55 protein-coding genes (1 of these 55 running past the window's edge) are annotated in these 55,781 nt (G+C 64.4%); 27 read left to right on the forward strand and 28 right to left on the reverse strand.

Annotation, left to right across the window (positions count from 1 at the left end; translation table 11 throughout):
* Together AWB77_RS36190 and AWB77_RS37355 are read right to left on the reverse strand one after the other, a co-directional pair.
* Positions 1 to 73 (reverse strand): manganese catalase family protein (locus tag AWB77_RS36190; RefSeq protein ID WP_208601583.1); only part of this gene is annotated, 73 nt, incomplete at its 3' end.
* Between the two features lie 1,221 nt (positions 74 to 1,294).
* The gene (locus tag AWB77_RS37355) at positions 1,295 to 1,483 is read right to left on the reverse strand and encodes a hypothetical protein (protein WP_341845014.1); all 189 of its coding nucleotides are present in this window, start codon (positions 1,481 to 1,483) and stop codon (positions 1,295 to 1,297) included.
* Here AWB77_RS37355 and AWB77_RS37360 point away from each other — a divergent pair.
* Genes AWB77_RS37360 through AWB77_RS29525 form a run of 4 tightly spaced genes read left to right on the forward strand, consistent with a single transcriptional unit; the run spans position 1,482 to position 3,343 of the window.
* Positions 1,482 to 1,733: a hypothetical protein gene (locus AWB77_RS37360; RefSeq protein ID WP_341845015.1), complete on the forward strand. Its 252-nt coding sequence runs from the start codon at positions 1,482 to 1,484 to the stop codon at positions 1,731 to 1,733. The genes AWB77_RS37355 and AWB77_RS37360 overlap by 2 nt on opposite strands.
* A gap of 23 nt (positions 1,734 to 1,756) precedes the next feature.
* On the forward strand, positions 1,757 to 2,257 hold the full coding sequence (locus AWB77_RS29515) for a CinA family protein (protein ID WP_061138027.1): 501 nt from the start codon (positions 1,757 to 1,759) through the stop codon (positions 2,255 to 2,257).
* A 21-nt stretch (positions 2,258 to 2,278) separates the two neighbouring features.
* Positions 2,279 to 3,127 carry an NAD(+) synthase gene (nadE, locus tag AWB77_RS29520; protein ID WP_061138028.1) on the forward strand — a complete coding sequence of 283 codons (849 nt, stop codon included), beginning with the start codon at positions 2,279 to 2,281 and terminating at the stop codon, positions 3,125 to 3,127.
* A 12-nt stretch (positions 3,128 to 3,139) separates the two neighbouring features.
* The gene (locus AWB77_RS29525) at positions 3,140 to 3,343 is read left to right on the forward strand and encodes a CsbD family protein (protein WP_061138029.1); all 204 of its coding nucleotides are present in this window, start codon (positions 3,140 to 3,142) and stop codon (positions 3,341 to 3,343) included.
* A 10-nt stretch (positions 3,344 to 3,353) separates the two neighbouring features.
* Here AWB77_RS29525 and AWB77_RS29530 read toward each other — a convergent pair whose 3' ends face one another.
* From AWB77_RS29530 to coxB, 6 genes are read right to left on the reverse strand one after another with little or no spacing between them, the layout of a single operon-like run.
* Positions 3,354 to 4,577: a cytochrome c gene (locus AWB77_RS29530; protein ID WP_244158694.1), complete on the reverse strand. Its 1,224-nt coding sequence runs from the start codon at positions 4,575 to 4,577 to the stop codon at positions 3,354 to 3,356.
* Between the two features lie 50 nt (positions 4,578 to 4,627).
* A complete protein-coding gene (locus tag AWB77_RS29535) occupies positions 4,628 to 5,008 on the reverse strand; it encodes a c-type cytochrome (protein ID WP_061138031.1) in 381 nt (126 codons plus the stop codon).
* A gap of 3 nt (positions 5,009 to 5,011) precedes the next feature.
* Complete coding sequence (locus tag AWB77_RS29540) at positions 5,012 to 5,926, reverse strand: cytochrome c oxidase assembly protein (protein ID WP_061138032.1); 915 nt, start codon at positions 5,924 to 5,926, stop codon at positions 5,012 to 5,014.
* Positions 5,927 to 5,933: 7 nt separating this feature from the next.
* Positions 5,934 to 6,566 carry a cytochrome c oxidase subunit 3 gene (locus tag AWB77_RS29545; RefSeq protein ID WP_061138033.1) on the reverse strand — a complete coding sequence of 211 codons (633 nt, stop codon included), beginning with the start codon at positions 6,564 to 6,566 and terminating at the stop codon, positions 5,934 to 5,936.
* Positions 6,563 to 8,485, reverse strand: coding sequence for a cytochrome c oxidase subunit I (ctaD, locus tag AWB77_RS29550; protein WP_061138034.1), 1,923 nt, complete (start codon positions 8,483 to 8,485; stop codon positions 6,563 to 6,565). The genes AWB77_RS29545 and ctaD overlap by 4 nt, the downstream gene beginning before the upstream one ends.
* On the reverse strand, positions 8,482 to 9,438 hold the full coding sequence (gene coxB, locus AWB77_RS29555; protein ID WP_061138102.1) for a cytochrome c oxidase subunit II: 957 nt from the start codon (positions 9,436 to 9,438) through the stop codon (positions 8,482 to 8,484). Before coxB ends, ctaD begins: the two co-directional genes overlap by 4 nt.
* A 131-nt stretch (positions 9,439 to 9,569) precedes the next feature.
* Between coxB and AWB77_RS29560 the strand changes: the two genes are divergently transcribed.
* A complete protein-coding gene (locus AWB77_RS29560; protein ID WP_082852778.1) occupies positions 9,570 to 11,876 on the forward strand; it encodes an FdhF/YdeP family oxidoreductase in 2,307 nt (768 codons plus the stop codon).
* 6 nt (positions 11,877 to 11,882) lie between these two features.
* Here the strand turns inward: AWB77_RS29560 and AWB77_RS29565 are convergent, their stop codons facing one another.
* The 5 genes from AWB77_RS29565 to otnK all read right to left on the reverse strand — a co-directional run bounded on the left by AWB77_RS29565 (position 11,883) and on the right by otnK (position 15,829).
* Entirely contained in the window at positions 11,883 to 12,434 is a 552-nt protein-coding gene (locus AWB77_RS29565) for a hemerythrin domain-containing protein (RefSeq protein WP_074168989.1), read from the reverse strand.
* Positions 12,435 to 12,513: 79 nt separating this feature from the next.
* The gene (locus tag AWB77_RS29570; protein ID WP_061138104.1) at positions 12,514 to 13,638 is read right to left on the reverse strand and encodes an L-dopachrome tautomerase-related protein; all 1,125 of its coding nucleotides are present in this window, start codon (positions 13,636 to 13,638) and stop codon (positions 12,514 to 12,516) included.
* A 54-nt stretch (positions 13,639 to 13,692) separates the two neighbouring features.
* Positions 13,693 to 13,827 (reverse strand): hypothetical protein, encoded by a 135-nt coding sequence (locus tag AWB77_RS37250; RefSeq protein WP_279616198.1) that lies wholly within the window; start codon positions 13,825 to 13,827, stop codon positions 13,693 to 13,695.
* A gap of 65 nt (positions 13,828 to 13,892) precedes the next feature.
* Entirely contained in the window at positions 13,893 to 14,531 is a 639-nt protein-coding gene (gene otnC, locus AWB77_RS29575; protein WP_061138036.1) for a 3-oxo-tetronate 4-phosphate decarboxylase, read from the reverse strand.
* Positions 14,528 to 15,829 carry a 3-oxo-tetronate kinase gene (gene otnK, locus AWB77_RS29580; RefSeq protein WP_061138037.1) on the reverse strand — a complete coding sequence of 434 codons (1,302 nt, stop codon included), beginning with the start codon at positions 15,827 to 15,829 and terminating at the stop codon, positions 14,528 to 14,530. The genes otnC and otnK overlap by 4 nt, the downstream gene beginning before the upstream one ends.
* A gap of 187 nt (positions 15,830 to 16,016) precedes the next feature.
* Here otnK and AWB77_RS29585 point away from each other — a divergent pair, with 187 nt between their 5' ends.
* The 4 genes from AWB77_RS29585 (at position 16,017) to tatA (ending at position 20,053) form a co-directional block, all read left to right on the forward strand.
* Positions 16,017 to 17,396: a hypothetical protein gene (locus tag AWB77_RS29585; protein ID WP_061138038.1), complete on the forward strand. Its 1,380-nt coding sequence runs from the start codon at positions 16,017 to 16,019 to the stop codon at positions 17,394 to 17,396.
* Between the two features lie 52 nt (positions 17,397 to 17,448).
* On the forward strand, positions 17,449 to 18,798 hold the full coding sequence (locus AWB77_RS29590; protein WP_061138039.1) for a GntT/GntP/DsdX family permease: 1,350 nt from the start codon (positions 17,449 to 17,451) through the stop codon (positions 18,796 to 18,798).
* Positions 18,799 to 18,843: 45 nt separating this feature from the next.
* Complete coding sequence (locus AWB77_RS29595; RefSeq protein WP_061138040.1) at positions 18,844 to 19,653, forward strand: DeoR/GlpR family DNA-binding transcription regulator; 810 nt, start codon at positions 18,844 to 18,846, stop codon at positions 19,651 to 19,653.
* A gap of 178 nt (positions 19,654 to 19,831) precedes the next feature.
* Positions 19,832 to 20,053: a Sec-independent protein translocase subunit TatA gene (gene tatA / locus AWB77_RS29600; RefSeq protein WP_061138041.1), complete on the forward strand. Its 222-nt coding sequence runs from the start codon at positions 19,832 to 19,834 to the stop codon at positions 20,051 to 20,053.
* A gap of 11 nt (positions 20,054 to 20,064) precedes the next feature.
* On the opposite strand, the gene AWB77_RS29605 is transcribed toward tatA, so the two are convergent.
* Together AWB77_RS29605 and AWB77_RS29610 are read right to left on the reverse strand one after the other, a co-directional pair.
* Positions 20,065 to 20,514, reverse strand: coding sequence for a cupin domain-containing protein (locus AWB77_RS29605; RefSeq protein ID WP_061138042.1), 450 nt, complete (start codon positions 20,512 to 20,514; stop codon positions 20,065 to 20,067).
* A gap of 86 nt (positions 20,515 to 20,600) precedes the next feature.
* Entirely contained in the window at positions 20,601 to 21,311 is a 711-nt protein-coding gene (locus AWB77_RS29610; protein WP_061138043.1) for a response regulator transcription factor, read from the reverse strand.
* Between the two features lie 531 nt (positions 21,312 to 21,842).
* On the opposite strand from AWB77_RS29610, the gene AWB77_RS29615 reads away from it, so the two are divergent.
* Positions 21,843 to 22,661: a sulfite exporter TauE/SafE family protein gene (locus AWB77_RS29615; RefSeq protein ID WP_061138044.1), complete on the forward strand. Its 819-nt coding sequence runs from the start codon at positions 21,843 to 21,845 to the stop codon at positions 22,659 to 22,661.
* Between the two features lie 4 nt (positions 22,662 to 22,665).
* Here AWB77_RS29615 and AWB77_RS29620 read toward each other — a convergent pair whose 3' ends face one another.
* On the reverse strand, positions 22,666 to 23,712 hold the full coding sequence (locus AWB77_RS29620; protein ID WP_061138045.1) for a LacI family DNA-binding transcriptional regulator: 1,047 nt from the start codon (positions 23,710 to 23,712) through the stop codon (positions 22,666 to 22,668).
* Positions 23,713 to 23,979: 267 nt separating this feature from the next.
* Here AWB77_RS29620 and AWB77_RS29625 point away from each other — a divergent pair, with 267 nt between their 5' ends.
* Both AWB77_RS29625 and AWB77_RS29630 read left to right on the forward strand, forming a co-directional pair.
* Positions 23,980 to 25,287, forward strand: a complete 1,308-nt coding sequence (locus AWB77_RS29625) for an MFS transporter (RefSeq protein WP_061138105.1) — start codon at positions 23,980 to 23,982, stop codon at positions 25,285 to 25,287.
* 10 nt (positions 25,288 to 25,297) lie between these two features.
* Positions 25,298 to 26,458, forward strand: a complete 1,161-nt coding sequence (locus tag AWB77_RS29630; RefSeq protein ID WP_061138046.1) for an L-talarate/galactarate dehydratase — start codon at positions 25,298 to 25,300, stop codon at positions 26,456 to 26,458.
* A 307-nt stretch (positions 26,459 to 26,765) separates the two neighbouring features.
* Here AWB77_RS29630 and AWB77_RS29635 read toward each other — a convergent pair whose 3' ends face one another.
* Entirely contained in the window at positions 26,766 to 27,740 is a 975-nt protein-coding gene (locus tag AWB77_RS29635) for a threo-3-hydroxy-L-aspartate ammonia-lyase (protein ID WP_061138047.1), read from the reverse strand.
* A gap of 115 nt (positions 27,741 to 27,855) precedes the next feature.
* On the opposite strand from AWB77_RS29635, the gene AWB77_RS29640 reads away from it, so the two are divergent.
* From AWB77_RS29640 to AWB77_RS29650, 4 genes are all read left to right on the forward strand, one after another.
* Complete coding sequence (locus AWB77_RS29640) at positions 27,856 to 28,488, forward strand: helix-turn-helix transcriptional regulator (RefSeq protein ID WP_061138048.1); 633 nt, start codon at positions 27,856 to 27,858, stop codon at positions 28,486 to 28,488.
* A gap of 283 nt (positions 28,489 to 28,771) precedes the next feature.
* Positions 28,772 to 29,017, forward strand: a complete 246-nt coding sequence (locus AWB77_RS34855) for a transposase (RefSeq protein WP_074168990.1) — start codon at positions 28,772 to 28,774, stop codon at positions 29,015 to 29,017.
* 132 nt (positions 29,018 to 29,149) lie between these two features.
* Positions 29,150 to 30,430, forward strand: a complete 1,281-nt coding sequence (locus tag AWB77_RS29645; protein WP_082852780.1) for a GGDEF domain-containing protein — start codon at positions 29,150 to 29,152, stop codon at positions 30,428 to 30,430.
* Positions 30,431 to 30,568: 138 nt separating this feature from the next.
* Positions 30,569 to 33,520 (forward strand): chemotaxis protein CheB, encoded by a 2,952-nt coding sequence (locus AWB77_RS29650; RefSeq protein WP_244158696.1) that lies wholly within the window; start codon positions 30,569 to 30,571, stop codon positions 33,518 to 33,520.
* Positions 33,521 to 33,535: 15 nt separating this feature from the next.
* On the opposite strand, the gene AWB77_RS29655 is transcribed toward AWB77_RS29650, so the two are convergent.
* Entirely contained in the window at positions 33,536 to 33,715 is a 180-nt protein-coding gene (locus AWB77_RS29655; RefSeq protein WP_244158697.1) for a hypothetical protein, read from the reverse strand.
* A 37-nt stretch (positions 33,716 to 33,752) separates the two neighbouring features.
* The gene (locus AWB77_RS29660; protein ID WP_208601579.1) at positions 33,753 to 34,364 is read right to left on the reverse strand and encodes a TetR/AcrR family transcriptional regulator; all 612 of its coding nucleotides are present in this window, start codon (positions 34,362 to 34,364) and stop codon (positions 33,753 to 33,755) included.
* Positions 34,365 to 34,712: 348 nt separating this feature from the next.
* Between AWB77_RS29660 and AWB77_RS29665 the strand changes: the two genes are divergently transcribed.
* The gene (locus AWB77_RS29665) at positions 34,713 to 35,708 is read left to right on the forward strand and encodes an MDR family oxidoreductase (protein WP_061138051.1); all 996 of its coding nucleotides are present in this window, start codon (positions 34,713 to 34,715) and stop codon (positions 35,706 to 35,708) included.
* 3 nt (positions 35,709 to 35,711) lie between these two features.
* Here AWB77_RS29665 and fliT read toward each other — a convergent pair whose 3' ends face one another.
* The 9 genes from fliT to AWB77_RS29710 all read right to left on the reverse strand — a co-directional run bounded on the left by fliT (position 35,712) and on the right by AWB77_RS29710 (position 47,764).
* Positions 35,712 to 36,053 carry a flagellar protein FliT gene (gene fliT, locus AWB77_RS29670; RefSeq protein WP_061138052.1) on the reverse strand — a complete coding sequence of 114 codons (342 nt, stop codon included), beginning with the start codon at positions 36,051 to 36,053 and terminating at the stop codon, positions 35,712 to 35,714.
* Between the two features lie 8 nt (positions 36,054 to 36,061).
* On the reverse strand, positions 36,062 to 37,618 hold the full coding sequence (fliD, locus tag AWB77_RS29675; RefSeq protein ID WP_061138053.1) for a flagellar filament capping protein FliD: 1,557 nt from the start codon (positions 37,616 to 37,618) through the stop codon (positions 36,062 to 36,064).
* 206 nt (positions 37,619 to 37,824) lie between these two features.
* On the reverse strand, positions 37,825 to 38,985 hold the full coding sequence (locus tag AWB77_RS29680) for a flagellin (protein WP_061138054.1): 1,161 nt from the start codon (positions 38,983 to 38,985) through the stop codon (positions 37,825 to 37,827).
* Positions 38,986 to 39,206: 221 nt separating this feature from the next.
* On the reverse strand, positions 39,207 to 40,484 hold the full coding sequence (locus tag AWB77_RS29685; RefSeq protein ID WP_061138055.1) for an ATP-grasp domain-containing protein: 1,278 nt from the start codon (positions 40,482 to 40,484) through the stop codon (positions 39,207 to 39,209).
* Between the two features lie 11 nt (positions 40,485 to 40,495).
* The gene (locus AWB77_RS29690; protein ID WP_061138056.1) at positions 40,496 to 41,479 is read right to left on the reverse strand and encodes a hypothetical protein; all 984 of its coding nucleotides are present in this window, start codon (positions 41,477 to 41,479) and stop codon (positions 40,496 to 40,498) included.
* Positions 41,476 to 42,681 carry an ATP-binding protein gene (locus tag AWB77_RS29695; RefSeq protein WP_061138057.1) on the reverse strand — a complete coding sequence of 402 codons (1,206 nt, stop codon included), beginning with the start codon at positions 42,679 to 42,681 and terminating at the stop codon, positions 41,476 to 41,478. Before AWB77_RS29695 ends, AWB77_RS29690 begins: the two co-directional genes overlap by 4 nt.
* Before the next feature lie 7 nt (positions 42,682 to 42,688).
* The gene (locus AWB77_RS29700) at positions 42,689 to 43,828 is read right to left on the reverse strand and encodes a DegT/DnrJ/EryC1/StrS family aminotransferase (RefSeq protein ID WP_061138058.1); all 1,140 of its coding nucleotides are present in this window, start codon (positions 43,826 to 43,828) and stop codon (positions 42,689 to 42,691) included.
* 44 nt (positions 43,829 to 43,872) lie between these two features.
* Positions 43,873 to 46,194 carry a tetratricopeptide repeat protein gene (locus AWB77_RS29705; protein WP_061138107.1) on the reverse strand — a complete coding sequence of 774 codons (2,322 nt, stop codon included), beginning with the start codon at positions 46,192 to 46,194 and terminating at the stop codon, positions 43,873 to 43,875.
* Between the two features lie 178 nt (positions 46,195 to 46,372).
* Positions 46,373 to 47,764 (reverse strand): aminotransferase-like domain-containing protein, encoded by a 1,392-nt coding sequence (locus tag AWB77_RS29710; RefSeq protein ID WP_061138108.1) that lies wholly within the window; start codon positions 47,762 to 47,764, stop codon positions 46,373 to 46,375.
* On the opposite strand from AWB77_RS29710, the gene AWB77_RS36195 reads away from it, so the two are divergent.
* From AWB77_RS36195 to scpA, 10 genes are all read left to right on the forward strand, one after another.
* The gene (locus tag AWB77_RS36195) at positions 47,763 to 47,921 is read left to right on the forward strand and encodes a hypothetical protein (protein WP_157694942.1); all 159 of its coding nucleotides are present in this window, start codon (positions 47,763 to 47,765) and stop codon (positions 47,919 to 47,921) included. The genes AWB77_RS29710 and AWB77_RS36195 overlap by 2 nt on opposite strands.
* A gap of 235 nt (positions 47,922 to 48,156) precedes the next feature.
* Positions 48,157 to 48,639, forward strand: coding sequence for an MSMEG_0572/Sll0783 family nitrogen starvation response protein (locus AWB77_RS29715; protein WP_061138109.1), 483 nt, complete (start codon positions 48,157 to 48,159; stop codon positions 48,637 to 48,639).
* Between the two features lie 5 nt (positions 48,640 to 48,644).
* Positions 48,645 to 49,652, forward strand: coding sequence for a Nit6803 family nitrilase (locus AWB77_RS29720; RefSeq protein ID WP_208601580.1), 1,008 nt, complete (start codon positions 48,645 to 48,647; stop codon positions 49,650 to 49,652).
* Positions 49,603 to 50,715, forward strand: a complete 1,113-nt coding sequence (locus AWB77_RS29725; protein ID WP_208601581.1) for an MSMEG_0568 family radical SAM protein — start codon at positions 49,603 to 49,605, stop codon at positions 50,713 to 50,715. The genes AWB77_RS29720 and AWB77_RS29725 overlap by 50 nt, the downstream gene beginning before the upstream one ends.
* 2 nt (positions 50,716 to 50,717) lie before the next feature.
* Positions 50,718 to 51,278, forward strand: a complete 561-nt coding sequence (locus tag AWB77_RS29730; protein WP_061138110.1) for an MSMEG_0567/Sll0786 family nitrogen starvation N-acetyltransferase — start codon at positions 50,718 to 50,720, stop codon at positions 51,276 to 51,278.
* Positions 51,275 to 52,225: a sll0787 family AIR synthase-like protein gene (locus AWB77_RS29735; RefSeq protein ID WP_061138060.1), complete on the forward strand. Its 951-nt coding sequence runs from the start codon at positions 51,275 to 51,277 to the stop codon at positions 52,223 to 52,225. Before AWB77_RS29730 ends, AWB77_RS29735 begins: the two co-directional genes overlap by 4 nt.
* Positions 52,226 to 52,241: 16 nt before the next feature.
* Positions 52,242 to 52,526 carry an MSMEG_0570 family nitrogen starvation response protein gene (locus AWB77_RS29740; RefSeq protein ID WP_061138061.1) on the forward strand — a complete coding sequence of 95 codons (285 nt, stop codon included), beginning with the start codon at positions 52,242 to 52,244 and terminating at the stop codon, positions 52,524 to 52,526.
* A gap of 24 nt (positions 52,527 to 52,550) precedes the next feature.
* Positions 52,551 to 53,840 carry an MSMEG_0569 family flavin-dependent oxidoreductase gene (locus AWB77_RS29745; RefSeq protein WP_061138062.1) on the forward strand — a complete coding sequence of 430 codons (1,290 nt, stop codon included), beginning with the start codon at positions 52,551 to 52,553 and terminating at the stop codon, positions 53,838 to 53,840.
* 9 nt (positions 53,841 to 53,849) lie between these two features.
* The gene (locus AWB77_RS29750) at positions 53,850 to 54,674 is read left to right on the forward strand and encodes a Pnap_2097 family protein (RefSeq protein ID WP_061138063.1); all 825 of its coding nucleotides are present in this window, start codon (positions 53,850 to 53,852) and stop codon (positions 54,672 to 54,674) included.
* On the forward strand, positions 54,671 to 55,781 hold the 5' portion of the coding sequence (scpA, locus tag AWB77_RS29755; RefSeq protein ID WP_244158698.1) for a methylmalonyl-CoA mutase. 1,106 nt of this gene lie beyond the right edge of the window; only the first 1,111 of its 2,217 coding nucleotides appear in the window; its start codon is at positions 54,671 to 54,673; its stop codon lies off the right edge, out of view. The genes AWB77_RS29750 and scpA overlap by 4 nt, the downstream gene beginning before the upstream one ends.

Genomic DNA, 55,781 nt, shown 5'->3' on the forward strand with positions numbered 1-55,781 from the left:
GAAGATTGGCGAGACCCGGATTCGGAGCGGCGACACGGACGGTGTATTGCAGACGTTTGTTATGCACGAACATTTGATCGACTCCTTTGTAGTCGCGTCGAGCCCTTCGCGGGCTGGGCGCGAATCATCGAGGTTGAATGTTTTTTTGCTCGCAGCGGCCAAGAGGGCGTTTTCTAACGTCGCTTACGGTCGTGTTGCTGCGAGTCTCAGTGCTTGTGGCGCTGCACTGGCGTGGTTGCGGCGGAAGCCGCGGGCGTTTTTTTGGCCGCTGGCCTGGAGTTTTTTTGGTCCAGGGACATCGGCCTGAATAATTCTCAGCAACGCGTATGCCCATGGTTCTGGGTTTTTTTGATTTTTGGTGATCCCGTTTTCGTGACGGTCTATTAGCACTGCCCCTGTGCGGGGCGGCAGTCACTTTCTTTGCTGCTGCAAAGAAAGTAACCAAAGAAAGCAGCTTTTCAAGCCCGCGGTCATACGCAGTTTGGGTAGTTCTCTCGTCCGAGGTGGCACTCGCCTAAAGAGTGCCCTCATCACAATCACCGGGCTTGGATCGCGCACGGTCTGACTAACCATTAGTTCAAGGACGCTGGCCCAGCACCAAATGGCATCGGCACAGCGCTACGCGCTGCCGTCGGGTATGCACGGGAAATCAACGGAGCGCATGTGCGCGTGCACGTGCACGCGCACGCGCTACCGCTGACGCTTGTGCTCGTGCCTGTGCTTGTGCTGTGCTGTGCTCGTGGTTGTGCGTGTTCGCGCACCCGATCAATCCCTCGGCCGCGTAGCGGGCCGGAGCAATCTAGTGCTGAACCGACGGGCCACGCGGCGCGATGCGACGGATCGTGCGCGATCCAAGCCCGGTTGGGCCTATGAGGGCGACACTTAGGCGAGTGCCGCCTGGGACGAGAGTACTACCCAACGTGCGTGTGACCGCGGGCCTGAAAAGCTGCTTTCTTTGGTTACTTTCTTTGCAGCAGCAAAGAAAGTGACTGCCGCCCCGCACAGGGGCAGAGCTTATAGGCCGACGACAAAACAGGTTTTAATGAAAGAAGAAAGGAACACGAATGAAGCCAAAAGGCGAGTGCCACGGAGGAACGAGAGCACTAAAAGCTGCCGTCATTGCAGCAGCAAAGGAAGCGACCGCCGCCCCGCACAGGGGCAAAACCTAAAAACCCACAAAAGCCCGGATTACAGAAAGAAAGAAGGAACACCGGTTGCTGTCAAAAAGAACCAAACCCCGATGCGCCCCCAACGACGGCAAAGCGACAATGCAACCCCACCCCACGAAACTCATTCAGAACGCCCTATATACCGGCGCCGCCGCCGGCCTGGCCTCCGCCTGCGCGGCATCGGCCGCCGCCACTCGCGAGGGCCACAAACCATTCGCCGCGATCAACGCCGTATCCCACTGCCTGTGGCCCCACGCAAAGCGCCACGAAGAACCAAGCCTGCGATACACCGCAACCGGCGCAACGATCCACATGGGAAGCGCCGTCTTCTGGGGAGTATTGTTCGAAGCGCTATGCGCGAAGCGCCCCCGCCCCGCGAAGATCGTCACGGCAGCCGCGACAACCGCGCTTATCGCGTATGTCGTCGACTATCATGCGGTGCCCAAACGCGTCACGCCGGGCTTCGAAGCGCACCTGTCGACCCGCTCGCTCGCGATGACCTACGTCGCGCTCGGCGCGGGCTTCGCAATGGCCGCATTGCTCCGCTCACGCACGACACGCTGACGAATACCGAAGGAGACGCGAGATTGGACATCCCCAGACAAGTCGTGTCGTTTCTCAGTTCGCGTGGCCTCATGCTCGCGACGGCCGAATCCTGCACCGCCGGCTACATCGCTTCGCTCATCAGCTCGGTGCCGGGCAGCGGAAGCTGTCTCGATGTCGGCTTCGTCACCTATTCGCCAACCGGCAAAGCAGGCTTCTTAGGCGTGCGCGAAGACACGATGAAGCAATTTGGGTTGACGAGCGAAGCCGTCGCGCGCGAGATGTCCGAAGGCGCGCTCGCGCAGGAAGCATGCTGCGCCGACGTCGCCGTATCGAACACAGGCGTCGCCGATGCGCCTCCTGAGGGCGGACCGCCGCCCGGCACGCAATGTTTCGCATGGTCGTTCAAGTCGCGCGATGGCCGCATCCAGACCTTCAGCGAAACCCGGCGCTTCGAAGGCGAACGCAACGACGTGCGCCGCGAAGCCGCGTTGTACGCGTTATCGCGCATCGAACATTATTTCAACGGACGCTCGCAACGGTAATCGACAGCGAAGGAGCCAGGCATGAACGACAGCAAGCACGAATGGCAGGAGTGGCAGCAACGGATCATCCGCGAACTCGGCGTGGGCCCGACATTCGATGCCGACGTCGAGCTCGAACGGCGCGTCTCGTTTCTCTCCGACTATCTTTCTACGCAGGGTCTCAAGACCTACGTGCTCGGCATCAGCGGCGGCGTGGATTCATCGACCGCCGGGCGGCTCGCACAGTTGAGCGTCGAGCGTTTGCGCGCGCGCGGCTACGAGGCGCATTTCGTCGCGGTCAGATTGCCGTACGGCGTTCAACGCGATGAAGACGACGCGCAAGCCGCACTGCGCTTCGTGCAGCCCGACGAGACGCTCACCGTCAACGTCAAGGACGCGTCGGATCATATGCTCGCGGCGTTGAAGCAGGGCGGCGCGCAATACGTCGATGACTTTCAGGAAGACTTCGTGCTGGGCAACATCAAGGCGCGCGAGCGCATGATCGCGCAGTACGCGATTGCCGGGGCGCGGCGCGGTGTCGTCATCGGCACCGATCATGCGGCGGAATCGCTGATGGGCTTCTTCACGAAGTTCGGCGATGGCGGCGCGGACGTGCTGCCGCTGTCGGGGCTCACGAAGCGCCGCGTGCGCGCGCTCGCACGGTCGATGGGCGCACCGGAATCGCTCGTAATGAAAGTGCCGACCGCCGACCTCGAGACGCTCACGCCGCAGCGTCCCGATGAAGAAAGTTATGGCATCACCTACGAGGATATCGACAACTTTCTCGAAGGACAGCCGGTGAGCGAGGAAGTGCTCGTCACGATCAAACGCTTTCATACGGCGACGCAGCACAAACGGTCGCTGCCGCTGGAAGTGCCGTCGCAAACTTGAACGGAGTTCACGATGAACAAGGATCAGAAGGAAGGCATCAAGGAGCAGATCAAGGGCTGGACCGATACGGCTATCGGCACCGTCACCGGCAACGAAGATCGCAAGTTGAAGGGCGATGTCGAGATCACCAACGGCGCGAATCGCAAGGATTACGGCGATCAGAAAGACAACATCGAGAAGGGCGTCGAAGATCCGGGCGAGCCAACCAACAAGTGAAGCACGCGCGCTACTTGTGGATGGTGGCGCGCAACGATGCGACATCGTTCGTGGTGACGGGACGCGCATCGTTGCCCCACGACCCGCGCACGTAGGTCAGCACTTGCGCGATCTGCGCATCGGTGAGGCGTCCGGCGAACGGCGGCATCGGCTGGCGCGGCGGGCCGTGCATCGTCGCGGGGCTGTTGCCGCCTTCGACGACGAGCCGTATCAGCGATGTCGTGTCCTCGCTGATGACCGAAGGATTCGCGGCGAGCGCGGGGAACGCATTGGGTACGCCCTTGCCATCGTTTCGATGACACTGCGTGCAAAAGCCCGCATAGACCGCCGCGCCTTGTTCGGGCGCAACGTCGGGCGCGCGCGTTTTCAGGCGTCCCGATGGCGCGAGCGATGCATCGAAGACGCCATCGGCGGCGCCGGTCGCGGGCAGCGTCTTCAGATAGACGGCAATCGAGCGCAGATCGTCGTCGCTGAGATACTGCGTGCTGTCCTCGATCGTTTCGACCATGCTGCCGTATGCGACCATGCCCGCGCCGTGTCCCGTTTTGAGGAACGCGGCGATGTCGTCGTGCGCGATGCGTCCGAGCCCCGAGCCGGAGTCCGCGCGCAAGTTCGGCGCGTACCAGTTGTCGTTGATGCCGCCGGATAGAAACGCCTTCGACGATTCATCGTAGCCGCGCTCTTGATATGCGATGCCGCGCGGCGTATGGCAAGCGCCGCAATGCCCGAGCGATTGCACGAGATACGCGCCGCGGTTCCAGTTCGCATCGCGGCTCGGATCCGGCCCGAAACGGTCCTTCGGCGCGAACACGGCGCGCCAGATGCGCAACGCCCAGCGCTGATCGAATGGAAAGGGCACCTTCGTTTCGGGCGGGCGATGCTTCACCGGCGGCACGCCGTGCATCATGTAAGCGTAGAGCGCGCGCATGTCGTCATCGGTGATCTTGACGAAGGCCGGATACGGCATCGCCGGATAAAGCCCCTTTCCGCCGCGTCCGACGCCTTCACGCAATCCCTTCGCGAAGTCCTCGTAGCTATACGCGCCGATGCCCGTCTCGCGATCCGGCGTGATGTTGCTGCTCACGATCGTCCCGAACGGCGATGTCATCTCCAGTCCGCCCGCGTACGGCGCGCCGTTCGAAGGCGCGGTGTGGCAACCCGCGCAGTCGGCGGCTTTCGCGAGGTATGCGCCACGCGCGATCAGTTGCGCGGACGGCGCGGCGTCATCGGCCATGACCGCGAAGGGCCATAGCAGCAGACAAAGAACGAGGCGCGAGAGCGGGTTCATTGATGGTAGAGGTAAGCGGCGATATTGCGTGCGTCGAGTTCGCTCACTGCGAGATCGGGCATCGCGTTTCCGGGCACGACACGTTGCGGGAAGCGAATCCATTGCTGCAGGTTTTCGGGCGAATTCGGCAGTTTTCCAGCGATATACGCGCGTTCTCCGATCTTCTGAAGCGTCGGTCCAACGGTGCCGTATGCGCCCGGCACGCCGTCGATCCGATGACACGCGCCGCAGCCGTAGCGCTGAATCGCTTCGAGGCCGTGTCGCGGATTGCCGCCGGTGATCGCATCGGAGGAAGGCGGCTTGCCGGTGCAGGCCGTCAGCGTGACGAGCGCCACAAGCGTAACAAGTGCGACGAATGCGAGGCCGGAAGCGCGCATGATTCATCCCTCGCGCGTCATGCCGACATCGACATGCGGCGTCGCACGGCGCATCAGCCAGCGCGCGCCGACGAGCAGCCCGCCGATCAGATACGCGAGTCCGCCTGGCACCCACATCACCAGCCCGCCGAGTTGCTGATCCTGCAGCGGATCGAAGCCGAGCGCGCGCGTCGTTTCGATGCACGACGGATACCAGACGCCCGGCGCGAGCGTGAGCAGCGCGCCGAGCGCGCCAGTGTGGACCATCGTCGTGAAGAGCGAGAGCATCGCGTGCCCGCTCGATACGCCTTGCGCGTCGGGTCCGCGTCCGAACACCGTCCACCAGAACAGCAGCGCGCTTGCGAGAAAGCTCGCGTGTTGCAGCGTGTGGATGCCCGGACGCGCGAGCGCCGCCTCGAAGAAGCGCGGCGCATGCCAGCACCAGAGCGCGGCGGCGTGCAGCGTCCACGCGACGAGCGGCAAGGTCAGAAAGCGCCACGGCATCCTGATCCAGCGCGAACGCGTGCCCGCGCCGATGCGCAAGCGCATGTTCGTCGGGAACGCCCAGAGCCACACGGCGAGCGGCCGGCCGATCACCAGCAGCGGCGCGGCCATCAGCATCAGCATCTCGTGCTGCAACATGTGCGCGGAGAAGAGCCATTCGCTCAACGCATGAAGCGGCGAGACCAGCGCGACGACGAGCACGAGCCAGCCCGCAACGAACGCCGCGAGCCGCGCCGTGCGTCGCGCACGGCCTTGAGCGCCGCGCGAACGTAGCCGCGCGTAGCCAGCGACATAGAGCGCGAGGCTCACCGCGAGCGCGGCGACGACCCATGGTTCGAATGTCCACGCGAGCGGCGATGCGTCCGCCGTGACGGCGTGTGCATGCGCATCGGCGCAGATGACGAGCGCGCATAGCGGCGCGAGCCAGGTTTTCATGTTCGGTTCAATATCGCGATGCCCAATAGATGACGCCGTAAATCGGCAGCCAGCTCAACACGACGAAGTACCAGTAGATCGCGTTCTCGCTGACATCGACGAGCCGCTTGCTCTCGAACGGCCCGGTGAAGAGCAGCACGGCAAGCACGGCGGTATCGACGGTATCGGTGATGAGGTGCGTCGTGTGCAGGCCGAGCAGCAGCCACACGACGGAGCCGTACGCATTCGTGTACCAACTGACGTTCAGCGCGGCGAATTCGAGCCCTCGAAACACGAGGAAGACGACGGATGCGAAGAGACAGATCGTGAGCCAGAGCGCCGCCTTCCTGCGATCGCCGCGCTCGGCCGCGTTCTTGGCCAACTGGTTCGGCCACAAGCTGACGAGCAGGACGATCGTATTGAGCGTGCCCCAGAGAAGGCGCGGCGGATCGGCGGCCATCGGCCAGGCGGGCGCGCGTGCGCGCAGATAGAACACCATCATCACCGCGATGGCGAACACCGTGCCTTCGATCAGCATCAGGCCCATCGTGCTCCACCACATCACGCTGCGATGACCGAACGCGTAGGTGGGCAGTGCGCGCACGTCGAGCGCGAACGGATCGGTATCGTGTGCGTCGCGGCGCGGCGTACCGGCGCTCATGGCCGGCGCTCCCGCGCAACCGCGAGCTGGTTCTCGCGGCGACTCGGCCAGAACCAGCCGATCATCGCCACGGCGACGGGCAGCGACGCCCACACGATCGCCCACGGCGTATAGATCGAGCCGATGAAGAGAATCGTCGTCGCGACGGCGCTTGCAAACGGCCAGAGGGACGGCGTCGGAAACATCGGCCGATGATCGGGCCGCGCATCGAGCACGCTCGTCACGAGCACTTCGCGCGCATCGGCGGCGAGACCCGCGACGAAAGCCGGCTGCGCGGAAGGCTCCCATAGCGGATCGCGGCCATGCACGACCGGAATCGCATCGAAATTGTGCGGCGGCGGCGGCGACGGCGCGCTCCATTCGAGCGTGCCCGCGCCCCACGGATCGGCGGCGGCGCGCTCTTCGCTGCGCAGGCTCTTCACGACATTGACGATGAAAAGCAGCACGCTCAGCGCGACCACGAACGCGCCGATCGTCGCCGTGAGATTCATGCCGTCCCAGCCCATCGCGTGCGGATACGTCCACACGCGGCGCGGCATGCCTTCGAGACCGAGCAGATGCATCGGAAAGAAGGTGACGTTGAAGCCGATGAAGAACAGCCAGAACTGCCACTTGCCGAGACGCTCGTCGAGCATGCGGCCGGCGAACTTCGGAAACCAGTAGAAAAACGCGCCGAAGAGCGGAAACACGCCGCCGCCCAGCAGCACGTAATGCAGATGCGCGACCACGAAGTACGTGTCGTGAACCTGCAGATCGAGCGGCACCGATGCGACCATGATGCCCGTCATGCCGCCCATTACGAGAATGAAGAAGAACGCGAGGATGAACAACAAGGGTACGCGCAGATTGAGCTTGCCGGTCCACATCGTGCCAATCCAGCAGAAGATCTGTATCGCCGATGGAATCGCGATCATCAGGCTCGCCGCCGTGAAGAAGCTCTTGCCGAGTTCGGGAATATTCGTCGCGAACATATGATGCACCCATAGCCCGAACGACAGGAACGCCGTGGCGATGAGCGACAGCACCATCGCGGTATAGCCGAATACCGGGCGGCGCGCGAAGGTTGGAATGATCGACGAAATGAAGCCGAGCGGCGGAATGAAGATCAGATAGACCTCGGGATGGCCGAAGAACCAGAAGAGGTGTTGCCACAGCAGGACGTCGCCGCCCTTGGCCGGGTTATAGAAATGCGTGCCGACGAGGCGGTCGAGGATCAACGCCGTGCTGCACAGCATGATCGAGGGCATCGCGAAGATCACCATGAACTGCGTGACGAGCGTGGCCCACACGAAGAGCGGCATGCGGTTGAGCGACATGCCGGGCGCGCGCAGCTTGAAGATCGTCGTGATAAGGACGACGGCTTCGAGCAGACCCGACAGCTCGGTGAAGGTGATCATCTGCGCCCAGATGTCGGCGCCCTTGTTGGGCGTGTAGTCGGGACCGGCGAGCGGCACGTAGCTGAACCAGCCCGCGTTCGGCGCGGTGTTCACGGCAAGCGATGCGAACAGCAGCAGCCCGCCGAAGAGAAAGACCCAGTACGCATACGCGTTCATGCGCGCGAACGCGACGCTGCGCGCGCCGATCATCAACGGCACGAGATACGCGGCCACTGCCTGCATCACGGGGACGGCGAAGAGGAACATCATCGTCGTGCCGTGCATCGTGAAGAGTTCGTTGTAGAGGTTCGGGCCGATCAGGCGCTGATCCGGCCGCGCGAGTTGCACACGCATTGCGAGCGCGAGCAGGCCCGCGAGCACGAAGAACGCGAACGTCGTCACGATGAAGCGGCGCGCTATCGTCTTGTGATTGACCGCGCTCAACATGCCGATGAACCCCGGCGGATCGCTCCAGGTTTTCGCGAGCGCGTCGCGCACGGCGGCCGATGCGTGCGGACCGTCTGTCAGCGGCTCATCGCTCATTCAAGCGTCTCCATCCACGTTAGCAGCGCCTGCAGATCGTCGGGCGCCAGGCGCGTCGGCGGCATCGCGGTGCCGGGCTTGAGCGTGCGCGGATCGACGATCCATCCCGCGAGATTGCCGCGATTGTTCGCGAGCGTGCCGGCGGCGATGAACTGCCTGCTCGCGACATGCGTGAGATCGGGGCCGATCGTGCCGTGCGCATCGGTGCCGCGCACGGTATGACAGCGCGCGCAGTCCTGACCCATGAACACATCGCGGCCGCGCATGGCGATGTCCTCCGATGGCGCGGCGGACGGCGTGCGCTGACGCGCGGCCCATGCTTCGTATTGCGCGGGCGGATCGGCGACGACCTGAAACGCCATCAACGCATGTTCGTAGCCGCAGAATTCGGCGCATTGCCCGCGATATACGCCCGCCTTGTCCGCGCGAAATTCGATGGTCGCGTCGCGGCCCGGAATCATGTCTTTCTTGCCGTGAAGGTTCGGCACCCAGAACGTGTGGATGACATCGGCGGCTTTCAGCGACACCACGACCGGGCGTCCTACCGGCACGTGCAGTTCGTTGGCGAGCGTGAAGCCGGGCGTGTCGCCATCGGCGAGATAACGCGCTTGCCACCACCACTGATAGCCCGTCATGTCGATGCGCAATGCCTGATCGACGGGCAGGCGTGAGAGCGCACGATCGGTGAGGACGTCGGCCAGAAGGAGACCGACGAGCAGAAGCGTCGATACGCCCGTTGCGGCCGCGACCCAGAAGCGCACGCGCGGCTCGCGCCGTCCCGCGACGGACAGATCGGCGGGCGTCGCGCGATTGGCGCGCGGCGTGCGGATCATCGCGATGAGACACGCGAGCAGGATCGCCGCGAAGACCACGCAGCAGACAGCCAGCGTCAAATGCCAAAGGTCGAGGATGCGGCTCGCCTGTATACCTGCCGGATTCAGTGCGCTTTGCATGTTGGACAGAAACCAGACGTGTACGGCCCCAGCAGCAATCGCTATGCCGCGCGCCGCGACGCGCGGCGAAAACCATCTGAAAGGGTACATAGATTGCTCCCGTCGAAGGCAAACACATGCGAGGCAAAGACATGGCCGAATCAGATGCATACCCGTATTCGTCGGGGGGATGGGGCTCGCTCAAGGCCGTCACCGGCGCGCTCGTCCACGAGAAGGTGCCGCTCAAGACGAGCACCGTTTTGCTTAAGCAGAACAAGCCCGAAGGCTTCGCGTGCGTGAGCTGCTCGTGGGCGAAGCCCGCCGACCCGCATACCTTCGAGTTCTGCGAGAGCGGTGCGAAAGCAACCGCATGGGATTTGACCGCCAAACGCATGACGCCGCGCTTCTTCGAGCTCCACACGGTCACGGAGCTATGCGCGTGGCACGATCACGATCTCGAGGACGCGGGACGTCTCACCGCGCCGTTGCGCTACGACGCCGCTAGCGACAAGTATGTCAGCGTGTCATGGGAAGAAGCATTCGAAGATATCGGACGCGAGTTGCGCGCGCTCGAACCGGATCGCGTGTCGTTCTACGCATCGGGGCGTGCATCGCTGGAAACGTCGTACATGTACCAGCTTTTCGCGCGCATGTACGGCACGAACAATCTGCCCGACAGCTCCAACATGTGTCACGAAAGCACGAGCGTCGGGCTGAAGGAAGCCATCGGCGCGGGCGTCGGCACCGTCACGCTCGACGACTTCGAGAAGACCGACCTCATGTTCTTCTTCGGGCAGAACGTCGGCACGAACAGCCCGCGCATGTTGCATCAGTTGCAGGACGCAAGAAAGCGCGGCGTGCCGATCATCACGTTCAATCCGCTGCGCGAGCCGGGCCTCGTCAAGTTCGCCAATCCGCAATCGCCGGTCGAAATGTTGACGCCCGCGCATACGATTATCAGCACGCAATATCATCAGGTGAAGACGGGCGGCGATACGGCCGCGTTGCTCGGCATCTGCAAGAGCGTCATCGAAGCCGACGATCGCGCAAAGGAACGCGGCGAGCCGCGCGTGCTCGATGTCGAGTTCATCGACACGCATACCGTGGGTTTCGATGCCTTCGCGGACTATGCGCGTGCGGCATCGTGGGGCGATATCGAACGTATCGCGGGTTTGCCGCGCGCCGATCTCGAAGCCGCCGCCGCCGAATATATGCGCGCGAACGCCGTGATGACGCACTACGGCATGGGCATCACGCAGCACAGACTGGGCGTGCAGAACGTACGCATGATCTGCAATCTGCTGTTTCTGCGCGGCAACATCGGCAAGCCGGGCGCGGGGCCGTCGCCGGTGCGCGGGCATTCGAACGTGCAGGGGCAGCGCACCGTCGGCATCACCGAGAAGCCGGAGCTCGCGCCGCTCGACAAGCTCGCGAGCCAGTTCGGCTTCGAGCCGCCGCGCAAGAAAGGGATGAACATCGTCGAGACCTTCGAGGCGATGCTCGACGGCAAGGTCAGCGCGGTCATCAACCTGGGCGGCAATCTCGTGCGCTCGGTGCCGGACCGCATGCGCATCGAACCTGCGTGGCGCAATCTCAAGCTCACGGTCAACGTGGCGACGAAGCTCAATCGCAGTCATCTCGTGCACGGCGAGAAGTCGTACATTCTGCCGTGCCTGAGCCGCATCGAAGTCGATACGCAGGCGAGCGGGGCGCAGGCGGTGTCGATGGAAGACAGCACCGGCTGCATCCACGGCTCGCGCGGCGTGGCCGAACCTGCATCGGCGGATGCGCGCTCGGAGCCGTATATCGTCGCGGAACTGGCGAAGCACACGCTCGGCGATCGTTCGACGGTCGACTGGGACCGCTGGCGCAACGACTATGCGCTGGTGCGCGACGAGATCGCGAAGACGTATCCCGAGACCTTCCACGCATTCAACGAGAGAATGTGGACGCCCGGCGGCTTTCCGCGCAATCTGCCCGCGCGCGAACGCAAGTGGCAGACGAAGAGCGGCAAGGCGGAGTTCTTCGTGCCGGAAATGCTGGAGGAAGATCCGGACATGCCGGAGCGCGAACCGGATGCGCTGCGCCTCATGACCTTGCGCAGCGACAGCCAGTTCAACACGACGATCTATAGTCTCGACGACCGCTTTCGCGGCATCAGCGGCGATCGCATGGTGATCTTCATGTGCGAGGCCGATATGGCGCGCCACGGTCTCGCGAAGGACGACCGCATCGTATTGCGAACCATCGCCGACGACGGTTTCGAGCGGCGCGTCGGCGGCCTGCGCATTCATCCGTACGACATACCCGAAGGATGTATCGCGGGCTATTACCCCGAGTGCAATCCGCTGCTGCCGCTATGGCACTACGCCAAGGAAAGCAAGGTGCCCGGCGCGAAGTCGATTCCGGTGCTTATCGTCGAGGTGAACGGCACGCCGCGCAAAACGCGGGCGGCGTGACGTTCTTCAGGCGCGATATCCGCGGCGCGCGAAAGCGGGCCGCAGACAGTGCGCGAGCGCGAGCGCGCCGATCGACATCAATGCGAACGATGCAAGCGGAAACGTGCCCGCCGTATTCGCGGCAATCGCGCCGGGCCGGTTCTGCGCGACGAGCTGCATGCGGCGCTTCGTCATGCGCATGCCGAGGTCGGACAACTGCGATGCGAGCGCGCGTTCGGCCGTCGGCAGCAAAACCGTCTCTTCATCGGCGACGTGATGCATCACTTCGCGCATCAACTGCATGAAGAGCGCGTCGTAGGCGGCGTCTTCCGGGCCCATCGAACGCAGTGTCGCGATGTCCTCGCGCATCTTGTCGTGCTCGGGCTTGCTCTTCGTGAAGCGCTCGTCTCCGGCCATCGCCTCGCTGAGCGCGGGATAGAAGATCTCTTCTTCGAGTTGCGCGTGTATCTCGAGCGCGGTGCATGCAAGCTCGACGATGGCGCGCTTTCTCCACCACGGCGTCTGCGCGTGATAGCGATGAAAGGCGGCCATCACATGCGTGTGATCCATGCGGATCATCGACGTAATGGCGGGGAAGGTCGCTAGTTCCACGTTGGGCTCCTTTTGTTTAGACGTTCGATGTGCGATCCATCAGGCGCTAGCGCGGCCTGGTCGCGTAGAGCCGTGTCGGCAGCGCGATGGGACTTTGCGGGTCGAACCAGCTCATGTCGGGGATGCGCGAGTCGGTCACGTAGAGCGTGCCGTCGGCGCCTTGCGAGAACGTGTCGGGCCATACGAGGCGCTTGTCGCGCACGAGTGTGCTGAAGCGCTCGCCGTCGCGCACGCGGATCGCGTGATCTTCCACCGACGACACATAGAGCCGGCCGCGCGCATCGAACCATAGGCCGTCCGCGGGTCCGTCGATGCCGACCGTCTCGACGCGCGACGCGACCTGTTGCGCGCTCAACTGCGTGTTTTGCAGCGCATCGGTCGGGACGCGATAAAGCGTCTTGCCCTTCACCGCCTGCCAGTACAGATAGCGTCCATCGGGCGTGAGCGCGATGCCGTCCGCAGAAAAGCTCACGCGCCGCCCGTCCGTTTGCTGCAGCGGCTTGCCGTCGACCTTGACGGTCACGTTCTTGTCGGCCTGTGTGCTCGGATCGCCGTCGAGCACGCGGCGCGCCGCGCCGGAAGCCGTATCGACCACGACGATCGCGCCGCGCACGCCGGAATCGGTGATGTAGACGAAGCGGCCATCGGGACTGATGCGCACATCGTTGAGATAGCTGCCTTGCGGCGCGATGGTTTCGTCGAACGCATAGACATGCGCCACGCGGTTCGACGCCAGATCGATCTGCACGAGCTTCGGCGCGCCAGGCACGACGAGCGATTGCGCGGGCGCGCCCGGATCGATGACCCAGAGGTTGCCGCGCGTATCCGCGACGACCGATTGCACGCAGACCCAATGATCCTGCGGCGTTATTTCATCGCGGCGCGAGTTGCGCCAGCTATTCCAGTCGGCATCGGGATACGGCCGGAGATCGCCCGTGCTGCCGAGTTCCGCCACCGAGATCGGCGCGTCCTCCGTCCAGCGCGGGAAGTTGACGAAGGTGCGGCCATCGGGCGTCACGGTGACGCCGGTGACTTGATGTTCGAAGGCCGCGACGAGCTGCAGCCGCGCGCCTCCATGCCGGTCGGTGCGGCTGGCGTTTTCCTGTGCGAGGCCCGGCGGCGCGAGCGCGGCAAGGCTCACGGCAAGGACGGTGGTGACGAGCGATTTCATGATGGGCTCCGTGACGGCGATGCGTTCAAACAGCAATCGCAATGCCGCGCGCCCTTACGACTGCACGCCGTCCTCCGATAAGCCGGTTCGGTAATGCCGCATCGTCTCAGCGAGCTTCGCCGTGGTTTCGGCTTCGTCGTCGGACACCTGTTCGTAGGTCGATTCGAAACGCGAGGCGCGAGTTGTCATGGACGTTCCCGTAGTCAAGGTTCATTCCATGCCACAGCAACGCGCGTCCGCCGCCGGAAAATCGGCTACCAGCGCACACCGAACGTGGCGCACAACTCTTCGATGGCAGCGTGATCGAGCGCGTCGGGACGCGGCGTCGTCATGAGCCACAGACGCGCGGTCTCCTCGAGTTCCTCCAGCGCATACGATGCGTGCGAGACGCTGCGTTCCCACACCACCGGCCCGAGCCGCTCGAGCAATACGGCCCGCACCGACGACGCGCGCCGCGCGATTTCGGCGGCTACTTGCGGATCGCCCGGACGCCGGTAGCGCACGAGCGGCACATGCCCGACCTTCATCACGTAGTACGGCGTGATCGGCGGCAGCACGTCTTCGTCGCGCCACACGCCCGCGAGCGTCAGCGCGACGAGCGAGGTCGAATGCGTATGCACGATGCCGCGCGTATCGGCATTGTTCGCGTAGATCAGGCGATGCAGCTCCAGCGTCTTCGATGGCCGCGCGCCCGATACATGCACGCCATGCGCATCGACCTTGGCGATATCGGCAGGATCGAGCCGGCCGAGACACGCGTCGGTCGGCGTGATGAGCCAGCCGTCGTCGCAACGCGCGCTGATGTTGCCCGCAGTGCCGACGGTATAGCCGCGCGCGTACAGGCTCGCGCCTACCGTGCAGATTTCCTCGCGCAATGTGGCGTCGGCGTTCACGAGCGTTCTCCTTCCGCGTAGCGCAGCGCCTTCGCGAAGAAATCGCGTGCGCCGAAATTGCCCGACTTGAGCGCGAGCACGAGCGGCGTCTCGCCGAGCGCGACGGTCACGGGCACGCCCGGATCGATCGGCGGGCCGATCTGCAACATGTCGATGCCGAGCGCCTGCACCACCGCGCCCGAGGTCTCGCCGCCCGCGACCACGAACTTGCGCACGCCGCGCGTCTTTGCCTCGCGCGCGATGGCGGCGAGCGCATCCTCGACGAGCTTGCCCGCTGCCGCGACGCCCAGCTCGCGCTGCACCTCGCTCACTTCGCCGGGCGCGGCCGTGGCATAAATCAGGACCGGCTGCGCCGCGTGCGTGTCGATGAATGCGAGCGCGGCATCGACGACGCCTTCGCCACGCGCGAGCGCACGCGGATCGACGCGATACGCCGGGCGCACCGCGATCCATTCCGCGACCTGCGCGTTGGTCGCCTTCGACGCGCTGCCTGCCAGCACGAGCGCCGCGCCGCTGACGGCGGGCAGATCGGCGGCCTTGTCGTTCGGCTCGATCAGTCCCGCGCGACGGAAATTCTCCGGCAAGCCGATAGCCACGCCCGAGCCGCCGGTGACGAGCGGCAGGTCCGCGCACGCTTCGCCGAGCGTGCGCAGATCGGCGTCGGTGAGCGCGTCGGCGATGGCTAAGCGCACGCCGTCGGCGCGCAGCTTCGCGATCGCGCCGCGCACGGCATCGGCGCCCGCCGCGACCGTCGCGCTCGCAATCAATCCGACTTTCGACGCCGACTGACGCTGCAGCACGCGCACGAGATTCGGATCGCGCATCGGCGTGAGCGGATGGTTCTCCATGCCCGATTCGCTGAGCAGCGCATCGCCGACGAACAGATGACCGCGATACACCGTGCGCCCGTTCTCCGGAAACGCGGGGCAGGCGATTGCGAAGCCGCCTTCGCCGCCCGCCGCGAGCGCATCGAGCAGCGCCTCGGCGACTGGGCCGATATTGCCCGCATCGGTCGAATCGAAGGTCGAGCAGTACTTGAAGAAGAACTGGCGGCAGCCCTGGCCGCGCAGCCAGTCGAGCGCGGCAAGCGATTGCGCGATGGCGTCTTTCGCGTCGATGGTGCGCGACTTGAGCGCGACGACGAGCGCGTCGACTTCGCCCAGCACGGCGGATGCGGGCACGCCAATCGTCTGGATCGTGCGCATGCCGCCTCGCACGAGCGTGCTGGCGAGATCGGTGGCGCCGGTGAAGTCGTCGGCGATGCATCCCAGAACGGGACGGCGATTGCTTGTATGCATGGTGTTCCCTCCGGTCGCCGATTGTACGGCTGTGTGAGCCATCCATGTTAATCGATGTTAAAAAAATTGACTGTGATGATAAAGAGCGTTAACGTCCGTTTTGTTCGGCGCGGATCGTGTCCGCGGCCCGTCACCCAGTTCGCCGGTTGAACGTCCTCCGGCAACGCCTTTTTGCGCGGATTCCAAGATGAACTTCGAACTTCTGTTTTCCCCGGCTTCGTCGGCGCACGCGGGCCAGCCGGTGCGTTACGCGCTGACCGGCGCGAAGGGCGGCTTCGCCCGTACGCTGCTTGCACAGACGCGGCTGATGGAGCGCCTCGTGCCGGCGGTCCTGTGCGATCTCGATGTCGCGGGCCTGCGCGCGATGTGCGTCGAGCTGGGTTTCGACGACGCCGCGCTCGTCGATTGCGCCGACGCCGCGAGCGTCGCCGCGCTCGACGCCGGCAAGATCGCGCTCGTCGCCGATGTCGCGCTGATCGCATCGGCGCAGTACGACATCCTCGTCGAAGCGACCGGCAATCCGTCGGTCGGCTACCGCGTGGCGGTCGCGGCGCTCATCGCCAAGCGCCACGTCGCGATGGTCAGCAAGGAGGTCGATTCGGTCGCGGGCGTGTCGCTCGCGCGGCTCGCGGAGCGCCAGGGCGTCGTCTACACGACGGCGGACGGCGATCAGCCGTCGAACCTGATCGGCTGGGTGACGTGGGCGCGCGTGCTGGGTCTGGAGATCGTCGCGGCGGGCAAGTCGAGCGAATACGACCTCGTTTTCGACGATGCCACCGGCCAGGTCACGCAGCTCGACCAGACCTTCGCCGCGCCGGAACTCGCCGGCCTCATGGCGCTCGGCGACGACATTCCCGCGACGCTCGCCGCACGCCGTGAGGCGTTGCGCGGCCGCAAGACTTCCGCGACGGCGGATTACTGCGAGATGAGCGTCGTCGCGACCAACACGAACCTCGTGTCCGATGTCGAACTGCTGCATTACCCGGTCGCGCGCACGACCGAACTCGCCGATATCTACGCGCTGCGCGAAGACGGCGGCGTGCTGTCGCGCGCGGGCGTCATCGACGTATTCAACATGCTGCGCCGTCCCGACGAGGCGAGTTTCGCGGGCGGCGTGTTCGTCGTCGTGCGTACCTTCGATGCGCCGACGTGGGAATTGCTCGCGCAGAAGGGCCACGTCGTGAGCCGCAACGGGCGCTACGCGTGCATGTATCTGCCGTATCACTTTATGGGCGTCGAGACGCCGATCACGCTGCTCGACGCGGTGCTGCACGGCCGCCCGTCGGGCGCGGCGAGGCCCGCGCAATGCGTCGTGCTGGCGGGCCGCGCGAACGTCGATATCGCCGCCGGCACCGTGTTGCACATGGGCGGCCATCATCACGACGTGACCGGCGTGCAGGCCGTGCTGCTCGATCGCAACAACGCACCCGCCGATGTCGCGCCGCTCTATCTCGCGGCGCACACGACGCTCGCGCGCAACGTGAAGGCGGGCGAGCTCATCACGATCGGCGATCTGCGCAATCCGGACGAAGCGCTGCTGCGTGCGTGGGAAACCGGCTGCGCCTGAGCGCGGGGCAACACGGCATTACTCGAACAACGAAACAGGAAGGGGAGACACCATGCGGGGAGAATTCGGGACGATCACGATGGCCGTGATCGCCATCGTCGTGCTGATCGTTTTGATCGCGCGATACAAGCTGAGCCCGTTCATTGCGCTGACGCTGGTCGCGCTCGGGCTCGGTCTCGCGGCGGGCGTGACGCCCGAGCACGCGATAGACAGCTTCACGAAGGGCTTCGGCGGCGCATTGGCGCGCACCGGTCCGGTCGTAGGCCTGGGCGCAGTGCTCGGCGGCATCATGATCGGCACGGGCGGCGCGGATCGCATCGCGAATGCGTTCGTCGGCAAGCGGCCGTTGTGGCTCGCGCCCTGGACCGTGTGCGCGGCGGCGCTTCTGATCGGCATGCCGCATCTGTTCGACGTGAGCTTCATCATGCTCGCGCCGCTCGTCTATACGATCGCGCGCCGCACCGGCAGCCATCTCTTGTACATCGGCTTGCCGCTCGCCGCGGGCCTTTACGTGTCGCACGGTCTGCTGCCGCCGCATCCGGCGCCGACGCTCGCCGTGACCGCTTATCACGCCAACACCGGGCTTACGCTGCTGTACGGTCTCGTCATCGCGATTCCGGCGGCGGTCATCACCGGCCCGCTTTTCACGGCGTTCGCGCGACGCAGCTTCGGACCCGCGCCCGATCTGTCGAAGGGTCCGGGCGGCACGCGCACCGATGCCGAAAACGCCACCGACGTCTCGCTCGCGCTGTCGATTCTCTGCCTGCTGATTCCGCCGGGTTTGATGCTCGCGGGGACGCTCGGCATGGACTACAGCACGAAGGGCACGGGGCAATACGTGTTCTTCCAGTCGCTCAACGATCCGATCCTGTCGCTGCTCGCCGCCGTGATTTTCGCGTTCTTCGCGCTCGGCATCAAAAGCCGGTTTCCGCTCGCGGACATGCAGAAGATGATCGGCAAGGGCATCGCGCCGCTGTCGGCGATCCTGCTGATTCTCGGCGCGGGCGGCGGCTTCAAGCAGATGCTGACGTCGATCCATCTGGACACGATCATCGTGTCGCACACGGCGAGCTGGGCCGTGAGCCCGCTCGTGCTCGCGTGGGTGATCGCCGCGCTTTTGCGCGTGTGCGTCGGCTCAGCGACGGTCGCGACCGTGGCGGCTTCTGGCATCGTCGCGCCGCTGCTCGTGTCGCATCCGGGCGTTTCGCCGGAACTGATGGTGCTCGCGACCGCTTCCGGCGCGGTGATGCTGTCGCACGTGAACGACTCCGGCTTCTGGCTCTTCAAGGAATATTTCCAGTTGACGGTCTCGCAGACGCTGCGGACGTGGACGCTGATGCTGTGCGTGCAGTCGCTCGTCGGGCTCGCGGGCGTGCTGCTCATCAACATGTTCATCGGCTAAGATAGGCGACCCCCCGCAGGCGGGGCGCTTAACGAAGGTTTTCCCATGTCGAGCCAGGCCAAACCCGATGCATCCGATGTTCCGCTGATTCCCGATCAGCGGCGCGAGGCCATGCTGCGCCAGTTGCGCCGGGACAAGGTGCTCTCGGTGCATCAGTTGATGGAGTCGTTCAACTGTTCGCACATGACGGTGCGGCGCGACATCGCCGTGCTGGAAGAGGCCGGCTTCGTCTACACGGTGCCGGGCGGCGTGCGCATCGCGAGTCATCTGAACAGCGAGCCGAGCCATCAGTCGAAGGCGGTCGTCGAGCAGCCGCAGAAGCAGGCCATCGCGCGGCGTGCCACGGAAGGGCTGCGCGCGGGCATGTCGATCTATCTCGATGCCGGCACGACCATGCTGTCGTTCGTGCCGCATATCGTCGAGCTGCAAGACATGACGGTCGTGACCAACGACTTCCAGATCGTGCGCGAACTCGCCAGCGCGACGCACGTCAACGTCATTCATATCGGCGGGCAGCTCGATCACAAGAACCTGTCGAGCGTCGGCACGCTCGCGGCGGCGACGCTGCGTCAGGTCGTGCTCGATGTCGCGTTCATCTCGGCGAGTTCATGGGACTTGCGCCGTGGCGTGACGACGCCTTCCGCGCCGAAAGTCGAGGTCAAGCTCGCGGCGATGGAAGCCGCATCGCGCAACGTGCTCACCGTCGCGAGTTCCAAGTACGGCACGGTCGGGCTGTACAAGGTCGCGAGTCTCGAGCGCTTCGATCAGGTCATCACCGACGACGGTCTCGCTCCGGCTGCTGCGACCGGCATCCGGCAATCGGGCATCGATCTCGCGCTGGCGGCCGTCGCGTGAACCGTCCGGCGCCGCGGTAACAATTTCCTCGAATGGCGGCGCTTCGCGTAACGGTTTGAAACGAAGCTGCATAAATCATTGATTTCTATGACAGAATGGGCCACGAATGCGGGTGCGGGCGAGTAAATTTTGCGCATCCCTACGGTTTCAACGTTCTCTCTGTTAGGAGTTAGGTGATATGGGAAGTCTCAGCATCGGGCATTGGCTCATCGTTCTTGCAATCGTTGCGCTCATTTTCGGCACGAAAAAGCTGCGCTCCGTCGGCTCCGATCTGGGCGGCGCGGTCAAGGCATTCAAGGACGGCGTAGGCGATGCAGCACCTGCCGCCAATGCAACCGCCACGCCCGCGACGATCGACGTTCAGGCGAAGGACGTCGCCGCACGTTCACCGGCGCGTTAAAAAAACGGCGGCTACGCCGCATGCGCTTTCAGCGGCGGCCCGAGAAACTCGATGTCCCATTTCGCGCCGAACCGCGCGAGCGTCGCCGGGTCGGGCACGCCGTCCGTCATCACGTCGCGCAACTGGCCGAAGAAGCTGGCCGCGTCGAATCCCGGCGAGATGAGGACCAGCATGGGCGACGTTTCATCGTCGATATTGACGAAGCGATGCTTTGTGCCCGCGAGCGCGGTGAGCGTCTCGCCCGCGCTCACGATCCGGCGCTCGCCGTCCACTTCGAACAGATAGCGCCCCTGCAGCACATGAAACACTTCGGTCTCGTTTCCATGCCGATGCATCGGCGGGCCGAAGCCGGGCGCATCGTGCGTTTCGATGAGCGTCGCGCGCCCCTCGGTCGCCGATGGCTCGATAAACACCTTCAGATCTAGGCCGATGGCGGGAATGCGAATGGCGCGTTCGTTCATGTGATGCTCCTTGGTAGGGTGTGGAGTCCGACACTGCCCGTGCATCGTATCGATGCACAGTTAGCCGGGAATTACGCGTCGATGCGTCAATGCGTGAGCGCCGCATGCGCTTGCGATGGCGCGCGATGCTGCTTCGGCTCGCCGCCCGCGAGCGTCCAGCCGATGCCGCGCACGTTGCGGATGAAGTTGCGTCCGAAGCGCTTGCGCATCGAATGGATCAGCACGTCGAGCGCATTGCTTTCGACTTCGTTGCCCCAGCCATAAAGACGTTCTTCGAGTTGCGCGCGGGACAGAATCGTTTCGGGCCGTTCGAGCAGCGCGTGCATCAATGCGAATTCGCGCGCGGAGAGCGGCGAGGCGACGCCATCGCGCGACAGTGTCCGGCGGTCGAGATCGAGGCACAGCGCTTCATCGCCGATACAGGACGTCGCGTAACCGGCCTGACGGCGCAGCACCGCGCGGATGCGCGCCAACACCTCGCGCACGTCGAACGGCTTGAGCACGCAATCGTCCGCGCCGATGTCGAGACTGCGCACGCGTGTCGCCGGATCGTGAGACGTGGTGAACGTGAGCATCGGCACCTTGTTGCCCGATTCGCGCGATGCTCGCAATAGCTCGAGACCGCCGCCGCACAGAAGGCCGAGCTCCAGCAGAACGACGGCGTAATAACTCGCGTCGATGGCAAGACGCGCCGCGCGCGCATCGCGTACCCAGTCGACGCGATAATCGTTGTTTCTCAAAGCCTGGAACAGCGCCTGCCCAACGTCCAGATCGTCCTCAATCAGTAACACACGCATGATGTCCCTTCGTTCGTCGGAATAGATGATACGGATGCCGAAATAAACTGCCCGGTCATCGGCCGGAGCGCCCGACGCACATGGATCATCAAGATTCAGTCGAGCAGGATGTGTTTCTTGCGCGCGACGAAGCGTCGTACGAATCGCGCCCTCGACGTATTTAACTGGGCTCTCTTTCGTAGATCCAGTTGGATACCAGTTATTCGAGTGGCGATATATTAGGAACGACGGTTCCGGGTCGTCTTGTCTTTTCGGTCCTCGGAAAGCGACGATTTCAGCATAGTTTCAGCGCGCGCAACGACCGCCGCGATCGGTGCGATGCGGCCTTACAACACTTGCGATAAAGAATCGAACGTTCAGGAAACCTTGTCGTTTCTGAGCTCATGCGTGTCGCGCGGTCGAAGATCGTGTCATGGCGGCATAGCGTCGAATTTCGACGAAACGCGTTAGGTGTTTTCCCTCATTCGCACTCCGTAATTCCGAACTCATTCGTCGCGGTCAAGCTCACGGTTCAATAGCTAAGGAACCGTCATGAGCTTCACGCCCGAAATCATCGTTGTCGTCGTGGTGGCCGGATTGTTGTGCGGCTTTCTCAACACGGTCGCGTCATCGGGATCGGCGGTTTCGCTGCCGATCCTCATGTCGGTCGGCCTGCACGCGGCCACGGCGAACGCGACCAATCGCATTCCGGTGCTCGTCGGTGCGATCGCCGCGACGGTCGGGCTCGCGCGCAACGGCGCGATTCCGTGGCGGCGCGCGCTCACCGCGGCCGCGCCGCTCATGGCGGGCGCGGCGCTCGGCGCAATGGCGAGCGTCTATCTTCCAGGGCATGACTTGCGCATGGTCATCGTGGGCGCGGTCGTGCTCGCGTTGATCCTCATCCTCACGAAGCTCAAAAACCTGCTGAACGCGGCGGGAAACGGCGAGATAACGCTCGGCTTCAAGTCGATGTCGCTGCTCTTTCTCGTCGGCATATGGACGGGCTTCATCGTGCTCGATTCGGGCACCTACATGCTGCTGGTGCTCGTGCTCGCGGCGGGACTCTCGCTCGTCGAAGCCAATGCGATCAAGAACGTCGCCACGTTGCTGACGACCGCCGTCGCGATGGCCGTCTTCGTGCAGCATCAAAGCATCGACTGGCCGATCGGCGGCATCATGGCCGCGGGCAGTCTCGTCGGCGGACTGCTGGGCGCGCGCCTCGCCATCTCCGACAAGGCGCGGCGGTGGATCGTCGTGTTGCTGGTAAGTGTGATCGTCGCCGAGCTGATTCATCTCGCCGTGCCGGTGCACTGGCTCGATGCGCGCGTGATGCCGGCCATCGGCGCTTACGCGGGCAACGCGCTGGATTGAAGCCTCACGCGCTCTCGCGGTCGATGATCGAGAAGCCCGTATCGATCCTCGTCTGCGCTGCAACGTCCATGTCTGAATCGGCTGCGCCGAACCTCGCCAGCAAAGTCTGCGCGGTCTTCATGCCGATGGTCGCGCCCTCGACGCGCACCGTCGACAGCGCAGGGTAGACGTGCGCGGCGGTGCTGAGATCGCCGAAGCCCATCACTGCGACATCGCGCGGCACGGCGATCTTCCGGCTGGCCGCTTCCGCCAGAACGCCCTGCGCGAGCGTGTCCGAACTGCAGACGATGATATCGGGCTTCGCTTCGTCGAAAAGGAGCGCCGCGCCCGCGCGTCCTGCCTGCAGTGTCGCGGGCGCCGGCAGTGTTCTGAAATCCGCATCGGCGATGCCGTGTCTGCGCAGTTCCGCGATCAGGCTCTTTGCCCGTCGCAAACCTCTCGGATCGTCGATCGAAACGATCCCGAACTTGCGATAACCCTTGCCGAGCAGATGCTGCGCCACTTTCTTGCCGACTTCCTCGTGCGAGAAACCGATGACCGTATCGATCGGCTTGCTGGTCAGATCCCATATCTCGACGACCGGAATCCGCGCCTTGGTCAGGCGCTCGACCGTCGCTTTCGTGTGGCTCGTTCCGGCAAGCACGATACCGTCGGGACGCCGGCCGAGAATCGCTTCGACGAGCGCTTCCTCGCGGGCCGTGGAATACGCGGTGAGGCCCAGCAGCGTCTGATAGCCGGCTTCGGTCAGCTTGTCGACGAGCGCCTGCACGGTGTCGGCGAAGATCGAGTTGGCGATGGTCGGCAGCAGGATCGCGACGAGCCGGCTCTTGCTGCTCGCGAGGCCGCCCGCAAGCATGTTGGGCACGTAGCCGGTGGCGCGCACCGCGTCGAGCACTTTCTTCTGCGTGTCGCTGCGCACGAGTTCCGGGCGGTTCAGCGCCCGCGACACGGTCATCGGTGCGACACCCGCGACTCTCGCGACATCGATCAGCGTCACGCTCTCCGGCTGCGCGGAAAGCGCGATCTGCCTGCTGGATATTTTCTTCGCCATGTTGGAAAGACGACTGCCTGTTTGTGTCGGCGCGGACCGGCCGCTCAGAAGAATTAGACCACGAACGCCGCGCCTTTCCGATGCATCGCGCCGTCGTGTTCATCGGGGAAAACACCGATGATTGCGCAATCAAAAAGCGTTGAATGATTGCGCAATCACTGTATTATCGATCGCAAGCAGACCACCCAGGAGACAAGCGTGGCAGTCCAGTCATCGAGCGCACAAAGCGGCGCGCCTCGCACAAAAGTGCGCTGGTTCATTCTCGCGATGATCTTCATCGTGACCGTGTTCAACTACGTGGATCGGGCGACGCTTTCGATCGCCGCGCCGAGCATGCGGCACGATCTCGGCTTCGACGCGTTGACGATGGGCATCGCGTTCTCGGCCTTCGGCTGGGCGTACACGGCCATGCAGATTCCGGGCGGGCTGCTTCTCGACCGCTTCGGCGCGCGCATCGTGCTTGGCATCAGCCTGATTCTCTGGTCGACGCTGACCTTCCTTCAGGGCTTCGTGCATCTCTTCGCATCCGCGTTCCTGATGCTCTTCGTGCTGCGCTTCCTGATGGGCATCGCCGAATCGCCCGCGTTTCCCTGCAACAGCCGCCTGACGGTGATGTGGTTCCCGAGCGCCGAGCGCGGCCTCGCGACATCCATCTTTCAGCTTGCGCAGTACTTCGCACTCGCGGTCTTCACGCCGATCATGACCTTCACGGTCAGCGCGTGGGGCTGGCATTACGTGTTCTTCACGACGGGCGCGGTCGGCATCGTCATCGGTTTCTGGTGGCTGCGGTCCGTGCGCGAACCGCAGCGCGATCATCGCGTCAATGCGGCGGAACTGGAATACATCGCGGCGGGCGGCGGTCTGCCGACGATGGGCGACAGTCCGCAGCCGTTCCGCTGGAAACAGGTCGGTGCGATCGCGGCGAACCGCATGATGATCGGCGTGTATATCGGCCAGTTTTGCCTCACGTCGATCACCTGGTTCTTTCTCACGTGGTTCCCGACGTATCTCATCGAAGCGAAGGGCATGTCGATTCTGAAGGTCGGTCTCGTCGCCGCGTTGCCTGCGATTGCCGGCTGCATCGGCGGACTCATCGGCGGCCTGTGGTCCGACTGGATGCTCAAGCGCGGCTTCAGCCTCACCGCCGCGCGCAAGACGCCGATCATCTGCGGCCTGATCCTGTCGAGCACGATCGTGGTTGCGAACTACGTCCATTCGACGACCATCGTGATTCTCGTGATGTCGATCGCTTTCTTCGCGAAGGGCGTCGGCAATCTCGGCTGGTGCATCGTCGGCGATGTGTCGCCGAAGCATGCAATGGGCATCAGCGGCGGCATCTTCAATCTGTGCGGCAATCTCGCGAGCATCGTGACGCCGCTCGCCATCGGCTGGATGATCAAGAGCACCGGATCGTTCGAAGTGGCGTTGACCTATGTCGGCGCGCTGTCGATCCTCGGCGCGTGTTCGTATCTGTTCATCGTCGGCAAATTGCAGCGTCTGGATCTCGACGATCACGACGATGGCGCGCAGAAACGCGCCGCTGCGCCCCTGAAAAACCGCGCCACTGCCTCGTAAGGAAGCAAACATGAACGCAACATCATCGCTCATCGCCGCGACGTCGAACGACTCGATCAAGTGGGTCCGCGTCGCCTCCACCTTTCTGCCGCTCGCCAATCCGATCAGCGATGCCAAGGTGCTTACCGGCCGCCAGAAGCCGATGACGGAAATCGCGATTCTCTTCGTCGAAATCGAAACCGCCGACGGTCATCGCGGTCTCGGCTTCAGCTATTCCAAGCGCGCGGGCGGCCCCGGCCAGTTCGCGCATGCGAAGGAGATCGCGCCGGCGTTGATCGGCGAGGACCCGAGCGATATCGCGCGGCTGTGGGACAAACTGGCGTGGGCGGGTGCGTCGGTGGGACGAAGCGGGATGGCCGCGCAGGCGATCGGCGCGTTCGACGTCGCGCTGTGGGATTTGAAGGCGAAGCGCGCGAACCTCTCGCTCGCGAAACTGCTCGGCGCGCAGCGAGCATCCGTGCGCTGCTACAACACGTCGGGCGGATTCCTGCATACGCCGCTCGATCAACTCGTGACGAATACCGACATTTCGCGCGAGAAGGGCATCGGCGGCATCAAGCTGAAGGTTGGACAGCCGGATTGCGCGCTTGACATCCAGCGCGTGCAGGCGGTGCGCAAGCACCTCGGCGACACGTTCCCGCTGATGGTCGATGCGAATCAGCAGTGGAATCGCCCGACCGCGCAGCGCATGTGCCGCATCTTCGAACAGTTCAACCTGATCTGGATCGAAGAGCCGCTCGATTGCTATGACGCGGAAGGCCACGCCGCGCTCGCCGCCCAGTTCGATACACCGATCGCAACCGGGGAAATGCTGACGAGCGTGTCCGAGCATTGGGAGTTCATCCGCCAGCGCGGCGCGGATTATCTGATGCCGGATGCGCCGCGCGTCGGCGGCATCACGCCGTTCCTGAAAGTGGCGACGCTCGCGGACCACGCGGGGCTCATGCTCGCGCCGCATTTCGCGATGGAGCTTCACGTGCATCTCGCGGCGTGCTATCCGCGCGAACCGTGGGTCGAGCACTTCGAATGGCTGGAGCCGCTTTTCAACGAACGCCTGGAGACCAAGGACGGCCGCATGATCGTGCCGACGCGTCCCGGTCTCGGCCTGAGTCTGAGCGAGCGCGTCGCCGGATGGACGGCGCAGGATGCGGAGACCGGCAGCCGCGGCTGAGGCGGTTTCCGGTCGAGATCAGACCAGCGCCTGCGTCACGTCATCGGAGAAGGGCATGCGCCGGCCATCGATCAGCACGCCGCCTCCATCTTGCGGATCGCGCTCTGCCTGCGGGCCAATCACCATGTTGCGCGCCGTCCGGTTGGTTTCCGGACGCCCAAGACAACGTGCCGAGCACATCGGAGGCGCGGAAGCGTCGCCGCAACGTTCGGCCGTGCCGCGACGTCGATGCCGGTGACATCGGCGCCGTAGACGAACGCGAGCCAGCGTCGCATCCAATCCATAGGATGCTTCGTGCGCCGATCCGTCAGGCTTCGCCGGTTACGAGCGAGCAGAATCGATCGAGGTCGATGTTGCCGCCGCTGATAATCACGCCGACGCGCTTGCCCTTGAGCGCATCCTTCATGTTCAGCGCGGCGGCCAGTCCGAGGCATCCGGTCGGCTCGACGAGGATCTTCATGCGGGACGCGAAGAACTTCATGGCGTTGACGAGATCTGCATCCGATGCAGTCAGGATGTCGTTTACATCGCGCTTGATGATGGCGAACGTGTAGTTGCCGAGATGCTGCGTCTGCGCGCCGTCCGCGATGGTTTTCGGCGTATCGATATGCACGATCCCGCCGCTGCGGAACGATTGCTGGCCATCGTTGCCCGCTTCCGGCTCGACGCCGTACAGCACGCATTGCGGCGCGAGCGCCCGGGTAGACAGCGCGGTGCCCGAGAGCAGGCCGCCGCCGCCCAAGGGCACGAAGAGATAATCGAGCGCGCCGGCGTCTTCGAAGAGTTCCTTCGCGGCTGTGCCTTGTCCCGCGAGAATGTCCGGGTGATCGTAGGGCGGAATCAGCGTGAGACCGTTTTCATCGGCGAGACGCTTGCCGATCGCTTCGCGATCCTCCGTGTAGCGGTCGTACCCGATTACTTTCGCGCCGTATCCCTTCGTCGCCGCCACTTTGGCTGCGGGCGCGTCGTGCGGCATCACGATCGTTGCAGGAATGCCCAGGAGCTTCGCGCACAGCGCAATGCCTTGCGCATGATTGCCCGACGAGAACGCGACGACGCCCGCTTTGCGCTGTTCGGGCGAGAAGCGCGAGAGCGCGTTGAAGGCGCCGCGGAACTTGAACGCGCCCATGCGCTGCAAGTTCTCGCACTTGATGAAGACTTCCGCGCCGGTCATGTCGTTCAGCGTGCGCGAGGTCAGAACTGGTGTGCGATGTGCAATGCCCGCGATGCGCGAAGCCGCGGCCTCGACGTCTGCGTAAGCAGGAAGCTGGGAAGGGGTCATGTCTGACTCGGAAGGATAGCCGTGTCTGTAAATTATGTCCAATAATGGACGAAATATCAATATCAGCCGCGCACCATACGCTATACAATGCGCCGAAACCTAGATGAATCGTCCAATGGCCAAGCGCAGACTCACGCCCGAGCAGAAAACCATCGTCGATCAGGTCAAGCACATCGCGGCGGGCCTGGGCGAAACGCTCGCGCCTTTCACCGAAGTCGTGGTTCACGATCTTCTGCATCCGAAGAACGCGATTCTCGCGATTTACAACAACCTGTCCGGGCGTGCGGTCGGCGATCCGGCGACCGAACTGGGCCTCGCGCGCATCGCCGATGCCGGATATCCGCAAGTCGTCGCGAACTACGCGAACCGTTTCGCGGATGGCCGGCAGGCGAAGAGCACGTCCATCGGCATAAAGGATTCGGACGGGCGATACATCGCTGCGCTGTGTCTGAATGTCGACGTGACGCTTATCCGCAGCATGACGACCATGCTGGAACAATTCTCCGCGCTCGCGAACGATGCGGTCAAGGAGTCGCTCGATCCGTCCGGCGCCGCGTCGTTGCGCGAGCGGATCGACCGGTACGCGGTCGGTCACGCGACGACGCCGCAATCGTTGCGCACCGATCAGCGCAGGGCGCTGATGCAGGCGCTCAAAGACGAGGGGTACCTCGAACTGCGGCGTTCGATGGAAACCGTCGCCCAGCACCTGGGCGTCTCGCGGGCGACGGTCTACAACGACGCGAAGTGAGACCGCTTGCGCCGCCGATCCATCGCCCGATAGTGGCATGAAGACACTGTTCGTCAGTGATGACGAAGCGGCGCGTGCGCTTGAGGGCGTACAGTTCGGCGCAGTTCAGAGCGGCGATCGAGGCGGAATTGGACGAGGACAGCGAAATCCAGCTACTGACGAGCCGTCCGAAACGGCCCTAGAGTTCCAGTAAGAGACATGAGTGAGTTGAGACGGGCGTATCCAGATACATCAAAAAGCGCACTCGCTTCGATGTGCTTCTGCCATTTCGGATGGTCCACGCTTGCGTGGCCTCGAGCGGCAGCGCCATCGACGCGCGCACTTCGCGTGCGCCCGGTTATGGCAACAGCGAGGTGAAACGCAAACGCATCAAGAGCACTTCGGTTGGGGCAAGACCGTAAGTCGACTTCGACAGACGGTGTATCGAGGCATCGTAAGTGTGAACCAGCACTTCAAACTGACGATGCTGGCAAGCAACCTGAAGCGAATGGCACGAATACTGACGGCCTTGCTGCAAGGCTGCTGGTGAGTCGGCATTGGTGCGCACGTCCGGCGTTTCGAGCATTCCCTTCGGATCCCTCGCTCCCTCAATTTTCCCCATCCCCTGCCGTAAACGAGCCATGTCAGATCGTCTTCCGCTGGAAGAAGGCTCAACGAGCGCATGCGTGTCGACCTCATAACCCTCTATTTGTTAGCAATCGGTACGCTCCTCGCCAGCAGCGGCTTGACGCTCTGGGAGCGCCGGTCGTATCCGCGGCGCAAACGCGAACTCGGCGTGCTCGCCGCCGGTTACGCCACGCTCGCGCTCGGCTGCGCCACCGCCTCGATCCGGCACGACGTCCCCGGCCTGCCCGGCGTCGCAGGCTCCGCGCTCGCGAATCTCATCATCGTCGGCGGTTATCTGCTGAATCTGCAAGGCGTCGCGCTGCTCAACGGACGCCGTTACGGCCGCATCTCCGTCGTCATCCTGTCGATGCTCGCGCTCGCCTGGGTCATCGCGGGCAAGCGCGGCGAAGCGGTCATGTGGGCCTACGTCAGCGCGACGCCCATCGCCGTCGTGTGCGGCCTGACCGCGCGCGAACTGCTCGGCACGCGCGATTCGAAATGGAAGCAGTCGCGCAATCTCGCCGTGGCCGTCACCGGCACGCACGCGCTCTTCTACGCGTTCCGGGTCACCATCCTGCCGTGGCTCGCGGCGTCGTTCGGACCGCATGTGCTGGCCATCGTCGGTCAGGCGACGATGTACGAAGGCGTGCTTTATTCCGTCGTCCTGCCGATGACCCTCCTGCGCCTCGCGCGCGACGAAGCCCACGCCGATCTGCGGCGCGAATCGCAGACCGATTACCTCACAGGCCTCGGCAACCGCCGATGGTTCTTCGAAGAAGGCGCATCCGCCATCCGCGACAGCAACGCCTTCGCGCCCGTGTGCTGTCTCGCGCTCGATCTCGATCACTTCAAGGCGATCAACGATCGCTTCGGCCACGAAGCCGGCGATGAAGTGCTGAAGTCGTTCTCGCGGACGCTGCGCAACGTGCTCGGGCGCGATGTGATCCTGGCGCGCATCGGCGGTGAAGAGTTCGCGGCGCTGCTGCCGGGGCACGAAAACGCGCGCGCCAAAGACCTCGCCGAAGCCGTTGTGCGCCGCTTCGCGCAGACGGTTACGCGCGCGGCGGGCGGCGTCGAAATTTCGGCGACGGTCAGCATCGGCATGGCGCGCTTCGGAACCGACGACGACACGCTGGCAAAGGTGCTCGCCGCCGCGGATCGCGCGCTTTACAGCGCGAAATCGCGCGGCGGGAACCGGCTGGAGATCGCATCCACGAAACTCGACGCCGTGAAGGGCGACAACGTCCGCGATCTCACGGCTGCGTCGACGGGAGCGAAGGCCGTCGAACGATCGGACGAATCCAGCAACCTGGCATGTTATCCGCTTGACAAATGACGGCCGCCCGTCCGGATCGACCGTAAAACGACCGCCCGGGCGCCGCCGAGGCGGATCACGTGGTTCGCACCGTGAAGCAGTCTGCCCGATGCCTAGGGAATTTTGACGCGGCGTCTGACAGATTTACCGGAGCCGACCGTGGCCGACTTTCTGGCAATGGACGTAAGGCAAGCCGACGTTCCCATCGCCGCTGTCGGCGCATCGGCCGGCGGCATCACCGCGTTGCAAAAACTGTTCGAGCGGCTTCCCGTCTCGATTCCCTTCGCGCTCGTCGTATTGCAGCATTTACCGGCCGACAAGACCAGCGGCCTCGCCAACCTGATCGCCCGATGGACGCGCCTGCCGGTCCGCGCCGCGACCGACGGCACCCGGCCCGTCGCCAATTGCGTGTACGTGCCGTCGCCGGACCGCATTCTGACGCTCGAAGACGGCGTGTTCCGCACGCGGCCTGCGGAGGGCGGCGAACGGCGTCCCGGCATCGACACGATCGACTCGTTTCTCGAAAGCCTGTCGCAGCGCGAGGCGCCGCGTTCGCTCGCGGTCATCCTCTCGGGCACCGGAATGGATGGCGCCGCCGGCGCGCTGCGCATCCGGCAGGCGGGCGGCGTCGTCATCGTTCAGGATCCGCTCACCGCGCTTTACGACGGCATGCCCAACGCCGTGATCCAGCGCGGCATCCACGATCACATCCTTCCTCTCGCGGCGATCGGTCAGCAACTGGTCGCCTGCGCCGATCCGGCATACGTGCGCCCGGTGCCGTCGGGCGGATCGGCGGTTGGCGCGTCGGAGACGCTCGGCCGCATCATCGAGCTGGTGCGTCAGCGCGCCGGGTTCGATCTGAGCGGCTATAAGCCTTCGCCACTGCTCTGGCGCATCCAGCAGCGCATGGACGCGCGCGAAATATGGTCATTCGACGACTACGCCTACCTCATCGAAGACGATCCGGTCGAACTCGAAGTGCTGGTTCGCGGCATTCCGATTCACGTGACCGAGTTTTTCCGCGATGCCGATGCCTGGACGGTCCTGCGCGATGAAGTGCTCGGACCGATCGTGTCCCGCCACGAAAAGCAGCGCACCGTGCGCGTGTGGACGCCCGCCTGTTCGACCGGCGAAGAAGCGTATTCCGTCGCCATGCTTTTGGATGAAATGTCGCAGGAACGCGCGGAACCGTTCGATTTTCAGGTCTTCGCAACCGATGCCGCGCCGGAACTCGTGGCGCGCGCGAGCCGTGGATTGTTTCGCGTCAAGTCGCTCGCCGGGGTATCGGAGGCGCGTCAGAGCCAGTACTTCTACAAGGTCGACGGCGCGTTCCGCGTGAAACGCTGCCTGCGCGAAAAGCTCGTCTGCGTGCCGCAGGATCTCATTTCCGATCCGCCGTTCTCCGGGCTCGATCTGGTCACGTGCCGCAACCTGTTCATCTATCTGGAATCCGAAACGGTCAGGACGCTGCTCTCAGTTCTGCACGGCGCGCTGCGCGTCGGCGGTGTGCTTTTTCTTGGAAAGAGCGAAGCGTATCCACTCGCCGGACAGGGCTTCGAAGTGGTCTCGTCGAAGTGGAACATCTATCGCAAGGTAGGCCCGATGCCCGGCGGCGGGCGCATGAGCTCCGTGCCGAGGCCGGCATCGAACGGCCAGGCGCTGGCGGCGGCGCTGCGCGTCGCGCACGAGCAGTTCGACGTTCCGTCGGTGCTGATCGACGACACGTGCAGCGTGCTTCGAACCTACGGCAACACGAAGGGCATTCTCAGGTTGCCGGCGGGCGAGCCGTCGCTGGATCTGACCGAACTCGTGCCGCGGCAATGGGCTGCGCGCCTCGAGCATGGCGTGCGGCAGGTGCTCGAGCGGCACGAGGCGATCGTCCTGACCGGCCTGCACGATGGCGACGCAAACAGCGCCGCCGCGAGCGTGCGGCTCACGCCGCTGCAAACGTCGAGCGGCGATGCGCGGGACCGCATACTGGTGTCGTTCATACGCGAGGACGACACGCTCGATGCGCTTCAGGCGGACGGCTCCTCCGTTCTTCAGGACGATCTCGGCATGGACGACGCCATCGACTGGAAGGACGAAGCCCGGATATCGCGCGAGGAAGTCGAAGCGTCGCACGAAGAACTGCTCGCGCTGAACGAAGAACTCAAGGCATCGAACGAACAGCTCAACCAGAGCAACGAAGACCTCGATCAAGCGAACGTCGAGCTGCAGGAGAACATCGCGCAACTCGCAATGCAAAGCCGCGTGTTGCTCTCCGGCGCGGTGATGACGCTGTTGCTCGATGCGGAACTCAAGCTCCGATGGTTCACGCCGTCCATGCGCGACCTGTTCCCGCTGCGAGACAACGATACAGGTCGCAGCATCGCCGATCTCGTTCCGATCTTCCGCGATCCGGATTTCTATACGGACATCCGCCGCGTGCTCGATGCCGCCGACCCGCGCGAAGCGGTCATCCGCAACGGCGGCGGCCGGTGCCTGCTGCGCAAGATTTTTCCTTATGTCGCGCAGACGGGCGTCATCGACGGCGTCGCGATCACCTTCGCCGACATCACCGACCGCGTGCACGCGGAGGTCGCGCTGCGTCGCAACGAGGCGTGGCTGTCGGCGCAGAAGGAAGCGTTTCAGGCGGCGATGAACGGCGAGCGGCTCGGCGCGTCGCTCGGCGTTCTGATACGCACGCTTGCGGCACAGGCCCAGGACGGACGCCGCTGCGCGTTCTACATCGCGGACGGAGACGTGCTGCACCATGTGGTCGGCATGCCGGACGCGTATGCGCAGTGTGTCGACGGTTTTCGCATCTCGCCCGAGTCGCTTGCCTGCGGTCTTGCGGTCGCGACCGGCGAGCCCGTCATCACGCGCGACGTGCTCGACGAACCCCGCTGGCGCTCGTGGACCTGGCTCGCGAAGAAGTTCGGCTATCGCGGCTGCTGGTCGTTTCCGGTCGAGACATCGGAAGGCAATCTCGTGGGCTCGCTCGCCATGTATTTCGATGAACCGCGTGGGCCGTCGCCGATGGATCTCGATCTCGCCGCCGCGTTCACGCAGACCGCCGGGATCATCATCTGGCGATATCTGCAAAGCGGACAGATCCGCGAACTGTGATCGCGGCGGCACCGGTCATGCGAAAAGCCGTTGCCTTTCACCATAGGGCAAGGGGTGATCGTCGAGCGTCTCGGAGCGGCCGCGCGACAGAAAGTCCGTCGCCAAAGCCTTCGTCTTGCCGAGCACGAGCTGCGAAATGCCGCTGCCCGCGCCGAGACGGCGCACGCCGAGCGGCCGCCGACAGGTTGCCCTCATCGACCGCGCGCGCCGGAACTGCATCGCTTCCAGTCGATCAACGTTCCGCACTACGCGTCAGATGCGCGAGAAAGGCGGCGCTCGCATCATCGAGCGGCTCTCTGGATTGTTCGAGCTTCGCGCACATGACCGCGCCTTCCCACGCGTTCCAGAAGTATCGCGAGAGTGCGGCGGTGTCCGCGTCCGCGTGAATCTCGCCGCTCGTCTTGCCTTCTTCCAGACACGCGCGGATTCGTCTGCGCCAGTCGTGCAGGACGTCCACGAGCGCCTTGCGGAAGGTTTCGTCGAGTGCGGCCAGTTCCTGACTCAGATTGCCGACGAGGCAGCCGCGCCGGAACGCATGACGCTCCATGCCGATCGCGGCATCCTCGGTGAACGCCTTAATGCGTTCGAGCGGGGAGAGGCTCGCGTCATTCAGATGCATGTCGAGCTTCCTGGCGAAGTACGCGTGATACGCCTGAATGACTTCGAGGCAATACGCGTCCTTGCTGTTGAAATAGTAGTGAAACGAGCCTTTCGGCACGCCGGCGAGCGCGACAAGTTCATCGAGCGAGAAGTTGTGGAAGCCCTTTTCTGTCAGGATCGCGACACCGAGCCGGATCAGCTCCGATCGGCGACCGCCATCTTTCTTGCTTGCCGCCGTTGCCATCGATATGACGTCCTTCGGATGATTGAGGCTATTGCTACCAGCCCGCGCTATACAAGGCGAAGAGCGCATCGAGCGCCGCGCCGAGCAGCCCGCACGCGGCAAGCCCCGGCTTGCCGGCAAGCGGTCGGCGCTGCCCGTGCACGTCGACGTCAACGTTTGGACGATGAATCCCGCCTGTACGGCGTTCGTGAGCCAGCCGATTCCCGCTGCGCGGAGGTGCCGCGACATCGCGATTGTCATCCGCGTGTCGAGCCGCTTCAGTGCTTTCCCGGAACGAATATAGGTTTTTGTAGACGACCAGTCAACTAGTGGCTATAACGTCGATAACCGACGAAGGGAGAACACACGATGACCGGACAGACCTTCAACGCCCTGATGCTGCGCGAGGAAGACGGCAAGACCATCGCCAGGGTCGAGACGCTCGGCTTCGATGCGCTGCCGCGCGAAGATACGCTCGTCAAGATCGACTACTCGACGATCAACTTCAAGGACGCGCTCGCCGTCACCGGCAAGGGAAAGATCGTCAGGACGTGGCCGCTCGTGCCGGGCATCGATTTCTCTGGTGAAATCATCGAAACGTCGAATCCGGATCTGCGCGCGGGGCAGAAGGTCGTGCTCACGGGCTGGAGCGTCGGCGAAAAGTACTGGGGCGGCTACAGCCAGTATCAGCGCGTGCGCGGCGAATGGCTGGTGCCGCTGCCGGAAGCAATCACGACGCGTCAGGCGATGATGATCGGCACGGCCGGCTTCACCGCCATGTTGTGCGTGAACGCGCTCGAAGACGCGGGCATCGCGCCGGCGAGCGGCCAGGTGCTCGTGACGGGTGCGTCGGGCGGCGTGGGCAGTGTCGCGGTCGCGATATTGAGCAAGCTCGGATACGAGGTCTGCGCGCTCACCCGCAACGAGCAGAAGCACGAGTATGTCAGGAGCCTCGGAGCAAAGTCGTTCGCCGATGGCCCCCGGTGGGCCGAGCCGCCGCGTGCGCTCGAAGCGCAGAATTGGGCCGCGGCCATCGACACGGTCGGATCGAAAGTGCTCGCCCGCGTGCTCGCGGAGATGAATTACAACGGCGTGGTCGCCGCGTGCGGACTCGCTGGCGGCGCGGATTTGCCGACCACCGTGATGCCGTTCATCCTGCGCGGCGTACGGCTCATCGGCGTGGATTCGGTGATGTTGCCGTCGAAGGATCGCATCGATGCGTGGAACCGCATCGTCGATGATCTTCCGGCTGCGCTGCTCGACGGCATCGCCGCAAAAACGGTCCGGCTCGACGAAGTGAGCGCGGCCGCCGAAGCGATGCTCGCGGGGCAGCTCAAAGGCCGGGTGCTGGTCGATGTGAACTAGTGCTTACGCGCTGGCCGTTCCGGACCGGCTGAGCGCGAAGCCCGAACCCATCCGCTGATAATGATTCGCCGCGTTCACGCCTTCCATCGAACGCTTGTACTGGCTGGAAAGATGCGCGTGATGCTCATGCGCCGCGCGCACGACGGCGGTATCGGCGATCTGGATGCGGCGGATCAGATCGAGCGCGGAGGCCGGCTGGTCCGCCTGCAACGACATGAGCAGCGGCGAGCGCGTCTCGGTGATGCGCGCCGCCTCGATCCAGTCGCCCGAACGCGCGCTCGCCTCGATGGCCTGCGTCATCTCCCACACCGTGTTCAGCAGATCGGCCTGATTCGATTGCGTCATGGCTTGCCTCAGCTCTTGTTCGACGCGAGCGCGCCGGCGCTGTTCGTGCCGCCGAACAACTGCGTCAGATATTGCGAGTTGTTATTCATCTGCGACATCAGCGTATTGAGCGCCGTGAACTGCGCGGTGTACGAATCCGTCAGCTGATTGGTGTACGTGGTCAGCGTGGCCTGCTGCGCCGTGAGGTTCTTCAGGTCCGCGTTGATCGACGTGGTGCGCGCGTCGAGCAGGCCGCCCGTCGCGAGGAAGTTGTTCAGCGACGTGTTCATCTTCGTGCCGACGCCGCTCGTCATGTTGAAGACCGAGGCCACCGTCGCCGGCTGGTTCGTGAGCGCGTTGGAGAGCGCCGTGTCGTCGACCTTGAGCGTGCCGTCCGGCTGCAGCGCGATACCGATCGACGCGAGGTTGGTCGAGCCGCCGCCCGAGCTCACGCTGCCGCTCACGATGCTCGCGAGCGTGTTCTTGATCGTGTTCATCATCGAGTCGCCGAGGAACACGCCGCCTTGCGAGCCTTGCGCCTGCGTGTTGTCGAACGAGGTCAGCGAAGTCGCCGTCGAGATGAAGTTGTTGTACGCCGTGACGAACGCGTTGATCGCGGTCTTCTGGCCGGTGGTGTCCTGAGCGATGGTCAGCGTCTGCGGCGTGCCGACAGCCGCCGAGGTCAGATTCAGCGTGATGCCGTTGATGGCCGTCGTCGAGCTGTTCGTCGCGCTTGTCACCGTGGTGCCCGCGACCGAGAAGAGGGCGTCCTGGCCGGCGACGCTCTGCGTCCAGTTGCCGGTCGAGGTGATCTGCGTGCCGGAGGTCGTCGTCTTGCCGTTCGCGTCGGTCGTCGTCGCGCCCGCGGCCGACGTGACGTTCAGGCTCGCGAGGTCGGACTGCGACGAACCCGCCGCGCCGCTCGTCGTCGCTTCGACCGAAATGGCGTTGGCGCCGCCCGTCGTCGAGGAGCGCAGCACGAGGTGCGCGCCGTCCGTGCCGTTGACGATGGTCGCCGTGATGCCCGGGTTATCCTTCGCGCCGTTGATGGACGAAGCGATGCCCGCGAGCGAGTTGTTCGACGAATCGACGTTGATGCTGAAAGACTTCGATCCGAGCGAAAGCTTGAGGCTGCCCGAATTGAACTGTTTGGTCGTGTCGAAGCCGCCGGAGGTCAGGCTTTGCGATGTCGCGATGTTCGTCACGTTGACGAGGTAGCTGCCCGCCACGGCGCCGGTGCCGGCGGTCGCGGTGATGCCCTTGCCATCGGAGGTCGCGGTGAAGGCGCCGAGCGCCGTGCCATCGGAAAGCCCCTCGACGGAGCTTTGCAGCAGCGACATGATCGACTTGAGCGTGCCGATTGCCGAAAGCTGCGTGTTGTCGTTCGTCTGCTTCGAGGTGATCGCCGCACTCTGGCCGGCCACCTTCGCGTTGACGATCGCCGTAATGAGCGAGGAGACGTCCGTGTTCGAGCCCGTCGAACCGCTGATGAGCGACTGCGCCGCCGACTGGAGCGCGCTGTTCGCGGACGCCGTCGCGCTGGCTACGGAGCTGGCCGTGCTGCTGGTGCTGGTCACCGTGGTCATGGACTTTCCCTTGAAACGTATCTGTCTCGCACCGGTACGTCATTGCGGACCGGCCGTGCTTGCATGCGAAAAAAGCGAACCGGGATGAATGAATCCCGATTCGCGTCAGTCCTGCTCCGGCCGAGTCGATCGAACGGCGGCACCCGATTGCCGCGCCGCCGTCCGTTTCGTCATTGCCGGTTCAACCTGCTATCTGCTCGCGGCGATTAGCCGAGGAGCTTCAGAACCTGCTGGGGCATCGAGTTCGCTTGAGCGAGCACCGAGATACCAGCTTGTTGCAGCACTTGCGCCTTGCTCAGGTTCGCGGTTTCCTGCGCGAAGTTCGCGTCGGTGATCTGCGATTGAGCCGACGACAGGTTGGTCGACTGTTGTTGCTGCGTCGTCGCGACCGAGCTGAAGCGGTTCTGCACAGCGCCCAGTTCCGATTGCAGCGAGTTCACCGACTTGAGCGCGTTGTCGATCGCTTCGATCGCTTGCGTCGCGCCGTTGGCCGTGCTGATGTCGATCGCCGAGACGGTCGGCACAGCGCGGTTTGCATCGTACGTCGCCAGTTCGGCCGTTTGCTGCGAGCTCGCCGTGGAGCCTGCGCCGCTCGTCGGCAGAGCCGTCGAAGCCAGCGTGGTCGTCGCACCCGAGGTCGACAGGACGTTCGAGATCTGGAACGTCGAGCTGCTGCCCGCGCCGGTTCCGAGCGCCTGGTTGTTCTGGTCGGTGTAGGTGTAGCCGCCGTTGCCGTCAGCGATGATGTTCACCGCCGTGATCGACGCGCCCGATGCCGTGTACGCGCCGCTGCTGCTGAGCGACAGACCGTCGACGCTGCCGACGATCGTGCCCGCCTGCGGGTTGCCGCCGCCGAGTGCGAGCGCCGAAACGTTCGCGTTCGAGCCGAGGTTGACGGAGATCGACTGACCGACGTTCGCGCCGATCTGGAAGGTCTTCACGCCAGCCGAGCCGTCGAGCAGGTTCGTGCCGTTGTACGTCGTTTGCGACGAGATACGGTTGATTTCGTTGATACGCTGCGAGACTTCCGATTGCAGCGCAGCCTTGTCGCTGTCCGACAGCGAGCCGCTCGATGCTTGCACGGAGAGCTGGCGGATACGTTGCAGGTTGTCGGTGATCTGGTTCAGGCCGCTCGATGCCGTCTGAGTCATCGACACGCCGTCGTTGGCGTTCGACACGCCCTGGTTCAGACCGTTGATCTGCGACGTCATGCGCGAGGCGATTGCCTGGCCGGCGGCGTCGTCGGCTGCGCTGTTGATGCGCTTGCCCGACGAAAGGCGCGTGATCGCCGAAGAGAGTGCGCTCTGCGTGCCGTTCAGGTTTTGCTGGGCGACGAGAGAGTTGATATTGCTGTTGATTCCGATCATGGCTTTATCCTTGTAAGGCCTTTTGCTTCCGCGAGACCCCCTCTTATTCAGAGGGCTGGGCGACGCTGTCTTCGGTCGCTTATATTGGTTTTCGGTCCCGCCGGGAAATTCTTTAGAAGAATTTGATGCTGCTTTCTATTTGCGCTCCGTCGGGCCTGAGCCGTCAGGGGCGCGGGTTTCGGCGCGGCCGCGCGAACACGCGGCACGCACCGGTGGAGAAACTAGCGGAGCAGGAATTCGATCCGGTCTACATCGAATACCGGAATCCCGTTTTCCCGCGACACATCGAGTCGCTCCGGAAAGTGGTTATCGACGAAAATCGCGCGTTCTTTAATATGCGCGGATTTGCGCTGAATATCGTCTATATGGATGATGGCGTCGAAAAGCCCGGCGCCGATGCGGGCATCGCGCAACGTGGTATTCACGTCGTGGCGATGGCGCGTAATCAGCGTAATGCGCTTGCCGTCGCCCTGCGCCTGATACAGAAACGCGATCACCGAGGGCGTCACGCGCCCGTCGATGATGAGCGTGTCGTCGAGATCGACGAAAACGTCGTCGTATTCATAGTCGAACACGGCGCGCGTCGCGATGTTGCGCTCGATCAGCGGCACGTGCTTGCAGTCGAGCGGCAGCAGCTTGCGTTTCATGAAGTCCTGCACGGCCATCAGCGGCAGATTGATGCCGCGCGCGCGCTGCGCGACCATCGTGCCGGCGATGCGGCACGATATTTCGAGCAGCTTCCATTCGCCGTTCGCGGCGCGCTTGAGCTGGAAGAACCACGGGCCGCGCATCGCGACGCGCGCGTTGATCGTCTCGGCGATCTCGCGGATGTCGGGCGTGAGTTCGACGAAGCGCGAACGCATCGAGATGCCGGCGCGCACGCGTTCGCGCGTGCGCGGGCCGGCCCAGACGAGTTCGCGCTCGAAGTCGGTGAAGCAGTCGACCGTGATTTCCTCGCCCGGCAGATATTCGACGAGCACCGGATGCCGCGTCGCCTCGATCGCCGTCCACGCCTCGTTCGCGTTGCGCACGACGGCGACGCCCTGGCCGCCTTGCCCGAGATCGGGCTTCACAACGGCGGGCCACGACTTCACCGCATCGACGTTCGAGAACATCGCGGGCGACCACGCGCAGTCGTCGAACAGCGTGTAGGTCGCGCTCTTTCTGCGCGCGACGTGCGTCGCTGCGGCGTCGCCGTTCACGAGGAAGAAGCCGAGCGCATCGGCGCGCGGCGCGAGATAGTCGAGCACAGTGTCGTGCGTCGCGAACACCATGTCGATCGAATGATCGGCGACGATGCGCGCGAAGCTCGCATCGAACGATGCGTCGGCGATATTGGGCACGTCGCCGATGTAGTTCTGAAAGCGCACGCGCCCGTGATCCTCGACGCTCGACGCGCCGAACAATTCGACGTGCACCGAATGGCGCAGCGCCTGATGAATCTCCGATGCGCTTTCCGAGCCGCAGGGAAAGACGAGCACTCTGACTTTGCTGTTCATCGTTATATGTTTCAAGAATAGGCGTGCGCGAGGACGACACGCGCGATGCGCTCCATGTCGTCCGCGCCGTAGCGCTGATCGCAGGGAAGGGCGATGCAATGGTCGACCAGATGCCGCTCGAACGCGCCGGGCGCGCTGCGCGCTTTGACGTCCGGCCAGTAAGTCGGCGTGAAGATGCGTTCGCGCAAGAGCGCGTCGCGAAGCCCGTCGCAGGGCGTGAGCAGCGGATAGCACAGCGGGCCGTCGATCGCATCGGCATCGAGCGCGAGCGCGTTCAGATGACCGACGCGTTCGTGCAGCGTCGCGAAGTTGGCGTTGCGGCGCACGCGCGCGCGCGTCTTGTCGACGCTCGCATAGAGATGCCGCGACAGTTGCGACATGCCTTCGGGCGTCGTGTCGATGAGTGTCTGCTCGGCCTGGCGGAAATCGTCGTAGCCTTCCTGCGCGCTATAGAGACGCTTGAGCAGATGCGGCATACGCGCGAGCGAATGCGCGTCGATCGCGCCGGGCTGGTCGACCGGCACGCTCGTGCGCAGCAATCCGCCATCGGGCATGCCGAAGAACTTGCGCGGCGATTGCAGCTCGGCAAGACACGCTTTCGACGATGCGAAGAACGCCTGCGATCGATCGAGCACGACGCGCGACGGATCGAAGCGCGCGAGCAAGGCCGTTTCCTGCGCATCGCATACGCCGAAGTAATTCACGTAAAGCAGCCAGTCGTGCGGCGCGAGCGTTACATCGGACGCGACGGCGAGCGTGTCGTCGAGCGCATAGAACGCGATCTCGATGCCGAGTGCCGTGAGCGGCGCGAGCATCGAATCGCAGATATAACGCGGCATCCAGACGCGACGTGGCGCGCCCGCCGCGAGCAGCGCGCGAAACGCCGCACGCGCCGATTGAAACGCGAGCAGATGCGGCCCGACCGGATCGTGCGGCGGCGCGAGCTCCAGCTCGAAGTAGCCGCCGATGGGCGCCTGCGGAACCTGCGTCGTCATTCGCGTGCTTCCGTCACGACGACGCGCACGTCGTTCTCCATGTGGTCCATCATCTCGCGCATCTGGTCGGCGGAGTCGAAGCGCAGGATCATGGTGCCGAGAATGTCGTGCGAGCCGCTGTACTTTCTGACCGCATCGCCGGGCTTGACCCACAGGCTTTGCTCGACGATATGTCCGCGCATGCGCTCGGACAGCCACAACGAATCGAACGCGCCGGTATCGAGCGAATGGATCATGTAGCTCGACCAGTGGCCATGCGCGGGCTTCATGTGCAGGCTCGAACAATCGAGGCCGAGCGCGGCATCGACGGTGTACTTGATCAGATCGACATCGGTCGCGTAGCGGATCACTTCCGGAATCAGACAGCCGCCGTTGCGCGGGCCGAGTTCGAGGAACCAGAAGCGGCCGTCTTCGGTGAAGATGAAATCGAAGTTGAGCGCGCCCGTCTTCATGCCGAGCAGATCGAGCAGGCGCTGCGTCTCGTCGTGCGCGACGCGCAGCAGCGCTTCGTCGTGCGTCGCGGGAAAGCTCTCGCCGATCGGCACGAGGCCGTTGCACAGCCGGTCGAAATGCTCGTCGGCCCAGCAGCGGAACGCGAGCTTGCCATCGACGATGAAGCCGTCGCCCGCGACCTGATACGACGCGCGCACGATGCGCTCCTCGATCACCACTTTCTTCTCGCGCGAGAACGACAGCGCGGAGTCGAAGGCGGCGTCGAGATCGTCTTCGTGTTCGAGACACGTCACGCCCTTGCTGCCCGACGAATCCACCGGCTTCACGAACACCGGCATGCCGAGTTCGCGCGCCCACGCGCGGGCCGCCTCGCGCTCGTAAAACGATTGCGAACGCGGCACGTTGAAACCGTTCGCGGCGAGAAACGCGCGGAACAGGTCCTTGCGCGCAAGGGTCAGCACGGCGTCGTACGGATTGGACGGCAGGCCGAGTTGATTGCCGACCCACGCGGCGGTCGGCGCGGCGGGATCGGACGCATAGGCGACGACGCCGTCGATTTCCAGGCGGCGCGCGAGCGCGAGCACCGCGTCGCGATCGGTCGTCGAGACGTTGTGCGATTCGTGCGCGAGCGCGTGTCCGGGATTGTCCGGCAGATAGTCGCAGGTGATGACGTAATGCCCCTGTTCGAGCGCGTAGCGGATCGGGGGCAACTGGGTCGGGGCGGCGCCGAGAAAGAGAATTCGCTTCATGGCCAGATCAGAGGTCGATGCAATTCACGATGCGATGCACATCGTCGTCCGCGAGATCGGGATAGATCGGCAGACACAGGACTTTCGATGCCGCGGCTTTCGCGTTCGGCAGGTTGCTCGCATTCGCCGAGGGCAACCCGCGATACATCGGGAAGTCGGACACGAGCGGATAGAAGTAGCGGCGCGCATGGATGTTTTCATCGCGCAAGTGCTGATAGAGCGCGTCGCGGCTGATCGGATAATCCGGCTCGACGAGGATCGGAAAGTACGATCGATTCGTCGAATCTTCCTCGGGGTTCAGGCAGCGAACGCCCTTGACATCGGCGAGCAGCGTGCGATAAAGCCGGTCGATTTCCTTGCGGCGTTCGAGCGCGCGATCGATATGCTGCAACTGGAGCATGCCGAACGCCGCGTTCACTTCGCTCATCTTGCCGTTGATGCCGGGCGCGACGACCGTCACTTCATCGACGAAGCCGAAGTTCTTCAGATGATCGATGCGCTGTTTCGTGCGCGCGTCCGGGCACACGATCGCGCCGCCTTCGAACGTGTTGAAGACCTTGGTCGCATGAAAGCTCAGCACGGCGAGATCGCCCCAGCGCAGCACGCTGCTGCCGTCGCGCTGCACGCCGAACGCGTGCGCGGCGTCGTAGATGACTTTCAGGTTGTAGTTGTCGGCGATCTTCTGGATTGCTTCGACGTTGCACGGACGGCCATAGCAATGCACCGGCATGATCGCGGTCGTCTGCGGCGTGATGGCCGCCTCGATCTTCGACGGATCGAGATTGAGCGTGTCCGGATCGATGTCGACGAACACGGGCTTGATGCCGTTCCACAACAGCGAATGCGCGGTCGCGACGAACGTGTAGGGCGTCGTGATCACTTCGCCGGTGACGCGCAGCGCCTGCAGCGCGGTGACGAGCGCGAGCGTGCCGTTCGCGAAGAGCGCGATGTGCTCGACGCCGAGATAGTCGCAGAGCGCCTTTTCGAGTTGCTGATGGAACGGGCCGCCGTTGGTCAGCGTCTTCGAGTTCCAGATTTTCTCGAGATAGGGAATGAACTCGCGCAACGGCGGCAAGTAAGGCTGCGTGACGTAGATGCGCTCGTCGGCCGCAGGATAAACCGCGCGAACTGCGTTGCTGGCACTCATGTGTTTCCTTTCGCCCCGATGCGCGGGGCAACGTGTTGGCGTCTTCAGAGAATCGGTGTGTCGATGAACGCGGCGGCTTCGCCCCGGCACCAGCGTTGCCACATCGTCCGCAATACGCTGTTCATGCCGGCGGCGATGATGTCCGGACGAAACACCGGCGACTGGCTGCAACGCTCGCGCATGCCCAGGCGAATCATCGCGAGCTCGTCGGGATGGCGCGCCCAGTACAGCGCCTTGGCGACGAAATCGTCATGGCTCGACGCGGTGAACTGCGAGAGTCCGACATGCGCGAGCGTCGTCGAACCGCCGCGGCTCGGCACGGTGTCGCCGGGGAGCGTGAGGGTCGGCACGCCCATCGAGAGCGCGTGGAGATTGGTCGTGCCGCCCGCGTACGGGAACGTATCGAGACACAGGTCCACGTGATGATGCTGCTGCAGATACATCGCCATGCGCGCGCGCGGATGGAACGTGAGCCGCTCGCGGCCGATGCCTTCGTCCGCGAACCAGCCGCTGACCGTCTCGATGCTGTCGTCGGCGGGCAGGCCGCCCAGCAACATGCGCGCATCGGGCAGCTCGCGCAGGATGCGCGACCACAGCGCGATCACTTCCGGGCGCAGCTTGTTCAGGCGATTGAAGCTGCCGAACGTGGCGAAGCCGTTGCGCAGCAAGGGCAGACCGTTCACCGGCGGTGCGACCGACGACGGCAGAAAGGGCGCGACGGCCGGCAGATACGCCATCTTTTCGAGGAAGAGATCGTGCATCGGGCCGGGCGGAACGAGATGCTGGTCGGCGAAGAAATAGTCCATCGCTTTCAGGCCGGTCGTGCCCGGATAGCCGATCCACGTCGCCTGCACCGGCGCGGGCTTGCGCGCAAAGCTCATGAGGCGGTTGCGCGCGGTGTGCCCCGACAGATCGATCAGGATGTCGATGCGATCGGCGCGAATGCGCTCGGCGACGGCGGCATCGCTCATCGACGTGACATTGGTCCACGTCTCGAAGTGCTTGCGCAGCCGTTCGGTCACCTGGTCTTCGCCGGTGTGATTCGAATACGCATGCAGCGACAGGCTATCGAACGCGGACAGCGGGCCGAGCACCGGCTCCAGAAAGTTGGCGACCGCGTGCTGCAGGAAGTCACCCGAGACGAAGCCGATCTTGAGCTTGCGTTCGGGATCGCGCGAATTGCGATGCGGCTCCCACTTCGCGCGCAGCGGCGTCTCGTGGCGCTCGCCGTAGGCGACGTGTTCCGCGAAGAGCGTCGCCGGGTCCATCGACTCGTTATGGCTCAGGCAAAACATCATGTTGCTGTGCGCAAGATCGTAGTCCGGCTGGAGTTCGAGCGCCTTGCGGAAGCACTGCTCCGCTTCGGCGAGGCGGCCCTGTTCGAGATAACCGCTGCCCATCGTGCAATACGCGAAGGACGAATCCGGCGCGAGCTCGATGCTGCGCTTCACGCACGCCTCGGCCTCTTCGAGACGGCCGACCGATTGCAGCGTCATGCACAGCACGCGGTGCACTTCGTAGTAGTTCGGATGCCGTTCGATGATCGCGCGGCACGTCGCCTCGCTTGCATCGTGATGACCGTTCATGCGATGCACATCGGCGAGGATCGTGTGCGTGACGTAGTCGTCGGGATTGAGTTCGACGGCGCGTTCGAGCGGCGCGGCGGCTTCGGGATAGGCGCCGAGGCGCTGCAGCGCGAGACCGAGCACGCGCCACGCGACGAGGTTGTCGGCGAAGCGTTCCGTGAGCGCGCGCGCCTTGTCGGCGGCTTCCGCGATGCGGCCTTTGTTGTACAGCGAGACGATCATCGCGGTTTCCTGCGGCGTCGCCTTCGTGCGGCCCGGATGCTTCGCGACGGCCGGCGGGCTCACGGCTTCGGGCGCGGGTGCGGGTGCCGGCGCGGCATCGGCGGCGGGCGCGGGCTGGATCGCGAGCGCGCCTTGCCGAAGCTGCGTGGCGATCGTCATGCGCGACACGAGGATGTCGATGGCCGGTCCGCCCAGGCCGCGCTGCTGCGCCATTTCGAGCGCGATCCACGCGGCATCGACGTTGCCCGACTGCGTGAGGGCATCGACATAACTGACCCAGTACGCGCTGGCATTCGGATTGACGCCGATGGCGTTTTCGAGCAGCGGCAATGCGGCCGCGCTGCGCCGCGTCTGCAGGAGCAGCAGGCTCAGGTTGTAGTTCGTGTCGGCGTGGGCCGGTTCGACGTCGAGGACGGCGCGGTACAAGGTCTCGGCGCTCTCCAGATCGCCCGCGTTGTGCTGGGCGACGGCGTTCTGGAACACGCCCTGCACGGCCTCCCGATACTGCGCTTCGATGGCGTGTGCGTGATCGTCCGGAGACAGGGTGTCGGTTTGCATGGGTTCCAGTCCAATTTCGTTCACGAGATTATGAACAGGGCGCCTTCGAAGCAATGGCTCGAACTGGAGGGCAAGAAGGGGTTATTTCTACTGATCGGCGGCGGGGCCGGATCGGGGCGGCGGGCGGTTTTTGTAGAAATTACAGCGCGGCTCGCGCGCGACTCGACGCGTCGGAGCGTCAGAGCATCGGCATATGCAGATGGTGCGGATCGGCCATCATGTCGGCTACGCGTCGTAGCGCCTCGCGGCATTCCTCGCGATTCTGCGGCCCGCCGAGACACAGGCGCAGCGCGTTCGGCGGATTGCCGTCCGTCGAGAAGGCGGCGCCCGCCACCGCGCCGATGCCCTGATTGCGCAACTGCATCGCCAGTTCGGGCGCGCTCCAGTCGCACACGGCAGGCACGGGCAGCCAGAGGTGAAAGCCGTGCGGGTCCGCATCGAAGGCGAAGTCGCGCAGTTCCGACGCGGCGATCGTCTGCCTCGCGGCGGCTTCTTCGCGGATGGCGTCGAGTGCGTGGCGCGCGGTGCCGTCGTTGACCCACTGCGTCGCGAGCAATACCGTGAACGGGCTCGGCATGACGGTCGTCGCCCGCAACGCGCCCGCGATGCGTTGCGTCTGCCTCGGTGTCGGCGCTTTCAGATAGCCGATGCGCAAGCCCGCGCCCAGCGTCTTCGACAGACCCGTCACGTGATACGTCAGCTCGGGCGCGAGTTCGGCGAGCGTAACGGGCGCATCGACGGGCAACATGCCGTACGGCTCGTCTTCGATGATGGGCACGTTGTAACGCAGCGCGACATCGGCGAGCGCTTCGCGGCGCTGGCGCGTCAGCGTCAACGTGCCGGGATTCTGCAACGTCGGATTGCAGTAGAAGCCGCCGGGCTTTTCCGTCTTGCAGAGCGCCTCGAACGCGTGCGGCAAGGGGCCTTCGTCGTCGCGCGCGAGTGCCAGCAAGCGCACACCGAGTTGCGACGCGATCGCCTTGATGCCCGGATACGCGAGCGAATCCAGACAGATCGTCTCGCCCGGACGCGCGAGCTGCGAGACCAGCGCGACGAGCGCGCCGTGAATGCCCGGACAGACGAGCACGGTATCGACATCGCAGCCGGGTACGCGCGTGCGCAGCCAGTCGCGTCCCGCCGCGCGATCGGCCGCCGTGCCGCCGAAATCCTGATAGCGCAGCAACTGAAAGGGGTCGGCGCGCTCCATCAGACTCGCCGCCGATGCGCGCAGCCGTGCCGCGAGCGCGGGCGGTTCGGGCGGCATGTTCATCGACATCTCGACACTGCTGCCGCCCGCGAGCGGCAACGTCTGCGTTCTGCCGCGCACGAACGTGCCGCTGCCCGCGCGCGCATCGAGCAGGCCGCGCTTGCGCGCTTCCGCATACGCGCGCGCGACCGTCGTGTAGTTCAGTCCGAGCAGTTCGGCGAGATCGCGCAGGCCGGGCAGCCGGTCTCGCGGGCGCAACCGGCCGCTCGCCAGATCCTCTTCGATCAGATCGGGAATCGTCAGATACGCGGGTCTTCGGCTGTCTTCCAGCTTTCTGATCCAGTGATGCGTGGACTGATTCATGACCGCGATGTCCGAAGCGTTGAGTTCGATCGACGTTAGCACGACAAATCAATCGGCCGAAAAGAGATTGCGTATGCCGATCGCAGTTGATCGCATTGATCGCATCGATGCACGGCTTCGGTGTGCCGCGCACCACGCGCATGCCGTTCTGCGCTGAATTCGTGCGCGTGCTGCAAGGCACAGGAATGACGCGGCGCGCTGCGAAGTCCAGCGCATCAGGCTTCGCGCAAAATTTTTGGATCGCGCATGCAAGTTCCGGTTTGCTTGATTGCAGAGTGATTGCATTTCGCGGGCCAATCATTGGCATATCCGTTGCGTTTGAGCGCCTGCCGCCGCGACGAATGCGATCGAGATCGACGGCTCATTCGCGAACCCATCCATCGGAGAGTGCCATGCCCGCAGTCAATCAACCGCTTCACAAGAACGGTGACTATCTCGTCGACTACGAAGAGAAAGTCTTCGAGGATGTGAAGGCCGAACCCGGCGAAAAGGCGCTCGTCACGTTTCATACGGTCGCGTTCGAAGGCTCCATCGGCTTCGTGAACATGCTTCAGGCAACGCGCCTGCAACGCAAGGGCTTCGATACGTCGGTGCTGCTCTACGGCCCCGGCGTCACGCTCGGCCTGCAACGCGGCTTTCCCACGCTCGGCGACGAAGCCTTCCCCGGCCATCTCAACTTCAACAAGCAACTGCAGAAGTTCATGGCCGAAGGCGGCAAGGTGTACGCATGCCGCTTCGCGTTGCAGGCGCTGTACGGACACGGCGAGGCTTCGCTCATCGAAGGCATTCGTCCGATCAACCCGCTCGACGTGCTCGATCTCCAGTTGCTTCATCGCAAGGAGAACGCGCTCGTCATTCATACCTGGACCGTGTGACGATCATGTCCGATGCCTTGTCGAAAAAGCGCATCGTGCGCGCCGCCGCCGTGCAGATCACGCCGGACTTCGAGCGCCCGAACGGCACCGTCGACCGCGTTTGCAGCACCATCGACGAGGCCGCGAAGCAAGGCGTGCAGCTCATCGTGTTTCCCGAAACCTTCGTGCCGTATTACCCGTACTTCTCGTTCGTGCGCGCGCCGGTGGCATCGGGCGCGGATCACATGAAGCTCTACGAGGAAGCGGTCGTGGTGCCCGGCCCGGTCACGCAGGCGGTGGCCGAACACGCGCGGCTCGCGAACATGGTCGTCGTGCTCGGCGTGAACGAACGCGATCACGGCAGCCTGTACAACACGCAACTCGTCTTCGATACCGGCGGCCAGTTGCTGCTCAAGCGCCGCAAGATCACGCCGACGTTCCACGAACGCATGATCTGGGGACAAGGCGATGCAGCGGGACTCAAGGTCGTCGAAACGGGCGTCGGACGCGTCGGCGCGCTCGCGTGCTGGGAGCACTACAACCCGCTCGCACGCTATGCGCTGATGACGCAGCACGAAGAGATTCATTGCAGCCAGTTCCCGGGCTCGCTCGTCGGGCCGATCTTCGCGGAGCAGATCGAAGTGACGATCCGCCATCACGCGCTGGAGTCGGGCTGCTTCGTCGTCAACGCGACGGGCTGGCTCACCGATGCGCAGATCGAAGCCGTCACGCCCGATCCGAATCTGCAACGCGCGCTGCGCGGCGGCTGCAACACGGCGATCGTCTCGCCCGAAGGCCAGCATCTCGCCGAGCCTTTGCGCGAAGGCGAAGGCATGGTCATCGCCGATCTCGACATGGCGCTCATCACGAAGCGCAAACGCATGATGGATTCGGTCGGCCATTACGCGCGGCCCGAATTGCTGAGCCTCGCGATCAACGATCGCCCGGCCTCGCCCGTCACTTCTTTCAAGGACACCCACGACGATGAACGCCCGCGAGAACCTGCCGGCATCGAGCCGGCAATTGATGACTGAGCTTCAGTCGACGGGCCTGCGGCTCGCCGATCCGCGCGCAGGCGTGTCGAGCCGGCGCGGCGGCGCGGGACCGTCGGATCACAAGGCGGTGACGGTCGATGGCGTCACCATCATGGTGCCCGTGCATACGAGCACCGCATGGGAATCGCCGTTCGTCGCCGGCGAGCCCGACGAGAACGGACGCAGCGCGCTCATGCGCAACGCGATTCCGATTGCGAGCATCGGCTTTCCGAAAGCGCCGCGCTTCTATGCGATGCAGACGCTCGATGGCGTGCCGTACTCGCACATCGCCACGCTGCACAGCGCCGACGTGCTCGCGACGACGGTGCTGCAAACCTGCATCCGCTACGAAAGCCGCCGCAAATCGTGCAAGTTCTGCGCGATCGGCCAGTCGCTCGCGGCGGGCCGCACGATCGCGCGCAAGACGCCGGAGCAGCTTGCGGAAGTGGCGCGCGCCGCCGTGCTGCTCGATAACGTCAAGCATATGGTGCTCACGACCGGCACGCCGCCGACCTCCGATCGCGGCGCGCAGATCCTCTGCGAAAGCGCGTTCGCGATCAAGGCCGCGGTCGATCTGCCGATCCAGGCGCAATGCGAGCCGCCCGACGACGACCGCTGGTTCGAGCGCATGAAGGCGAGCGGCATCGACACGCTCGGCATGCATCTCGAAGCGGTGACGCCCGCCGTGCGCGAACGCATCATGCCGGGCAAGGCGAGCGTGCCGGTCGCGCGTTACATGGAAGCCTTCGAGAAAGCCGTCGCCGTGTTCGGACGCGGCCAGGTGAGCACTTACATTCTCGCGGGGCTGGGCGACAGCGCGCAGGCCATCGTCGATACGGCGCGCGAACTCATCGCGCTCGGCGTGTATCCGTTCGTCGTGCCGTTCGTGCCGATCAGCGGCACGCCGCTCGAAGATCATCCGGCGCCCACGCCCGAGTTCATGCGCTCGGTGCTGGCGCCCATCGGCGCAATGCTCACAAGCGCCGACATGCGCTCCGCCGATATCAAGGCGGGCTGCGGCAAATGCGGCGCGTGCTCGTCGCTTTCTTCGTACGAGGTCTGATCATGTTCGTCGAAGCGATGGAGGGCGATGCGTTCGATCTCAGCTACACGCCGGTCGAATATCGCGTCAAATGGGCGACGCTGCCGTGGGAAGCGGCAGAAGCGTACAAGCTGCGCCGTGCGGTGTTCTGCATCGAGCAGGGTGTGTTCGTCGGCGACGATCGCGACGAGATCGACGCGCGCGCGCAATTGCTCGTCGCGCTGAGCTGCGTGGCGGGGATGCCGGAGCAGGTCGTCGGCACGGTGCGCATCCATGAAACGCAGCCCGGCGTATGGCTCGGTTCGCGGCTCGCGGTGCATGCGTCGTTCCGCTCGCACGGCAAGATCGGATCGACGCTGATCCGGCTCGCGGTGTCGAGCGCGCATGCACTCGGCTGCGAAACGTTTCTCGCGCATGTGCAGGCGCAGAACGTGCCGCTCTTCAGGCGTCTGCGCTGGGATACGCAGCGCGAGGAAACGCTCTTCGGCCGCCCGCATCATCTGATGCGCGCGCAGCTCGACGCGTATCCGCCGTGCGTCACGCCGCAAAGCGGTTTCGTCGCGCTGGCGCGGAGGCTGCCGTGAGCGCGCTGACGGAACTCGTCGAACGGCTGCGCGACAGCCGCGGCTTTCGTCACAAGAGCGATATCTCGCGCGTGCTCGCGCACTTGCCCGCGGATGCGCAGCCCGTCGCGATCGGCGACGACTGCGCCGCGATCGCCGACGGCGACGGCTATCTGCTATTCGCGATCGAAGGCATGGTGAGCGACTTCGTCCGTTCGATGCCGTGGTTCGCGGGCTATAGCGGCGTGATGGTGAACGTGAGCGACATCTACGCGATGGGCGGACGTCCGCTCGCCGTCGTCGATGCGCTATGGAGCGGCAACGCCGACGATGCCGGCGACGTGATCGCGGGCATGGCGGCGGCATCGGCGGTGTATGGCGTGCCGGTCGTCGGCGGACACAGCAACGTGCGCAGTGACGGCGCGCAACTGGCGGTCGCGATCCTCGGCCGCGCGAACAAGCTCCTGACGAGTTTCGATGCGCGCCCCGGCGATTCGCTCGTGATGGCCGTCGATCTGCGCGGCAGTTTCGAAGAGCCGTATCCGTTCTGGAATGCATCGGTCGGAGCGCCCGCGGGCCGCGCCCGTGCGGATTTCGAATTGCTTCCCGCGCTCGCCGAGGACGGCCTGTGCGATGCCGCGAAGGACATCAGCATGGCGGGCGCGCTCGGCACCGCGCTGATGCTGCTCGAATGCTCGAAGGCGGGCGCGCGCATCGACCTCGATGCATTGCCGCGTCCCGTGCACGTCGATTTCGAGCGCTGGCTCACGGCCTTCCCGAGCTTCGGCTTCGTGCTCTCCGTGCGTCCGCAACATGTCGATGAAGTACTCGCGCGCTTTGCATCGCGCGACATCGCAAGCGCGGTGATCGGCGAAGTGGACGCCTCGCGCGAAGTCGTCGTGACGCGCGCGGACGATGCCGCGCTGCTCTGGAATCTGAACGAAGCGCCATTCATATGCGCGCGATGACAATCGAGGCCGGAACATGCCAGTCATGCACTTTCTGATTCGCTGGCCGGACGGCGTGGAGGCGAACTGCTATTCGCCATCGACGATCGTCGGCGAATTCTTCGCGGCGGGCGAAAGCTATACCGTCGACGATTTCGTATCGCGTTCGCGCGAGGCGCTCTGCATCGGCTCGGAACGCGTGCGCGAGAAGTATGGCTTCGCCTGCTCGGCCGCGCTCGATCAGCTTGCGCGCATCGAGGAAGAGGCGAGCCGCTTTCGCGAAGCCCGCGATGCGCGCGTCACCGTGCTGGCGCTCGATTGAGCCATCTTGCAAAGGAGAAGGACCATGTCGAACACGGAAGCAGCGCAGAGCGCGCCGGCTCATTACAGCGTGATCGTCGTCGGCGGCGGGCAGGCAGGGCTGTCGGTCAGCCACTATCTGCGGCAGGCGAACATCGATCATCTCGTGCTGGAAAAACACAGCGTCACGCATACATGGCGCACGCAGCGCTGGGACTCGTTCAGCCTCGTGACGCCGAACTGGCAATGCGCGCTGCCGGGTCATCCGTATCAAGGCGCTGATCCGCACGGCTTCATGAAGAAGGACGAGATCATCGCCTATCTCGATGCCTTCATCGCCAAGGTCGACGCACCCGTGCTGGAAGGCGCCGCGGTGACGCGCGTGAGCCGCGACGCGCACGGACGATACGACGTGAGAAGCACACGCGGCGACTTCACCGCGGACCAGGTCGTGGTCGCCTCGGGCGGCTATCACACGCCGATCGTGCCGCGCATGGCCGAGCGCCTTGCGCCGGACATCGTGCAGATGCAGTCGTCGGAATATCGCAACGCCGATGCGCTGCCGCCCGGCGCGGTGCTCGTCGTCGGTTCGGGGCAGTCGGGCGCGCAGATCGCGGAGGACCTGCATCTCGCGGGCCGCAAGGTGCATCTCGCGGTCGGCGAGGCGCCGCGCTGCGCACGTTTCTACCGCGGCCGCGACGTCGTCGACTGGCTTGCCGACATGCGTTACTACGACATGCCGGTGACCGATCATCCGCTGCGCGAAGGCGTGCGCGACAACACCAATCACTACGTCACCGGCCGCGACGGCGGGCGCGACATAGACTTGCGCCGCTTTGCGCTCGAAGGCATGGAACTGTTCGGGCGCCTCGGAGATTTCCGCGACGGCAAGCTGCGCTTCGCCGCGAATCTGCGCGCGAATCTCGACGACGCGGACGATACCTACAATCGCATCAACGCGAGCATCGACGGATTCATCGCGAAGCACGGCATCGATGCGCCGCCGCAAGCGCGCTACGAACCGCTATGGCAGCCCGCTTCCGAGCGCACCGAACTCGATCTGCAGGCGAGCGGGATCACCTCGATCGTGTGGTGCATCGGCTTCACGCCGGACTTCGCTTGGCTCGACGCGCCGGTGTTCAACGGACGCGGCTATCCAGCGCATCTGCGCGGCGTGACGGCGGTGCCGGGGCTTTATTTCGTCGGCTTGCCGTGGCTGCATACGTGGGGCTCGGGCCGCTTCTCCGGCGTCGCGCGCGATGCGCAATTCATCGTCGATACGATCTGCGCGGAACGGGCGAGCGCGCCGGATCGCGAGTCGGCTGCGTGCGCGTGAAGGATCGTCATGCATGATCACGCATCTTCTTATCGCGCCGGCATGCCGCAGCTGAATCTCGCGGGTCTGTCGGAGAACTGGCTGCTGAAGGAATGCGGCGACCGGCACTGGGACGCGCTCGCGCGCGAAACGCAGAGCGACTTCATCGCCGATGAAGGCAGCCGCGCCTATGCGGCCTTCACGTCGATCAGGCTGCATGCGAGCGGCATCCACGACGTGCGCGAGAACGATACGTTCGGCATTCGCACGGCGCTATCGCGCATCGGGCCGGTGCGTCATGTCAGCGAGCATCGCGTGGAAGGCGGGCGCGGCGAGATCGCTGCGCTGTCGATGCTGTCGACCTTCGTGCGCCGCACCGAAGCGCGCAGGAACCGCTCCGTCGCGCGGGCGACTTTTTCTGCGCTGAAAGGCCATGTCGCGCCGATGAGTCCGCTCGTCGCGGGTATGCAGGACAGGGCGCGCCGCTTGCGTCTGCGGGAGCACGATGCGAACGTCGCCGCGCTCGGCTTGCACGATGCCGCGTGCGCGCCGCTCGAATTCGTGCCGTGTCCGTACAACGACTTCAACGGCGCGGACTTCCTCTATTTCGCGAGCTTTCAGGCGTTCGTCGATCGTGCGGAATGGCAGACGTGGCGTCTGCACGACGCGCCCGCGCTCGTATCGCGCGAACTGCACTATCACGGCAACATTGACGTGGGCGAAAGCATCCGCCTGACGTTCCGCCGCGCGTTCCTCGACGACACGCGCATCGCGCACTGGTGTGAGATCGAACGCGGCAGCGACGGCAGAAAGATCGCCGATGTCCTCACGCACAAAACAAGGAGACGCGCATGAGCCGTCCTCGCCGTGTTCCGCTAAAGCCGCTTTATACGCAAGCGGATATCGAGGGCATCGCGCATCTCGGCACGCAACCCGGCGCCGCGCCATTCGTGCGCGGGCCGTATGCGTCGATGTACACAGCCAGGCCCTGGACGATTCGCCAGTACGCCGGTTACGCCGACGCCGCCGATTCCAATCTCGCGTTGCGCCGGGCGCTCGAACGCGGTGCGCAGGGGCTGTCGATCGCCTTCGACTTGCCGACGCAGCTCGGCTACGATTCCACCGACGACGCAGCGCGTGCCGACGTCGGTCTCACGGGCGTGGCGATCGATACGGTCGAAGACATGACGCGTCTTTTCGACGGCATCGCGCTCGATCGCGTATCCGTCTCGATGACGATGAACGGTGCGGTGCTGCCGGTGCTCGCGGCGTTCATCGTCGCGGCGGAGGAGCGCGGCATTCCGATGACGGCCCTTCGCGGCACGGTGCAGAACGACATCCTCAAGGAGTTCATGGTGCGCAACACGTGGGTGTTCGCGCCGCAGCCGTCGATGCGGATCGTTGCGGACGTTGCGCAGTTTCTCGGCGAACATATGCCGCGTTTCAACGCATTGTCCGTATCGGGCTATCACTTTCAGGAAGGCGGCGCCGACGCATCGCTCGAACTCGCGCTCACGTTCTCGAACGCCATTGCGTACGTTCGCGCGCTGCGTGAACGAGGCTTGCCCGTCGATGACGTGTGCGAGCAGTTGAGCTTTTTCTTCGGCACGGGCACGGACTTTTATACGGAGATCGCCAAACTGCGCGCGGCGCGTTTGCTATGGTCGCGCATTGCCGGGGACGAGGGCGCATCGACCGCGAAGAGCCGCGCGCTGCGGATGCACTGTCAGACGTCGGGCTGGACGTTGAGCGCCACGCGCACGCAAAACAACATCGTGCGCACGACCGTCGAAGCGATGGCGGCCGTGTTCGGCGGCACGCAGTCGCTGCATACGAATGCATTTGACGAGGCGCTCGCGTTGCCGTCCGCGTCCGCCGCGCAACTCGCGCGCGACACGCAACTGATTCTCCAGCACGAGATGGGGCTGTGCGATGTCATCGATCCATGGGCCGGCTCGTACA

Origin of the sequence: Caballeronia fortuita (assembly GCF_001544835.2) — a bacterium.
Taxonomy (GTDB): Bacteria; Pseudomonadota; Gammaproteobacteria; order Burkholderiales; family Burkholderiaceae; genus Caballeronia; species Caballeronia fortuita.

Excerpts from the sequence above, each read along its gene's own strand:
- AWB77_RS37360 (WP_341845015.1), top strand. The coding sequence starts at position 1,482 with ATGGGAAGCGCCGTCTTCTGGGGAGTATTGTTCGAAGCGCTATGCGCG.
- AWB77_RS37355 (WP_341845014.1), bottom strand. The coding sequence starts at position 1,483 with ATGTGGATCGTTGCGCCGGTTGCGGTGTATCGCAGGCTTGGTTCTTCG.
- nadE (WP_061138028.1), top strand. The coding sequence starts at position 2,279 with ATGAACGACAGCAAGCACGAATGGCAGGAGTGGCAGCAACGGATCATC.
- AWB77_RS29525 (WP_061138029.1), top strand. The coding sequence starts at position 3,140 with ATGAACAAGGATCAGAAGGAAGGCATCAAGGAGCAGATCAAGGGCTGG.
- AWB77_RS29530 (WP_244158694.1), bottom strand. The coding sequence starts at position 4,577 with ATGGCCGATGACGCCGCGCCGTCCGCGCAACTGATCGCGCGTGGCGCA.
- AWB77_RS29535 (WP_061138031.1), bottom strand. The coding sequence starts at position 5,008 with ATGCGCGCTTCCGGCCTCGCATTCGTCGCACTTGTTACGCTTGTGGCG.
- AWB77_RS29540 (WP_061138032.1), bottom strand. The coding sequence starts at position 5,926 with ATGAAAACCTGGCTCGCGCCGCTATGCGCGCTCGTCATCTGCGCCGAT.
- AWB77_RS29545 (WP_061138033.1), bottom strand. The coding sequence starts at position 6,566 with ATGAGCGCCGGTACGCCGCGCCGCGACGCACACGATACCGATCCGTTC.
- ctaD (WP_061138034.1), bottom strand. The coding sequence starts at position 8,485 with ATGAGCGATGAGCCGCTGACAGACGGTCCGCACGCATCGGCCGCCGTG.
- coxB (WP_061138102.1), bottom strand. The coding sequence starts at position 9,438 with ATGCAAAGCGCACTGAATCCGGCAGGTATACAGGCGAGCCGCATCCTC.
- AWB77_RS29560 (WP_082852778.1), top strand. The coding sequence starts at position 9,570 with ATGGCCGAATCAGATGCATACCCGTATTCGTCGGGGGGATGGGGCTCG.
- AWB77_RS29565 (WP_074168989.1), bottom strand. The coding sequence starts at position 12,434 with ATGATCCGCATGGATCACACGCATGTGATGGCCGCCTTTCATCGCTAT.
- AWB77_RS29570 (WP_061138104.1), bottom strand. The coding sequence starts at position 13,638 with ATGAAATCGCTCGTCACCACCGTCCTTGCCGTGAGCCTTGCCGCGCTC.
- AWB77_RS37250 (WP_279616198.1), bottom strand. The coding sequence starts at position 13,827 with ATGACAACTCGCGCCTCGCGTTTCGAATCGACCTACGAACAGGTGTCC.
- otnK (WP_061138037.1), bottom strand. The coding sequence starts at position 15,829 with ATGCATACAAGCAATCGCCGTCCCGTTCTGGGATGCATCGCCGACGAC.
- AWB77_RS29585 (WP_061138038.1), top strand. The coding sequence starts at position 16,017 with ATGAACTTCGAACTTCTGTTTTCCCCGGCTTCGTCGGCGCACGCGGGC.
- AWB77_RS29590 (WP_061138039.1), top strand. The coding sequence starts at position 17,449 with ATGCGGGGAGAATTCGGGACGATCACGATGGCCGTGATCGCCATCGTC.
- AWB77_RS29595 (WP_061138040.1), top strand. The coding sequence starts at position 18,844 with ATGTCGAGCCAGGCCAAACCCGATGCATCCGATGTTCCGCTGATTCCC.
- tatA (WP_061138041.1), top strand. The coding sequence starts at position 19,832 with ATGGGAAGTCTCAGCATCGGGCATTGGCTCATCGTTCTTGCAATCGTT.
- AWB77_RS29605 (WP_061138042.1), bottom strand. The coding sequence starts at position 20,514 with ATGAACGAACGCGCCATTCGCATTCCCGCCATCGGCCTAGATCTGAAG.
- AWB77_RS29610 (WP_061138043.1), bottom strand. The coding sequence starts at position 21,311 with ATGCGTGTGTTACTGATTGAGGACGATCTGGACGTTGGGCAGGCGCTG.
- AWB77_RS29615 (WP_061138044.1), top strand. The coding sequence starts at position 21,843 with ATGAGCTTCACGCCCGAAATCATCGTTGTCGTCGTGGTGGCCGGATTG.
- AWB77_RS29620 (WP_061138045.1), bottom strand. The coding sequence starts at position 23,712 with ATGGCGAAGAAAATATCCAGCAGGCAGATCGCGCTTTCCGCGCAGCCG.
- AWB77_RS29625 (WP_061138105.1), top strand. The coding sequence starts at position 23,980 with ATGATCTTCATCGTGACCGTGTTCAACTACGTGGATCGGGCGACGCTT.
- AWB77_RS29630 (WP_061138046.1), top strand. The coding sequence starts at position 25,298 with ATGAACGCAACATCATCGCTCATCGCCGCGACGTCGAACGACTCGATC.
- AWB77_RS29635 (WP_061138047.1), bottom strand. The coding sequence starts at position 27,740 with ATGACCCCTTCCCAGCTTCCTGCTTACGCAGACGTCGAGGCCGCGGCT.
- AWB77_RS29640 (WP_061138048.1), top strand. The coding sequence starts at position 27,856 with ATGGCCAAGCGCAGACTCACGCCCGAGCAGAAAACCATCGTCGATCAG.
- AWB77_RS29645 (WP_082852780.1), top strand. The coding sequence starts at position 29,150 with ATGCGTGTCGACCTCATAACCCTCTATTTGTTAGCAATCGGTACGCTC.
- AWB77_RS29655 (WP_244158697.1), bottom strand. The coding sequence starts at position 33,715 with ATGAGGGCAACCTGTCGGCGGCCGCTCGGCGTGCGCCGTCTCGGCGCG.
- AWB77_RS29660 (WP_208601579.1), bottom strand. The coding sequence starts at position 34,364 with ATGGCAACGGCGGCAAGCAAGAAAGATGGCGGTCGCCGATCGGAGCTG.
- AWB77_RS29665 (WP_061138051.1), top strand. The coding sequence starts at position 34,713 with ATGACCGGACAGACCTTCAACGCCCTGATGCTGCGCGAGGAAGACGGC.
- fliT (WP_061138052.1), bottom strand. The coding sequence starts at position 36,053 with ATGACGCAATCGAATCAGGCCGATCTGCTGAACACGGTGTGGGAGATG.
- fliD (WP_061138053.1), bottom strand. The coding sequence starts at position 37,618 with ATGACCACGGTGACCAGCACCAGCAGCACGGCCAGCTCCGTAGCCAGC.
- AWB77_RS29680 (WP_061138054.1), bottom strand. The coding sequence starts at position 38,985 with ATGATCGGAATCAACAGCAATATCAACTCTCTCGTCGCCCAGCAAAAC.
- AWB77_RS29685 (WP_061138055.1), bottom strand. The coding sequence starts at position 40,484 with ATGAACAGCAAAGTCAGAGTGCTCGTCTTTCCCTGCGGCTCGGAAAGC.
- AWB77_RS29690 (WP_061138056.1), bottom strand. The coding sequence starts at position 41,479 with ATGACGACGCAGGTTCCGCAGGCGCCCATCGGCGGCTACTTCGAGCTG.
- AWB77_RS29695 (WP_061138057.1), bottom strand. The coding sequence starts at position 42,681 with ATGAAGCGAATTCTCTTTCTCGGCGCCGCCCCGACCCAGTTGCCCCCG.
- AWB77_RS29700 (WP_061138058.1), bottom strand. The coding sequence starts at position 43,828 with ATGAGTGCCAGCAACGCAGTTCGCGCGGTTTATCCTGCGGCCGACGAG.
- AWB77_RS29705 (WP_061138107.1), bottom strand. The coding sequence starts at position 46,194 with ATGCAAACCGACACCCTGTCTCCGGACGATCACGCACACGCCATCGAA.
- AWB77_RS36195 (WP_157694942.1), top strand. The coding sequence starts at position 47,763 with ATGACCGCGATGTCCGAAGCGTTGAGTTCGATCGACGTTAGCACGACA.
- AWB77_RS29710 (WP_061138108.1), bottom strand. The coding sequence starts at position 47,764 with ATGAATCAGTCCACGCATCACTGGATCAGAAAGCTGGAAGACAGCCGA.
- AWB77_RS29715 (WP_061138109.1), top strand. The coding sequence starts at position 48,157 with ATGCCCGCAGTCAATCAACCGCTTCACAAGAACGGTGACTATCTCGTC.
- AWB77_RS29720 (WP_208601580.1), top strand. The coding sequence starts at position 48,645 with ATGTCCGATGCCTTGTCGAAAAAGCGCATCGTGCGCGCCGCCGCCGTG.
- AWB77_RS29725 (WP_208601581.1), top strand. The coding sequence starts at position 49,603 with ATGAACGCCCGCGAGAACCTGCCGGCATCGAGCCGGCAATTGATGACT.
- AWB77_RS29730 (WP_061138110.1), top strand. The coding sequence starts at position 50,718 with ATGTTCGTCGAAGCGATGGAGGGCGATGCGTTCGATCTCAGCTACACG.
- AWB77_RS29740 (WP_061138061.1), top strand. The coding sequence starts at position 52,242 with ATGCCAGTCATGCACTTTCTGATTCGCTGGCCGGACGGCGTGGAGGCG.
- AWB77_RS29745 (WP_061138062.1), top strand. The coding sequence starts at position 52,551 with ATGTCGAACACGGAAGCAGCGCAGAGCGCGCCGGCTCATTACAGCGTG.
- AWB77_RS29750 (WP_061138063.1), top strand. The coding sequence starts at position 53,850 with ATGCATGATCACGCATCTTCTTATCGCGCCGGCATGCCGCAGCTGAAT.